This is a genomic window from Nocardia sp. NPDC004604 (assembly GCF_040609795.1).
In the GTDB taxonomy this organism is placed as follows: Bacteria; Actinomycetota; Actinomycetes; order Mycobacteriales; family Mycobacteriaceae; genus Nocardia.
Genome location: NZ_JBEXLC010000045.1, coordinates 1 through 57,671, shown reverse-complemented (window position 1 = coordinate 57,671; position 57,671 = coordinate 1). Strand labels below are relative to the sequence as shown.

General features: G+C 65.9%; 46 protein-coding genes and 3 rRNA genes (1 of these 49 running past the window's edge). 37 read left to right on the top strand and 12 right to left on the bottom strand.

Annotated features, from left to right (window positions below):
• Window positions 1-806: the 3' portion of an MspA family porin gene (locus ABZW16_RS18320; protein WP_354957087.1), read on the top strand. Its footprint begins 289 nt before the window's first position; only the last 806 of its 1,095 coding nucleotides appear in the window; its start codon lies off the left edge, out of view; it ends in the stop codon at window positions 804-806.
• 150 nt (window positions 807-956) lie between these two features.
• The gene (locus ABZW16_RS18315; RefSeq protein WP_354957080.1) at window positions 957-2,135 is read left to right on the top strand and encodes a DUF2235 domain-containing protein; all 1,179 of its coding nucleotides are present in this window, start codon (window positions 957-959) and stop codon (window positions 2,133-2,135) included.
• Here the strand turns inward: ABZW16_RS18315 and treY are convergent.
• The 3 genes from treY to ABZW16_RS18300 form a co-directional block, all read right to left on the bottom strand.
• Complete coding sequence (treY, locus tag ABZW16_RS18310) at window positions 2,124-4,496, bottom strand: malto-oligosyltrehalose synthase (protein WP_354957086.1); 2,373 nt, start codon at window positions 4,494-4,496, stop codon at window positions 2,124-2,126. The genes ABZW16_RS18315 and treY overlap by 12 nt on opposite strands.
• Window positions 4,497-4,573: 77 nt before the next feature.
• Entirely contained in the window at window positions 4,574-6,694 is a 2,121-nt protein-coding gene (gene glgX, locus ABZW16_RS18305; RefSeq protein ID WP_354957079.1) for a glycogen debranching protein GlgX, read from the bottom strand.
• A 59-nt stretch (window positions 6,695-6,753) separates the two neighbouring features.
• Entirely contained in the window at window positions 6,754-7,326 is a 573-nt protein-coding gene (locus ABZW16_RS18300) for a cupin domain-containing protein (RefSeq protein WP_354957078.1), read from the bottom strand.
• Between the two features lie 9 nt (window positions 7,327-7,335).
• On the opposite strand from ABZW16_RS18300, the gene ABZW16_RS18295 reads away from it, so the two are divergent.
• Complete coding sequence (locus ABZW16_RS18295) at window positions 7,336-7,767, top strand: MarR family transcriptional regulator (RefSeq protein WP_354957077.1); 432 nt, start codon at window positions 7,336-7,338, stop codon at window positions 7,765-7,767.
• 3 nt (window positions 7,768-7,770) lie between these two features.
• On the opposite strand, the gene ABZW16_RS18290 is transcribed toward ABZW16_RS18295, so the two are convergent.
• Window positions 7,771-8,703, bottom strand: coding sequence for a helix-turn-helix domain-containing GNAT family N-acetyltransferase (locus ABZW16_RS18290; protein WP_354957076.1), 933 nt, complete (start codon window positions 8,701-8,703; stop codon window positions 7,771-7,773).
• Between the two features lie 250 nt (window positions 8,704-8,953).
• Between ABZW16_RS18290 and ABZW16_RS18285 the strand changes: the two genes are divergently transcribed.
• The 10 genes from ABZW16_RS18285 (at window position 8,954) to ABZW16_RS18240 (ending at window position 19,455) form a co-directional block, all read left to right on the top strand.
• Window positions 8,954-10,222 (top strand): adenosylmethionine--8-amino-7-oxononanoate transaminase, encoded by a 1,269-nt coding sequence (locus tag ABZW16_RS18285; RefSeq protein ID WP_354957085.1) that lies wholly within the window; start codon window positions 8,954-8,956, stop codon window positions 10,220-10,222.
• 266 nt (window positions 10,223-10,488) lie between these two features.
• Window positions 10,489-11,643 carry an 8-amino-7-oxononanoate synthase gene (locus ABZW16_RS18280; protein WP_354957074.1) on the top strand — a complete coding sequence of 385 codons (1,155 nt, stop codon included), beginning with the start codon at window positions 10,489-10,491 and terminating at the stop codon, window positions 11,641-11,643.
• A gap of 64 nt (window positions 11,644-11,707) precedes the next feature.
• Window positions 11,708-12,382: a dethiobiotin synthase gene (bioD, locus tag ABZW16_RS18275; RefSeq protein ID WP_354957073.1), complete on the top strand. Its 675-nt coding sequence runs from the start codon at window positions 11,708-11,710 to the stop codon at window positions 12,380-12,382.
• 44 nt (window positions 12,383-12,426) lie between these two features.
• On the top strand, window positions 12,427-12,579 hold the full coding sequence (locus ABZW16_RS18270; protein WP_354957071.1) for a hypothetical protein: 153 nt from the start codon (window positions 12,427-12,429) through the stop codon (window positions 12,577-12,579).
• 159 nt (window positions 12,580-12,738) lie between these two features.
• Window positions 12,739-13,905, top strand: a complete 1,167-nt coding sequence (locus ABZW16_RS18265) for an alpha/beta hydrolase (protein WP_354957070.1) — start codon at window positions 12,739-12,741, stop codon at window positions 13,903-13,905.
• 74 nt (window positions 13,906-13,979) lie between these two features.
• Window positions 13,980-15,068, top strand: a complete 1,089-nt coding sequence (locus ABZW16_RS18260; protein ID WP_354957069.1) for an ABC transporter substrate-binding protein — start codon at window positions 13,980-13,982, stop codon at window positions 15,066-15,068.
• Window positions 15,069-15,070: 2 nt separating this feature from the next.
• Window positions 15,071-15,937, top strand: a complete 867-nt coding sequence (locus ABZW16_RS18255) for an ABC transporter permease (RefSeq protein WP_354957068.1) — start codon at window positions 15,071-15,073, stop codon at window positions 15,935-15,937.
• Entirely contained in the window at window positions 15,913-16,662 is a 750-nt protein-coding gene (locus tag ABZW16_RS18250; protein WP_354957067.1) for an ABC transporter ATP-binding protein, read from the top strand. The genes ABZW16_RS18255 and ABZW16_RS18250 overlap by 25 nt, the downstream gene beginning before the upstream one ends.
• On the top strand, window positions 16,659-18,002 hold the full coding sequence (locus ABZW16_RS18245; protein ID WP_354957066.1) for an LLM class flavin-dependent oxidoreductase: 1,344 nt from the start codon (window positions 16,659-16,661) through the stop codon (window positions 18,000-18,002). Before ABZW16_RS18250 ends, ABZW16_RS18245 begins: the two co-directional genes overlap by 4 nt.
• A gap of 220 nt (window positions 18,003-18,222) precedes the next feature.
• Window positions 18,223-19,455: an MFS transporter gene (locus ABZW16_RS18240; protein WP_354957065.1), complete on the top strand. Its 1,233-nt coding sequence runs from the start codon at window positions 18,223-18,225 to the stop codon at window positions 19,453-19,455.
• 164 nt (window positions 19,456-19,619) lie between these two features.
• Here ABZW16_RS18240 and ABZW16_RS18235 read toward each other — a convergent pair whose 3' ends face one another.
• Window positions 19,620-20,168, bottom strand: coding sequence for a maleylpyruvate isomerase family mycothiol-dependent enzyme (locus ABZW16_RS18235; protein ID WP_354957064.1), 549 nt, complete (start codon window positions 20,166-20,168; stop codon window positions 19,620-19,622).
• Complete coding sequence (locus ABZW16_RS18230) at window positions 20,165-21,211, bottom strand: sigma-70 family RNA polymerase sigma factor (protein ID WP_354957063.1); 1,047 nt, start codon at window positions 21,209-21,211, stop codon at window positions 20,165-20,167. The genes ABZW16_RS18235 and ABZW16_RS18230 overlap by 4 nt, the downstream gene beginning before the upstream one ends.
• Window positions 21,212-21,319: 108 nt before the next feature.
• Between ABZW16_RS18230 and ABZW16_RS18225 the strand changes: the two genes are divergently transcribed.
• On the top strand, window positions 21,320-22,741 hold the full coding sequence (locus ABZW16_RS18225) for a DHA2 family efflux MFS transporter permease subunit (protein WP_354957062.1): 1,422 nt from the start codon (window positions 21,320-21,322) through the stop codon (window positions 22,739-22,741).
• A 153-nt stretch (window positions 22,742-22,894) separates the two neighbouring features.
• Here the strand turns inward: ABZW16_RS18225 and ABZW16_RS18220 are convergent, their stop codons facing one another.
• Window positions 22,895-23,479 carry a TetR/AcrR family transcriptional regulator C-terminal domain-containing protein gene (locus tag ABZW16_RS18220; protein ID WP_354957061.1) on the bottom strand — a complete coding sequence of 195 codons (585 nt, stop codon included), beginning with the start codon at window positions 23,477-23,479 and terminating at the stop codon, window positions 22,895-22,897.
• A 151-nt stretch (window positions 23,480-23,630) separates the two neighbouring features.
• On the opposite strand from ABZW16_RS18220, the gene bioB reads away from it, so the two are divergent.
• The 6 genes from bioB to ABZW16_RS18190 all read left to right on the top strand — a co-directional run bounded on the left by bioB (window position 23,631) and on the right by ABZW16_RS18190 (window position 30,808).
• Window positions 23,631-24,644 (top strand): biotin synthase BioB, encoded by a 1,014-nt coding sequence (gene bioB, locus ABZW16_RS18215; RefSeq protein WP_354957060.1) that lies wholly within the window; start codon window positions 23,631-23,633, stop codon window positions 24,642-24,644.
• Between the two features lie 62 nt (window positions 24,645-24,706).
• Window positions 24,707-24,922 (top strand): hypothetical protein, encoded by a 216-nt coding sequence (locus ABZW16_RS18210; RefSeq protein ID WP_354957084.1) that lies wholly within the window; start codon window positions 24,707-24,709, stop codon window positions 24,920-24,922.
• Window positions 24,923-24,924: 2 nt separating this feature from the next.
• On the top strand, window positions 24,925-25,662 hold the full coding sequence (locus ABZW16_RS18205; RefSeq protein ID WP_354957059.1) for a DUF2567 domain-containing protein: 738 nt from the start codon (window positions 24,925-24,927) through the stop codon (window positions 25,660-25,662).
• A gap of 94 nt (window positions 25,663-25,756) precedes the next feature.
• Entirely contained in the window at window positions 25,757-26,290 is a 534-nt protein-coding gene (locus tag ABZW16_RS18200; protein ID WP_354957058.1) for a DUF1353 domain-containing protein, read from the top strand.
• Window positions 26,291-26,445: 155 nt separating this feature from the next.
• Entirely contained in the window at window positions 26,446-30,546 is a 4,101-nt protein-coding gene (locus tag ABZW16_RS18195) for a WD40 repeat domain-containing protein (RefSeq protein WP_354957057.1), read from the top strand.
• 76 nt (window positions 30,547-30,622) lie between these two features.
• A complete protein-coding gene (locus tag ABZW16_RS18190) occupies window positions 30,623-30,808 on the top strand; it encodes a hypothetical protein (RefSeq protein WP_354957056.1) in 186 nt (61 codons plus the stop codon).
• A 726-nt stretch (window positions 30,809-31,534) separates the two neighbouring features.
• On the opposite strand, the gene ABZW16_RS18185 is transcribed toward ABZW16_RS18190, so the two are convergent.
• A complete protein-coding gene (locus tag ABZW16_RS18185; RefSeq protein ID WP_354957055.1) occupies window positions 31,535-32,293 on the bottom strand; it encodes an NUDIX domain-containing protein in 759 nt (252 codons plus the stop codon).
• Window positions 32,294-32,386: 93 nt separating this feature from the next.
• On the opposite strand from ABZW16_RS18185, the gene nadA reads away from it, so the two are divergent.
• The 3 genes from nadA (at window position 32,387) to nadC (ending at window position 36,323) form a co-directional block, all read left to right on the top strand.
• Window positions 32,387-33,430 carry a quinolinate synthase NadA gene (nadA, locus tag ABZW16_RS18180; RefSeq protein WP_354957054.1) on the top strand — a complete coding sequence of 348 codons (1,044 nt, stop codon included), beginning with the start codon at window positions 32,387-32,389 and terminating at the stop codon, window positions 33,428-33,430.
• Window positions 33,431-33,517: 87 nt separating this feature from the next.
• Complete coding sequence (locus ABZW16_RS18175; protein WP_354957083.1) at window positions 33,518-35,320, top strand: L-aspartate oxidase; 1,803 nt, start codon at window positions 33,518-33,520, stop codon at window positions 35,318-35,320.
• A 142-nt stretch (window positions 35,321-35,462) separates the two neighbouring features.
• The gene (gene nadC / locus ABZW16_RS18170) at window positions 35,463-36,323 is read left to right on the top strand and encodes a carboxylating nicotinate-nucleotide diphosphorylase (RefSeq protein WP_354957053.1); all 861 of its coding nucleotides are present in this window, start codon (window positions 35,463-35,465) and stop codon (window positions 36,321-36,323) included.
• A 106-nt stretch (window positions 36,324-36,429) separates the two neighbouring features.
• On the opposite strand, the gene ABZW16_RS18165 is transcribed toward nadC, so the two are convergent.
• Together ABZW16_RS18165 and ABZW16_RS18160 are read right to left on the bottom strand one after the other, a co-directional pair.
• Window positions 36,430-37,608 (bottom strand): winged helix DNA-binding domain-containing protein, encoded by a 1,179-nt coding sequence (locus ABZW16_RS18165; protein ID WP_354957052.1) that lies wholly within the window; start codon window positions 37,606-37,608, stop codon window positions 36,430-36,432.
• Window positions 37,609-37,642: 34 nt separating this feature from the next.
• Complete coding sequence (locus ABZW16_RS18160) at window positions 37,643-37,978, bottom strand: helix-turn-helix domain-containing protein (RefSeq protein ID WP_354957051.1); 336 nt, start codon at window positions 37,976-37,978, stop codon at window positions 37,643-37,645.
• A gap of 110 nt (window positions 37,979-38,088) precedes the next feature.
• Here ABZW16_RS18160 and ABZW16_RS18155 point away from each other — a divergent pair, with 110 nt between their 5' ends.
• The 5 genes from ABZW16_RS18155 to ABZW16_RS18135 all read left to right on the top strand — a co-directional run bounded on the left by ABZW16_RS18155 (window position 38,089) and on the right by ABZW16_RS18135 (window position 44,972).
• Entirely contained in the window at window positions 38,089-39,300 is a 1,212-nt protein-coding gene (locus ABZW16_RS18155; RefSeq protein ID WP_354957050.1) for an MFS transporter, read from the top strand.
• 20 nt (window positions 39,301-39,320) lie between these two features.
• Complete coding sequence (locus tag ABZW16_RS18150) at window positions 39,321-40,322, top strand: prolyl oligopeptidase family serine peptidase (protein WP_354957049.1); 1,002 nt, start codon at window positions 39,321-39,323, stop codon at window positions 40,320-40,322.
• A gap of 68 nt (window positions 40,323-40,390) precedes the next feature.
• Complete coding sequence (locus tag ABZW16_RS18145; protein WP_354957048.1) at window positions 40,391-41,305, top strand: arylamine N-acetyltransferase; 915 nt, start codon at window positions 40,391-40,393, stop codon at window positions 41,303-41,305.
• A 177-nt stretch (window positions 41,306-41,482) separates the two neighbouring features.
• Window positions 41,483-43,189, top strand: coding sequence for a penicillin-binding transpeptidase domain-containing protein (locus ABZW16_RS18140; protein ID WP_354957082.1), 1,707 nt, complete (start codon window positions 41,483-41,485; stop codon window positions 43,187-43,189).
• Window positions 43,190-43,292: 103 nt separating this feature from the next.
• Window positions 43,293-44,972, top strand: coding sequence for a serine/threonine-protein kinase (locus ABZW16_RS18135; RefSeq protein ID WP_354957047.1), 1,680 nt, complete (start codon window positions 43,293-43,295; stop codon window positions 44,970-44,972).
• 7 nt (window positions 44,973-44,979) lie between these two features.
• On the opposite strand, the gene ABZW16_RS18130 is transcribed toward ABZW16_RS18135, so the two are convergent.
• Window positions 44,980-45,837: a helix-turn-helix transcriptional regulator gene (locus tag ABZW16_RS18130; protein ID WP_354957046.1), complete on the bottom strand. Its 858-nt coding sequence runs from the start codon at window positions 45,835-45,837 to the stop codon at window positions 44,980-44,982.
• Window positions 45,838-45,977: 140 nt separating this feature from the next.
• Here ABZW16_RS18130 and ABZW16_RS18125 point away from each other — a divergent pair, with 140 nt between their 5' ends.
• Together ABZW16_RS18125 and ABZW16_RS18120 are read left to right on the top strand one after the other, a co-directional pair.
• Window positions 45,978-47,012 carry an aldo/keto reductase gene (locus ABZW16_RS18125; RefSeq protein ID WP_354957045.1) on the top strand — a complete coding sequence of 345 codons (1,035 nt, stop codon included), beginning with the start codon at window positions 45,978-45,980 and terminating at the stop codon, window positions 47,010-47,012.
• Between the two features lie 48 nt (window positions 47,013-47,060).
• Window positions 47,061-47,348, top strand: coding sequence for a putative quinol monooxygenase (locus ABZW16_RS18120; RefSeq protein WP_354957044.1), 288 nt, complete (start codon window positions 47,061-47,063; stop codon window positions 47,346-47,348).
• 74 nt (window positions 47,349-47,422) lie between these two features.
• On the opposite strand, the gene ABZW16_RS18115 is transcribed toward ABZW16_RS18120, so the two are convergent.
• Window positions 47,423-48,076 (bottom strand): Uma2 family endonuclease, encoded by a 654-nt coding sequence (locus ABZW16_RS18115; RefSeq protein ID WP_354957043.1) that lies wholly within the window; start codon window positions 48,074-48,076, stop codon window positions 47,423-47,425.
• A 186-nt stretch (window positions 48,077-48,262) separates the two neighbouring features.
• Between ABZW16_RS18115 and hisD the strand changes: the two genes are divergently transcribed.
• The 7 genes from hisD (at window position 48,263) to rrf (ending at window position 57,664) form a co-directional block, all read left to right on the top strand.
• Window positions 48,263-49,600: a histidinol dehydrogenase gene (gene hisD / locus ABZW16_RS18110; protein ID WP_354957042.1), complete on the top strand. Its 1,338-nt coding sequence runs from the start codon at window positions 48,263-48,265 to the stop codon at window positions 49,598-49,600.
• A complete protein-coding gene (locus ABZW16_RS18105; protein ID WP_354957041.1) occupies window positions 49,597-50,730 on the top strand; it encodes a histidinol-phosphate transaminase in 1,134 nt (377 codons plus the stop codon). The genes hisD and ABZW16_RS18105 overlap by 4 nt, the downstream gene beginning before the upstream one ends.
• A 23-nt stretch (window positions 50,731-50,753) precedes the next feature.
• Window positions 50,754-51,368, top strand: coding sequence for an imidazoleglycerol-phosphate dehydratase HisB (gene hisB, locus ABZW16_RS18100; RefSeq protein WP_354957040.1), 615 nt, complete (start codon window positions 50,754-50,756; stop codon window positions 51,366-51,368).
• Window positions 51,365-52,000, top strand: a complete 636-nt coding sequence (hisH, locus tag ABZW16_RS18095; RefSeq protein ID WP_354957039.1) for an imidazole glycerol phosphate synthase subunit HisH — start codon at window positions 51,365-51,367, stop codon at window positions 51,998-52,000. Before hisB ends, hisH begins: the two co-directional genes overlap by 4 nt.
• 437 nt (window positions 52,001-52,437) lie before the next feature.
• Window positions 52,438-53,954: ribosomal RNA gene (locus tag ABZW16_RS18090) — 16S ribosomal RNA — on the top strand.
• A 335-nt stretch (window positions 53,955-54,289) separates the two neighbouring features.
• Window positions 54,290-57,421: ribosomal RNA gene (locus ABZW16_RS18085) — 23S ribosomal RNA — on the top strand.
• Window positions 57,422-57,547: 126 nt separating this feature from the next.
• Window positions 57,548-57,664 (top strand): 5S ribosomal RNA (gene rrf, locus ABZW16_RS18080).
• The 16S, 23S and 5S rRNA genes sit together here, the layout of an rRNA operon.
• The last annotated feature ends 7 nt before the right edge of the window (window positions 57,665-57,671 follow it).

Below are 57,671 nucleotides of genomic sequence, written 5' to 3'. Positions count from 1 at the left end.
CGCCGACCACGCCGACCACGCCGACCACGCCGAGCCTGCCGATCACGCCGACCCTGCCGAGCGTGCCGATCACGCCGACCCTGCCGAGCGTGCCGATCACGCCGACCCTACCGAGCGTGCCGATCACGTCGACCCTGCCGAGCGCGCCGATCGCACCGAGCGTGCCGAGCGCGCCGATCGCACCGAGCGTGCCGATCACGCCGACCCTGCCGATCGCACCGAGCGTGCCGATCACGCCGAGCCGCCCGAGCGTGCCGATCCCACCGAGCCTGCCGAACGTGTCGACCACGCCGATTGCGCCGATCGCGCGGAGCGTGCCGGCCACGCCGAATGTGCCGATTGTGCCGATCACGCAGAACGTGCCGATTGCGCCGATCACGCAGAACCCGCCGATTGTGCCGATCACACAGAACCCGCCGAACGGGCCCAATAGGCCGAACGTGCCCAACTGGGCCAACTGGAATGGGCACGGGAGCAACGCGCACGAGATCAGCGGGAACGAGATCAGCGGGAACGAGATCAGCGGGCCCGGGGGCGGCGGGGGCGGCGGGCTCGACGTCCCCATCTTGGTCAATCCCAACCCGGTGGTTACGTTGAACCTCAGCCCGGGTGAGATCGCGGAGGTTCCGCTGGCGGAGAAGGAGATGATCCCCGGCACGCTCATCCAGACGGTGGTCCGGGACTTCCACATCAAGGTCGATTCCTGCACCGGTCCGGTTACTCTGCGGCAATTCGCCTATGTCTACGCCTTCTCACCCGAGGTCGACGATTCGGGTGCGGTCTTCGGCGACCCCACCTGGTTGTAGCCGCGCCACGATACTCGCGAAAATCCCTCCGACACCCGTCCTTTCAATTGAAAGGCAAGGTTTTCATTAACGTCCCCGCTTGGGCCGCCGATGATTCGGGTAGTCGAGTACGCAGGTTTCGACGGTATTCGGGGCGGAGGATTTTTACCTATGAAACGACTGGTGGTCTGCTGCGACGGCACTTGGAAGGCCGAATCGAGCAGCACGGTATCGAATATCATCAAGATCGCGCAGACGATCCGGTACGAGGCGCCGGGACCGTCGAGGGAGCCGATCCAGCAGTGGGTCAGCTATGTTTCCGGGCCGGGCGCCCGCGGCTTCCTGGCCGACCGGCTGATGGGCGGCGCATTCGGACTCGGACTCGAGGCGAATCTGTCCTCGGCGTACTGGCATCTGGCACTGAACTGGCAACCGGGCGATGAGATCTACATCTTCGGTTTCAGCCGTGGCGCGTTCACCGCACGTAGCCTGGCCGGTCTGATCGGCCGCATCGGGATCATGACACCGGATGCCATGATCGACGGAAAGTACCCGGAGGCCTTGCGGATTCACCATCAACCCGCGCCGCAGCGAACACCGGAGAATCCGGATCCGAAGGAGCCGCAGGAGTGGATCGACTTCCGCAAGGCGAACTGCTGGGACGGCCCCGCCAAGATCGACTTCATCGGGGTCTTCGATACCGTCGGCGCGCTCGGCGTGCCCGGACTGACCTCGCTGCGGCACCGATTCCATGATGTGAAGCTCGCGCGCAATGTCTACTGCGCGCGTCAGGCCCTCGCCCTCGATGAGCGGCGCCGCAACTTCGAACCGTGCCTCTGGGAGGTGCCGATCGAGCCGGATGTGAAGTACTCCCACGACTACGACCGCGTCAAGCAGGTGTGGTTCGAGGGCGTGCACAGCGATATCGGTGGCGGTTACCGGCAGTGCGGGCTGTCCGACATCACGCTGCGCTGGATGGTGGGTGAGGCGGAGGCCGTCGGACTGGTCTTCGATCGGGAGCGGCTGGAGGGTCTGGCAGAGCGCTGCCGAGCCGAGGACAACCATATGGAGCTGCACGGTTCGCTGAGCATCGGATACCGAATCCTCAATGTGCTGCGCACCATTCGCCAGCCGAGGAACCCGCGGTTCTATTGGGATTCCTGGCGGCGGCTCTACACCAACGGGGACCGGAGCGTGCGCCTGGCCTCCACCGTGCACGACGCCGACGACTATCGGCCCGTGAATCTGCGGCGCTGGCTGCGCGAGCACGACGGGATGGTGCCCGAGATGCTGATCGAGAAGACCGGCCCGGTCACCACGATCGCGCCGGAGGAGGCCTCAGCGCACTAGTAGCGCCACGGGCAGTCGGGCGAACAGTTTCTCCAATCGGGCCCGGCCCTGGAAGGTGTGGCCGGTCAGCCGGTCGGTCCAGCTGCCCTGTGGCAGCTCCAAGGTGGTATCGCCCCAGCCGGTTTCGGCCAGCGCTAGGCTGTGCCGGGTGGCGGCGACGACCACCTCGGGCATCTCACCGACCCGGCCGCGTGCGTAGGCGACCAGTCTGCTCTCCTGCTCGCCGGTGGCGAACAGCGGCAGATAGGTGCCGCCGACGAAGCAGTCCGGACGTTCGCGGCGCAGCCACAGCGCATAGGCGACTATCCACATCTTCGCCGCACCCGTGGTGTCCAATGCCGGTGTGCCGGTGAGCGATTGCAGCAGGCCCGCGCGCGCCGCAAAGTCGACCGGACGTCGGTTGTCCGGATCGACGAGGGAGTCCTCCCACAGCTCGCAGCCCTGATAGATATCGGGGATCCCGGGCCCGCACAGTTGCAGCAGCTTCTGCGACAGCGAATCCGACCAGGCGTGTGGCGCGAGTTCGTGTACCAGGTCGCCGATTTCGGAGCCGACGGGTCCGTCGATCACCGCGTCCAGCCAGGCGTGCATCTTTGTCTCGAATTCGGCATCCGGTTCCTCCCAGGAGGTATGGACTCCGGCCTCGCGAATGGCCTTCTCTGCGAACAGATGCAGTCGCTCGCGCAGTCCGGCCACTGAGGATGCGGGGCGGCCGTCGGCGGGCCAGATACCGAACATGTTCTGCAATAGGAACAGCGTGGTCGCACCGTCGGGGCCCGGGGCAACGTCCTGCCAGGATTCGACGGCGCGCGCCCAGGTCTCTGCGGCCTGGGACAGCACCCCGATCCGGGCCCGCACATCCTCGCCGCGCTTGGTGTCGTGGGTGGACAGCGTGGTCATGGTGGCGGGCCAGCGCTGCGCGCGTTCGCTATTGGAGAGGTGGAATTCGTTGAGCGAGTGGCCGAATCGCGCCGGGTTGCCGCCCACCTCCTGTAGGGAGACCAGTCGCGCCGCCTGATAGAACATGGTGTCCTCGACGGCCTTGGCGGTGATCGCGCCGCAGACCTGGCTGAACCGCACGGCTGCCTCGCCATCGGTGGCCAGCGCGGCCACCAGCACGCTCAGCGGCACCGTCAGTTCGCTATTGCGCTTCTCCACCTCGGCGACCACCGCGCCGGTCATACCCGCGAGCGGTGCGTAATCCACCCGATAGACCGGCATGAAGGCCAGCACCTCGATGGTGGCGTTGGTCAATGCCATGGTGTCGAAGCTCTCGGCCCTGGCATCGCGCTTGATCGCCGCGACCAGCCGCCGGATCTCCGGGGCCAGAATGTTCTCCGCCACCGCGCGTTTGATCCGATGTTCGGTTTCGCCGATCCAGGCGCGATCGCTGCCGTGTCCGGCGAGTTTGCGCGACAGTTCGGTCAGTGCCTGTTCGCCGTCGGGGTGGATCAGCACGCCGCCGTAGTCGGACAGGGCGTCGTAACCGGTGGTGCCGTCGACCGGCAGGGTGGCGTCCAGCGGTTCGCGATTGGCGAGGATCTTTTCGACGAGTAGTAGCCGGTGCGGGCCGATGAGCCGACGCAGCTTCGCCAGATACGCGGCGGGATAGGACAATCCGTCGGGATGGTCGATCCGGACGCCGTCGATCAGGTCGTGCTCGCACCAGGCCGCCAGTTCCCGATGGGTGATCTCGAAGACCTCGGGATCCTCCTGACGTATCGCGGCCAAGCTGCTGACCGCGAAGAAGCGTCGGTACGTGCACAGTCCGGCCTTCCAGCTGACCAGCCGGTAGTGCTGTTTGTCGTGGATGCGCAGCGCATTGTCGCCGTCGGTGCCCGCCGCGATGGGGAAGCGCAGATCGTGCAGTGCCAGCATCGGTTCCGAACCGGATCGGTCGACGGTCAGCGCGGCCGGATCGTTCTCGCTCTGCAGTACGGGCAGCGCCAGGCGCCCGCCCGCGCCGTTGCCCGCGCTCCAATCGATATCGAAGAAGTGCGCGAACTTCGATTCGCGGCCGTTGCGCAGCACATCCCACCACCACGGGTTCTGCCGGGGATCGGCGACGCCGACGTGGTTGGGCACCAGGTCCACGATCAGACCCATACCGCGGCTGCGCACTTCGTCGGCGAGCGCCTTGAGTCCGCCCGGGCCGCCCAGGGCCGCCGAGACCGTCGTCGGGTCGGTGACGTCGTAGCCGTGCGTCGATCCGGCCGTCGCGGTCAGGATCGGCGACAGGTACAGATGCGAAATCCCCAGCTGCTGTAGGTATTCCGCGATCGCGCGGGCATCGGTAAAGGTCAACGTGTCCGGGCGCAGCTGGAGTCGGTAGGTGCTGCGGACCGGGGTCTGCCGGGCCATAGCGCGGCCGCGGGAGATGGGATCGGTGTGATGGGTGTGCGTTTCGATCTTGGGGGTCTCGGTCATCGGCGTTTCGGTTATGCGGGGCAGTGGAGGACGAGCAGACAACGAGCGGGGACGGCAATGGCACTCGCCGCCGGATAGGTGGCCTCGGCGCGGCCGTCCGGCACCGAACAATCCAGTGCGACAGACCATTCGGCGCCGTAGTCGGGGCCGGGGAGTCCGAAGTCGAGGCCGGTGTGGTGCGCGTTGAAGCACAGCAGAAAGGAATCGTCGGTGATGCGCTCGCCGCGCGGGCCCGGCTCATTGATGCCGAGGCCGTTGAGATACACCATCAGCGATTTGCCGAATCCGCTGTCCCAGTCCGCGGGCGTCATCTCCTCACCGGCCGGGGTGAGCCAGGCGATATCGCGGGCGTGGTCTTTGGCACGGATCGGCCTGCCCGCCAGGAAGCGGCGGCGACGGAACACGGGATGCGTTGTACGCAATGCGATCACTCGCTTGGTGAACTCGAGCAGATCCGAATTCGTCCGCATCAGTGACCAATCCATCCAGGCCAGCGGCGAGTCCTGGCAGTAGACATTGTTATTGCCCTGCTGCGTGCGGCCCATCTCGTCACCGTGCGCGAGCATCGGGGTGCCCTGACTGAGTACCAGCGTCGCGAGCAAATTGCGACTCTGCCCGGCGCGCAACGCGCGAATCTCCGGATCGTCGGTCGGTCCCTCCACCCCACAGTTCCACGAGCGGTTGTAGCTCTCGCCATCGCGATTGCCCTCGCCATTGGCCTCATTGTGTTTCTCGTTGTAGGACACCAGGTCCCGCAGCGTGAAACCGTCGTGCGCGGTAATGAAGTTGATGCTGGCACTCGGGCGACGGCCGGTGGCCTCGTACAGATCCGAGGATCCGGTGAGGCGGGAGGCGAATTCGCCGAGGGTGGCCGGTTCGCCGCGCCAGTAGTCGCGAACGGTGTCGCGGTACTTGCCGTTCCATTCGGTCCACTGGCCCGGGAAATTGCCGACCTGGTAGCCGCCCTCGCCGACATCCCACGGCTCCGCGATCAGCTTCACCTGGCTGACCACCGGATCCTGCTGCACCAGATCGAAGAACGTCGACAGGCGGTCCACATCGTGCAGTTCCCTGGCCAAGGTGGCGGCCAGATCGAAGCGGAAGCCGTCGACGTGCATATCCAGGATCCAATAGCGCAGCGAGTCCATGATCAGCTGCAGCGTATGCGGGTGGCGCACGTTGAGGCTGTTGCCGGTGCCGGTGTAATCCATGTAGTGCGACGGGTCGTCATCGATCAGGCGATAGTAGGCGGCGTTGTCGATACCGCGGAAGGCCAGGGTCGGCCCGAGGTGATTGCCCTCGCCGGTGTGGTTGTAGACGACGTCGAGGATCACCTCGATGCCCTCCGCGTGCAGGGCCCGCACCATGGCCTTGAATTCGGTGACCGCGGCACCGCCGCGCGGGCTGGCGGCGTATTCGTTGTGTGGGGCCAGGTAGCCGAAACTGTTGTAGCCCCAGTAGTTTCGCAGTCCCTGATCCAAAAGGACGCGGTCGTGCAGGAATTGGTGCACGGGCATCAGTTCGATCGCGGTAATGCCGAGGCCCTTCAGATGTTCCACGATCGCCGGGTGCGCGATACCGGCGTAAGTGCCGCGCAGTTCCTCCGGAATATCCGGATGCGTCATGGTCATGCCCTTGACATGCGCCTCGTAGATGACCGTCTCGTGGTAGGGCCGATTCGGCGGGCGGTCGGCGCCCCAGTCGAAGAACGGGTTGATCACCACACCGGTCATGGTGTGCCCCAGCGAATCCTGGCCGTAGGTGTAGAGCGAGGAGTCGTTGTCGAACTCGCCATCGAAGGCCTTGCCGTACGGATCGAGCAGCAATTTGCTTGGATCGCAGCGCAATCCGTGCTCGGGATCGTAGGGTCCGTGCACCCGGAAGCCGTAGCGCTGCCCCGGTCCGATGGTCGGGAGATACGCGTGCCAGACGTAGGTGTCGACCTCTTCCAGCGGCACCCGGGTTTCGGTGCCGTCCCTGGCGATCAGGCACAGTTCGACCGCGTCGGCAACCTCGGAGAACACCGAGAAATTGGTTCCGGCGCCGTCGTAGGTCGCGCCGAGGGGGTAGGCCGTGCCGGGCCAGACACCGAGGGGTGTCACCTCACCGGTCGCTGCGTCGGGCTGAGCCATGTCAACGACACTAGCGTCAGCCGGAGCGCACTCCGTGTGGGTGGTTGTGGCCGGGCGAGTCAGTCCAGGTCGGGGCCGGTTGCCAAGTAGCGCCGCCGGTAGCCGATTCGGGTGGCCAGCCGGGCGAGTCCGCCGAGTACCGCGCGCTGCGGTCGGACCGGGATGCCCGCGATATAGCCGTCCTGGTAATCCCACAGCAATGCCAGGGCCAACGGGTTGCGTGGCATCCGGGACCGGACGGTGGTCTTGCCCGCGGCGTCCAGTGCGTGCCACAGCTGGAACATCTCCCAGTGCCGTAGCGGCGGGCGGATCTCGTGATCGAAGACCGTATCGGGCGCCTCGCTCCAGAATTCGTGTACCACACGCGGGGGCGCGGTGAGCGAGTCACCTGGGCCGACAACGGTTTCCGTGCCGTCGATCCTGAAGCGCAGTCGACCGCGGCGCACGGTCCATGATTCGCTGAGTTCGGGGTGCCAGTGCGGGCCCGCCTGCCGGTCCGCCTCGGGCAGTTGATGTTCGAGGCGCAGGTATGGGCCGTGTTCGTCTTCATCTTGTGCGATGAAGGTGATGCGGTGTCCGTTGCGAAAGGTGAGCGTTTCTCCTATATTTTCAGATATAAAGGTAACCTTCATAATATGTCAATGGTTGATCCGCACACCACATTGCTGAAGCTGCTCGGTCAGGCGACGCACGCCTTCGAACGGGAGCTGAACCGGGAATTGCGGGCCGCACTGCGCGACGATCTACGCCCCGCGCACTACGCGGTGTTCCGGTATCTGGCTCCGGAAGGTTCACGCATCAGTGAATTGGCGCAGGAGGCCGGGATGACTCAGCAGTCGATGGGGGAGTTGGTCGCACATATGGAGCGGTGCGGATATGTGGAGCGGACGGTCGATCCGAGCGATCGGCGGGCGCGGCTCGTGGTGCTGACCGGCGAGGGGCGCGCGGCGCTCGGCATTGCGGCGGAGCAGATCCGCCGGATCGAGCACAGGCTCGCGACGAGTCTGGGGGAGCGTGGGTTGACTGAGCTGCGGCAGTGGTTGGGGCGGGTGCCCGAGGCGCTGGCCGACTAGCGGTCACTCTCGCGTCGGCAAGGTCAGTCGCCAGGTCTGGCCCACCAGATCGTGGCCGAAGCTGTGGTGCGGATTCGATTCCACTAGTTCGAAACCCGCGCGTTGATAGATGTGCCGCGCCGAGGTGAGAACGTCATTGGTCCACAGCACCATCTCGCGGTAGCCCACTTCGGTGGCGAATCGCAGACACTGGTCGACCAGTGTCGAGCCGACCCCGAGCCCGCGGGCGTTCGGCTCCACCAGCAGCAGCCGCAGCCGGGCCGTTGTTTCGTTCTCTGCCACGCAGAACACGCAGCCCACCGGTTCACCGTCGTATTCGGCGATCCAGGCGCGCTCGCGACGGGTGTCGTGTGCGTCCAGATAGTCGGCGACGATGCGGGCCACGAGCGCTTCATAACTGGTGTCCCACCCGTATTCGGCCGCGTAGAGCGCGGAATTGCGCTGGATCACCCACCCGTAGTCGCCGGGGCGCGGGGCGCGGATCGCCAACTCACGCGGTCCCTGGCCGTCGAGAATGCGCTGGATGGTGCGCATGGAGGTGACCAGCCGGGCGCGCTCGGCCGGTGCGTGCGCATTGAGCAGATGGCCGACCTCGCTGTTCGACCGCTGGTTGAGTACCGCGAAAATCTCCTGGCCGCCCGCGGTCAGCCGGACCTCCTGGCGTCGCCCGTCGCTCTCGCTGCGGTTGCGCTGGACCAGTCCGTCCTTCTCGAAGCGGGTCAGAATGCGGCTCAGATATCCGGGATCGAGGTCGAGCGTGCGGCGCAGCGTGACGACCTCGGTGGAGCCGGAGTTGGCCAGTTCGAACATGATTCGCACTTCGGTCAGTGAGTATTCGCTATCGAGCAGGCCCTCGCGCAACACGCCGATGACTCGGGTGTAGCGGCGGTTGAATTCGCGGACGGCGTCGATATCGGTGGCGGCAACGATGGTCACGGCGGCTCCCCAATCTTTGACTGAGTCAAAGGATACGCCACGCCGGTCGGGCCGGTGCGGAATTCGCCGACGCGGGATCGTGCGCACGCTGCTCGGGTGGTAACTTGAACACCGTTCAAGCGCGCCTCGGGGAGGCCGGGGCCGTCGCGCGACCCCGAGGATTGCTGTGGCACCGAGTTCACCCACCCCGCCGGCTCCGCCGGCTGCCATCCCTCTGTGTTCACCCACCCCGCCGGCTCCGCCGGCTGCCATCCCCCTGAGCCCGGAAGAGATCACCGCCATCGATGCCGAGCATGTCTGGCATCCCTACGGCGGCTTCCCTGCGACAACCGAACCGCTGGTGGTTTCCGGTGCTCGCGGCACCCGGCTCACACTGGCCGATGGCCGGGAATTGGTCGACGGGATGAGCTCCTGGTGGGCCGCCATCCACGGCTATCGGCACCCGGTGCTGGATGCCGCGCTGGTGGCGCAGTCGCAGCGGATGAGTCATGTGATGTTCGGCGGGCTGACCCATGAACCGGCGGCCCGGCTGTCCGAACTGCTCGTCGAGCTGACGCCCGCCGGCCTGGACAAGGTGTTCCTGTGTGACTCCGGATCGGTATCGGTCGAGGTCGCGGTGAAGATGTGCCTACAGTACTGGCGCGCGGCGGGGCGGCCGGACAAGCGGCGGCTGCTCACCTGGCGCGGCGGGTACCACGGTGACACCTTCACACCGATGAGCGTGTGCGATCCGCAGGGCGGTATGCATTCGCTGTGGACCGATGTGCTCGCCGAGCAGATCTTCGCCCCGATGCCGCCGCGCGAGTACTCGGCGGAATATGTGGCCGGACTCGAGCGACTGTTGGCCGCGCATGCGGACGAAATCGCCGCCGTGATAGTGGAACCGGTCGTGCAGGGCGCGGGCGGCATGCGCTGGCACGATCCGCGGTATCTGACCGATCTGCGCCGCCTGTGCGATGAATACGACGTGCTGCTGGCCTTCGACGAGATCGCGACCGGATTCGGCCGCACCGGAACGCTTTTCGCGGCCGATCACGTCGGGGTTAGCCCGGATGTGATGTGCGTCGGCAAGGCGCTCACGGGCGGCTATCTGACCTTGGCTGCCGCACTGTGCACCACCCGCATCGCCGAAACCATCAGCGCCGGACATGGCGGGCTGATGCACGGGCCGACCTTCATGGGCAACCCGCTGGCCTGCGCCGTCGCGGTGGCCTCGATCGAACTACTGCTGCAACGGGATTGGCGCGGTGCGGTGACCCGGATCGAATCGGAGTTGAAGGCCGGTCTGGCTCCGGCTCTTTCGCTGCCGGGTGTGGTGGATGTGCGGGTGCTCGGCGCGATCGGTGTCGTCCAGCTCGACCATCCGGTGGATATGCGCAAGGCCACCCACGCGGCCGTCGAGGCCGGAGTGTGGTTGCGCCCCTTCCGCGATCTGATCTACACCATGCCCCCGTTCATCAGCACGACCGAGGACGTCGAGCGCATCGCCGCCGCAATGGTCGCCGCCGCCCAGGCCTGATCGCCGCTGGCCGGTGTTGCGTCGGGTTTCGGCGAACTCGGGGTGGACGGTGTCGGAGACCAGACCCGGAAGGCGCGGTGGCGTCGGCCCAGCCGTTGGCGATCAGCAGGTGGGTACGCCGTCGCGGAGCAGGACGCGGCGGCCGGGGGAGCTTCGGATGCTATGGGGGTGAAGCTCGGGATGAGTGCGGTCGGTTCGGCCATGGCCGGTACCGCACCGGCCCCTGGGCAGGCGGCCTGAACGGTGTTCAAGTATGCTGCGGAGCTGTGACTACCGATCCGTTGGGCTGGTTGGATGAACGCGCCGCCGAGCGCGTGAGCGCTGGGTTGCGTCGCGAGCTGCGGCCCCGCACAGCACAGTCGCCGTCGATCGACCTGGCCTCCAACGACTACCTCGGGCTGGTGCGCCACCCCGAGGTGATCGAGGGCGCGATCGATGCCGTGCGACGCTGGGGTGCCGGATCGACCGGGTCCCGGCTCGTCACCGGGACCACCGCCGAACACGAACAGCTCGAGACCGAACTCGCCGAATTCGTCGGCGCCGAAGCCGGTTTGGTCTTCGCTTCCGGTTACGCGGCCAATCTCGGTGTGGTGACCGCGCTCGCCGGACGGGGTGCGCTGGTCGTCTCCGATGCGGGCAGCCATGCCTCGCTGGTGGACGCCTGCCGACTCTCACGGTCGCGGGTGGCGATTGCCCCGCACTGCGATATTGCTGCGGTCGAGCGGCTGCTCGGTGAGCGCACCGAGGAGCGGGCGCTGGTACTCACCGATTCGGTATTCAGTGCCGACGGTGATTTGGCTCCGCTGGCCGAATTGCACCGGGTCACCAGGGCCAACGGTGCGGTGCTGATCGTGGATGAGGCGCACGGGCTCGGCGTGCGTGGTACGGGGGGACGCGGGCTGGTGCACGAGGTCGGTCTGGCCGGGGAGCCGGATCTGGTGATCACCGCGACTCTGTCGAAAGCCCTTGCCGCGCAAGGTGGTGTGGTCCTGGCCAGCGCGCGCGTACGTGCGCATTTGATCGATGCGGCGCGCACGTTCATCTTCGATACCGGGCTCGCACCGGCCGCGGTCGGCGCGGCGAGGGCGGCGCTGCGATTGTTGCGTCGCGAACCCGAGATGGCGGGGCGGGTGCTGGAGCGGGCCGCCGAGATCGCGCGCATTGCCGGTGTGGCGGAACCGGATTCGGCGGTTGTCTCGGTCGTGCTGGGGGAGGCGCAGGTCGCATTCGACGCCGCGCAAGCCTGTCGCGAGCGTGGGCTGGATGTCGGATGCTTCCGTCCGCCTTCGGTGCCCGAGGGTACGTCGCGATTGCGGCTGACCGCGCGGGCGAATTTGACTTCTATTGAAATCGACACCATCGCAACGGTTCTCACCGAGGTACTGGCGCGAGCGCGTGGACTGGAGGTGGTGGGCGCATGAGCGAGCGAATCGTGTCACAGTGCGCGACGCGCATGCCGGAGCCGAGCGACAGCGAGGCGCAGGCATGAGCGTGCTCTTTGTTACCGGGACGTCGACGGAGGTCGGCAAGACCGTGGTGACCGCCGCACTTGCCGCGGCCGCCCTGGCCGACGGTCGGACCGTGGCCGTGTGCAAACCGGCCCAAACCGGAGTTGGCCCGGGGGAACCCGGCGATCTCGCCGAAATCGAACGTCTGACCGGGGTTACGCGAACTATTGAGCTGGCTCGCTATCCCGAACCGCTGGCACCGGATACCGCCGCGCGCCGCTGCGGGCAGCCGCAGCTGACATTGAGCGAAACCGCCGCCGCCATCGACTCGCTCGCTGATGCCGACCTCACGTTGGTGGAGGGCGCCGGCGGACTGCTGGTCCGTTTGGGCGAGTTCACGCTGCTCGACCTGGCGCAGAAGCTCGACGCGCCCGTGCTGCTCGTTGCCGCGGCCGGACTCGGCACCCTCAACCACAGCGAATTGACCACGCGCGCACTGTCTTCGGCTGGAGTCCGCTGTGCGGGTCTGGTGATCGGCTCCTGGCCCGCCGAACCGGACCTGGCCGCCGAATGCAATCGCACGGATCTGCCTCGGCTTACCGGTGTCGACGTGGTCGGTTCGGTGCCAGCGGGTGCGGGCGGCTGGGACCGCGACCGCTTCGTCGGGGCCGCTCCCGGTTGGTTCACTCCGGGGTGGTCCCCGCTCGGCTGAGCGTTGGGACCGATCGGATCGGGTGGCTCGAGTATCGTTGCTCCGTGGCTTCCACTCGGATCGGACGGCATGTGAAAGCGCCCCGTGCGACCGTCTATCGGCTGCTGCTCGATGCCGACGCGGTGGCGCACTGGCAGGGCTGGCGCATCGCACTGGGCAAGCTCGCCGCACTCGCCGAGACCGGCGAACTGCCCTGACGCGCTGATCGAGCCAGCGCACCACCTCATCGGCGCGGCTCAATGATGGAGGTGGGCACCGGATTCCACCGTTCGATCCGATCGGGGTCCGCTCCAGGACGCGCCGGGATCCGCTGAGTTGTCTGGCAGTACCGGCGAACCGTACCTACCCTGGGGAAGATGTCGCCGTTGGACGATCGGCACCCGTCCACCGTCTCGGACTGGGACGGCGCGCGACGGAAAGCCCGGCTCCGGGAGACTCGTCTCGGGCACGGATGGCAGACGTTGCGCCGGACCAGACAGGCGCTGCTGCGGGTCGCCGTGGTGTTGCTCGCTGGGCTGACCGTATTCGCCCAGTACTGGGAGTACGACGTGACCCCGGAACGCGATCGGCTCGCGCGCACCGAACCCGCGGTGCTGCCGATCGCCACGCCCGCGCACGAACGCGATTGGGACACCGTCGTCGTCGATATGGTCGGTCTCGGTGGTCTGAATGCCAGCAATACCGCGGCCGCGCTGCCCGCGCTCAGCGAGATGGGCGTGGTCTGGGCGATCAAATACGACAATCAAGGCATTGATACCAAGGTGATCGCCGAGCTGATCGTCCGCGCCGCGCAGATGTCGGGCCTGAAGAACATCGTGCTGGTCGGGCACAGCATGGGCGGGGTCATCGCACTCGAGGTCGCCCGGCATATCCATCTCGGCAGCGACCGGCGGCTGGTGGGGGTGCTCCTGGATTGCACGCCGGTGGACCTGAACGCGGTGCGCCCGGAGAGCCGCGGCGCTGGCGAGGATATGGTGCGCTGGATGGGCTGGCTCCCCGGTGCACGCGAGAGCCGCACATTGCGGCTGGCCGTCGAAACCTATGCGCGGCGCGACCGATTCGTCGATCGCGGGCGCAACGGATTGCCCGGCGTCCGGCTCGAACCGTTGCGCGATGTGGTCGAGGAAGTGTTGCGCGAGAAGGTCTTTTCCCGCGATGTGGCCAGCAACGGTCTGATCGAGACACAGTTCCTGGCGATCGTGGCGGGCGGTGCGATCAACGACCTGCGCGCGCTATCGCATCCCGCCACTGGCAAACCACGTCCGGCCATCGTGTTCATCCGTCCCCGGGATCCGGATAACGATCGGGTGGTCGATGTCGAATACTCCCATCAGGTGCTCATCGAGCGGGTCGGCGGCGTGGACGGCTCGCTGCTGGTCGTCATGCCGCGAAATACCGGGCACGCCAATCCGATGCAGCAGCCCGAGGCCTACAACCAGATCATCGACCAGCAGATCCTGCCGTTCATCGAGCGGTACCAGCAGCGGGTGCGGGAGTCGGTCTCGTCGGCTTCGCCACCCTGATACCCGACTCCGGAGTTGGAATCAGGCTAAGACAAACCGTATTCGCGCCGGTTTTGTCTTGCTTCAATGCCAGCATGCTTCGACCACGTACGCTCCTGACCGGCCTGCTCGGCCGCACAACCGCCAGTTTGCTCGCCGTGGCGGCCGTTGCGAGTCTGGGACTCACCGGCTGCGCGAGCGACGATAAGCCGGTCGGCAATGCCAACGCACCGTTGCCCACCGAAATCCCCGCGGGCACCAAACTCGTTGTCGGCGACCAATCCGAGCGGTTGAAGGCGGTGCTCCAGTTCTCCGGTGAGCTCGACAAGCTGCCGTTCAAGGTGGAGTTCGCCAACTTCGTCGGCGGTCCGGCGATCCTGGAGGCCTTCCGGGCGGGTGCCGCCGATGTCGCGACCGTGGGCGATGTCCCGCCGATTCACGCGCTGGTCGCCGGGCAGGACGTGCCGATCGTCGCGGCTTCGCAAACCAGCGCCAGCGCACTGAAACTCGCGGTCGCGCCGGGCAAGACCGTCACCACCCTGGCCGATCTGAAGGGTAAGAAGATCGCCTATGCCGAGGGCACCGCGCAGCAGGCCGCCGTACTGCGAGCGTTGGCCAGGGCGGGGCTGAAACCCAGTGATGTGCAACTGGTTCGGCTGCAGCTCGCCGAGTTTCTGGACGCGGTGCGCACCGGCCAGGTCGATATCGCTCCGCTGGTCGAACCGAATGTCACCCGACTGCTGCGGACTCAGGGCGCGTCACTGATTCCGGATTCGGAGACCACCGGCATCTACGGCGGCCTCGCCTACCTCTACGCACGTCGCGCCACCGTCACGGATCCGGCCAAGGCGGCTGCCACCAGAGCGCTGGCCGCCGCCTACGTGCGGGCCTTCCAGTGGGCCAATACCCACCAGGATGAGTGGGCGCGCAAGTATTACATCGAGAGCCAAAAGGTAAGTGCCGACGATGCCAAGCGCATTGTCGACTCGCTGGGCACCTACACCTTCCCGCATCTGGATCAGCAGCTCGTCGATCGCCAGCAGGGCACCATCGACGCCATCGACCAGGCGGGTGAGCTGCCCAAGAAGGTGCACGCCGCAGACGGTTTCGATCTGCGCTTCGACGCCGTCATCACCCAGGCCGTCGCCGAAAGCGGCGCGTCGTTCGAACCGAAGGCGAAATAGCAATGGCCACCTTGGAAGTCGGCGTACTCGGCCGGATCGGTCGAAATTCACCCACCACGCCCGAACCGGTGCTGGCCCGGCGCAGGCAGACCCGACCCCGGCTCGGTCCCGGCCGCCCGATCCCATTCGGCATCGCCATCGGACCCGTACTGCTGATCGCGGCGTGGGTGCTCGGATCCGCCACGGGCGCACTGGATGAGCAGACGTTGCCCGCGCCGTGGACGGTCGCCGAGACCGCACGAGATCTCCTGGCCGACGGCAGACTGCAATCGAATCTGCTCACCTCCCTGAAGCGGGCCGCCTGGGGTCTCGGACTCGGTGTCGTGATCGGTGTGGTGCTGGCTTTGATCGCCGGGCTGAGCCGGATCGGGGAAGCCCTGCTGGACGGCCCGATTCAGATCAAACGCTCGATTCCTACGCTGGCGCTGATTCCGCTGTTCATTGTGTGGTTCGGCATCGGCGAGGAGATGAAGCTCATCGTCATCACGACCAGTGTCGCGATTCCGATCTACATCAATACCCACGCGCAACTGCGCGGCGTCGACAGCAGATATGTGGAATTGGCCGCGACGGTGGGGCTTTCGCGCTGGGGCTTTATCCGCCGGATCGCGCTGCCCGGTTCATTGCCCGGATTCTTCACCGGGCTGCGGCTGGCGGTCACCATTTCGTGGCTGGCGCTGGTCGTGGTCGAACAGGTCAATGCCACCAGCGGCATCGGCTATCTGATGACGCAGGCGCGCACCTACGGCCAGATCGATGTCATCGTCGTCGGCCTGGTGATCTATGGCCTGCTCGGACTGTTCGGCGATATCGCCGTGCGGGCGACGGAACGGAGGGCGCTGTCATGGCGGCAGACGATCGCGGACTGAGCGTGGTCCGAACCCGCTCGCTGCGCCGGGGTTTCGGCGATCGGGTGGTGCTGCACGGCATCGACCTCGATATCGCGCGCGGTGAATTCGTCGCCCTGCTCGGGCGCAGCGGTTCGGGCAAGAGCACCCTGTTGCGCGCGCTGGCCGAGCTGGATCGTGACGTGCCGGGCTCCGGGGAGCTGCGGGTGCCCACGGAACGTGCCGTGGTGTTCCAGGATTCGCGACTGCTGCCGTGGCACCGGGTACTGGACAACGTGACTCTCGGGTTGAAGGGTGCGGAAGCCGCCGAGCGTGGCCGCACCGCACTGGCCGAGGTCGGCCTGGCGGGGCGGGAAAGGGCCTGGCCCAAGGAGCTTTCCGGCGGTGAGCAGCAGCGCGTTGCACTGGCGCGCTCGCTGGTCCGGGAGCCGGAGCTGCTGCTGGCCGACGAACCCTTCGGCGCGCTGGACGCCCTGACCCGCATCAAAATGCATGTGCTGCTACAGGATCTGTGCGCCCGACATAAGCCTGCCGTCCTGCTGGTGACCCACGATGTCGACGAGGCGGTGCTGCTCGCCGACCGCGTGCTCGTCCTCGACGAAGGGCGCATCGCCGTCGATCAGCGCATCGACCTGGAACGTCCACGCCGCCATATCGATCCGGACTTCAACCGCCTGCGCGAACTGCTGCTGGCCAGCCTCGGCGTCGATGTCGCGGCCCTACCCGATGAGAAGAAGGCCTCATGACCCGCCAACTCAGCCTCAATGCGTTCATCTACCCCTCCGGACACCATGAGGCGGCCTGGCGGCATCCGCAGAGCCGACCCGACCGGATCTACGATGTCGCCTACTACCAGGAGATCGGCCGCACCGCCGAGGCCGCCAAACTCGACGCGGTGTTCTTCGCCGACGGGCCCGCGCTGCGCACCAATGTCGAGCACAACGCGGCATCGGGCCTGGAACCGATCACGCTGCTCACCGCGATCGCCACGGCCACAACCCATCTCGGCCTGATCGCCACCGCGTCCACCACCTACTACGAGCCCTACAACCTGGCCAGGCTGTTCTCCACACTGGATCACATCTCCGGCGGCCGGGCGGGCTGGAATATCGTCACCACCGGAACCGACCTCGCCGCGGCCAATTTCGGGCTCGACAAACATCCCGATCACCCGACCCGGTACGCGCGGGCCAGAGAGTTCGTCGACGCGGTCGTCGCGCTGTGGGACAGCTGGGAAGACGATGCGATCGTGCTCGACCAGCAGGCGGGCGTCTACGCCGATCCGGACAAAATCCACCCGATCGACTTCGTCGGCGAATACCTCAGTGTGCGTGGGCCGTTCAATGCGCCGCGCACCCCACAGGGGCATCCGGTGCTCGTGCAGGCGGGTGCGTCCAATGACGGCCGGGCATTTGCGGGCAAGTACGCAGAGGCCATCTTCACCGCGCATCAGCGGCTCGAGGACGCGCAGGCGTTCTACGCCGATATCAAGGCCAAGGCGGCCGAATTCGGCCGCGACGCCGACCAGGTCAAGATCCTGCCGGGTATCAGCCCGTTCATCGGCGATACCGAGGCGGCGGCCAAGCGACTCGAGCGGGAGTTCAACGAGCTCACCGTGCCCGAGTACGGTCTGAAGCAGTTGGAGGGCATCGCGGGTCAGCGTCTGGGGCACCTGCCGCTGGATGAGCCGGTACCGCTTGAATTGTTCAGCGACGCGGGCGATGTCACCGATAACGACCGCAGCCGTCGGCAGGTGGTGGCCGGGATCGTGCAGCGGGAACGGCCCACCGTGCGCGGGCTGCTGCACCGCCTTGCCGGTGCGCGTGGGCATCGGGTCTTCGCCGGTACTCCGGAGCAGGTCGCCGACACGATCGAGGAATGGTTCCGCAATGGCGCCGCCGACGGTTTCAACGTGATGCCGCCGTACTATCCGGGCGGGCTGGAGGTCTTCGCCGAAACCGTGGTGCCGATTCTGCAACAGCGCGGACTGTTCCGGACCGAATACACCGGCACCACCCTGCGCGACCACTTCGGCCTCTCGCGCCCGGAGAGTCGGTTCGCCCGCCGACCGGCCCTCACCCAGTGAGCGCGGCGGTCGTCGAGCCGGACTGTCGTCGAGCTGCGAGCCGTCGGCCGGCGCGGTATTCGATGGCTCCACTGCCCGATCGTCCATCGCGGCGAACTGTGGTCGCCGAACGCGTTCGGGCAGATCGCGCAGCTACAGATCGTCGAGAATTCACGCCCCTGCGCAGTGGAAGTTCGTGGCCGAAGGACGAACTGGCCGCCCGCCGCTCGGCGCTCGCGTTGTGAGTGACCAGCTTTTCGATATCGACCGCGCCGCAACACCATCGGTTCGCCTGCGGGCGCTGGTGTGGACGGTGTTCGTGCCGGTGGTGCTGTACGGCATCGGGTCGGGTGCCGCGGCACCGATGTACGCGCTGCGGGCGCTGGATCTGGGTGCATCGGCCGGGGTGGCGGGGATCGTCGTCGCGCTGAGTGGATTGGGCATGGTGTTGGCCGATCTGCCTGCCGGGCGGATCATCGCGCGGATCGGGGAGCGCTGGGCGATCGCGCTGGGCTCGGGCATCGGGCTCGGCGGGGTGCTGTGCGCGATCTCCGCGCCGAATCCCGAGGTGCTGGCGGTGGGCCTGCTGCTCAATGGAACCGCCAGTGCGGTATGGGGTTTGGCGCGGCAGTCCTACATCGTGGCAGTGGTGCCGCAGGCCGAGCGTGGGCGCGCGTTCTCAACGTTGGCGGGTGCGTCGCGGCTCGGATCCTTTTGCGGGCCGTTCGTCGGTGCCGGATTGGTCTACGCGATGGGGCCGAGCGGCGCGTTGTGGCTGCAATTCGCCACGACCGTGCTCGCAGGCGGGGCGATGCTCGCCATCCGTTCGGCCGACGGCGATAACGCGGACTCCAGCGACCACACACTGCGCTCGGTGATCGTCGAAAACCGCAGGGTGCTCGGCACACTCGGGGTGGCGGCACTGCTGATGGGCGGCGCACGGGCAGCGCGCACCGCACTGCTCCCGCTGTGGGCCGCGCATATCGGCGTGAGTGCCGCCACCACGAGCCTGGTTTTCGGCGTTACCGGTGCGGTGGACGTACTGCTGTCCTACCCGGGCGGCATCCTGCTCGATCGCTACGGCAGCCGCGCCACCGGCATCCCGTCCATGCTGCTGTTCGCCACGGGTTTCGTGGCCCTGCCACTCACCAATTCGGCACTCGAACTCGCCGGTGTCGCGGTACTACTCGGCCTCGCCAATGGCGTCAGCAACGGCATCATCATGACCGTCGGCGCCGATGTCGCACCCCCTGGGCAACGCGCCGAATTTCTCGGCGCGTGGCGCCTGACCCACGACGTGGGTATGTTCACCGGCCCCATCGCAATCGGCTTGATCAGCGCCGCAACCGTTCTCGGCGCCGCGGCGCTCACCCTGGCTGCAGCCGCTTCCGCGGGCGCGGCCGCTATGTACCGCTGGTTCCCAGGGGCCAACCAGGCTCGGCCCGGAGACGACCACAATCGGGAGGTGGCCTGAGCACCCGCACTCAGTCGCCCGATGTCAGCTGACGTCGGATCGTGATTTGCGCCTGGTGCATACTTAGCGAGCGCGGCGGATAGGTCGCACCTTGTGTGAGGCGCTCGCTGAGTGTGCGAGATTCCGCACTGCTGGGGCCGGGGTGGCGATGAGCGGTCGCAATGTCAGTGCCGTGGTTGGATGCGGCCCAAATAGGCGAGTAGGCGGTCGGTCGGCGCGGCGGTCGGTGGTTCGATCGGGGGAGCGAAGAGGGGCCAGCGGTCCGCGACCGGAACCAGTTTTGGTGCCACGCTGAGTAATTCGCGGGCGAGGCGATCCGGAATCGGCGGGGCGGACTGGTCGGTGGCGGTCAGATCCCACGCGTGGATCGTCAGTTCGAGAGCGCCGACCGTGCCGAGGACCCGGGCCGATACCGGCCTGCCGAAAACCACAACCGATTCCGGATGCTCGTTCGCCCAGTCGTCGAGCAGGGCCTCGGCACGACTGCGAATATGCAGGCTCCCGGCACAATTCGGCATCGGCGCGCCGGGTGTCAGCCGAACCTGCCCGCCTGCCAGACCTTCGCGCAATGCGGCGATCGACTCGTCCACGTGCGCGAGCAGCATGCGCGTATTCCAGCCCCGGCACGGCGTGGGTGCCGATAGATCCGGACCGATAGCGGGCAGGACCGCCAGCAGATAGGCGACCGCCCGCTCGAGCAGGTCATCGGTCATGGCAGCACCGGCTCGCGCTGCGCGGTCTCGATCAGGGACGTCGGCAGGCCGAATGCCTCGAACAGCGCGGCGTCGTGGTAGGAGACGACGTGCGAGATCCCTTCCGGTGTGACCGTGAGCACCTGCAGTGACTGCGCATGACCACGCAGATAGAACGCGAATCCGGGCTGACCGTTCGCCGCGATCGGCACCATGTGGGCCTCGCCCGGCGCATATGGGCACTTCGCTGCGATCAGTTCGACGATCGTGGTGTCGCCACGGAACCACTCGGACATCGGCGGCATCTCCCAGACCACATCCGACCGTAATAGCGTGATGAGCGTATCCATATCGGCGGCCTCGAACGCCGCGGCGTAGCGGTCCAGTAGCGCACGGATTTCGGGATCGTCGGGCTCTACCACCGGCGTATCCGGCCCCAGTGCATCGAGGGTGGCGTGGGCGCGTTGCAGCATGCTGTTGACCGCCGCCACACTGGTCCCGATCAGGTCCGCGACCTCGGCGGCCTTCCAGTGCAGCACATCCCGCAGAATCAGCACCGCGCGCTGGCGCGGCGGCAGATACTGCCACGCGGCGATGAGCGCCAGCCGCATATCGTCACGGGCCGCGATAATGGCGGCCGGATCCGCTGCCTCGGGTGCGATGAGCACATCCGGCATCGGCTGCAGCCAGGGGATTTCGGGGGCGAAGCGCACGTCCTGTGTCGGATCGGCCGTCGGGCCGGACAATCCGGCGGGTAGCACACGGCGACTGCTGTGCTCGAGTGCGTTGAGGCAGGCGTTCGTGGCGATCCGGTAGAGCCAGGTTCGCATCGAAGCACGTCCTTCGAAGTCGCCGTAGGCGCGCCAGGCCCGCAACATCGTCTCCTGCACCAGGTCCTCGGCGTCGTCGACCGAACCGAGCATCCGATAGCAGTGGGCGAGCAATTCGCGCCGATACGGGGTCGTGCGGGCCGCGAATTCGTCGCTGTCGGTCATCTGCTGTCCTTCCAGGTGCCCCGAAACATGTCCCTGCGAATACCGACCGCCGAACCGCCCGGAATTCATCGGTCCGCGGCGAAATCAGGGCAGTCGATGAGTTTCGGTCCGGGGCCGGTCGGTATCTGTGCGGGTTCGAAACCACCGGACCTGCCGAACCCCATAGGAAGGACCATCGTGAGCACACCGATTGTTTCGGCGGTGACCCAGCGCTGGGTGCTCGCACTCGGCGCGGTCGCCTCGCTGATGGCGGCATTGGACACCCTGGTCGTCAGCACGGCGCTCAGCACCATTCGCCACGACCTCGGGGCGTCGCTCGAGACGCTCGAATGGACCGTCAACGGATACAATCTCAGCTTCGCCGTCCTCTTGATGACCGCGGCCGTGCTCGGCGACCGCTTCGGACGCAAGCGGATGTTCACGGTCGGGCTCGGCATTTTCGTCGTCGCCTCGGCCGCGTGCGCGGTATCGACCTCCGTCACGACCCTGATCGTCGCGAGGGTGGCGCAGGGCGTCGGCGCGGCATTGATCATGAGTCTGGCGCTGGCCCTGGTCAGCGCGGCGTTTCCGCCGGAGCGGCGGGGCATGGCGATGGGTCTGCTGCAGGGCATAACCGGCCTTGCGGTCGCCTGCGGTCCGCTGGTCGGCGGTGCCGTCGCGGAGGGGTTGTCCTGGCAGTGGATCTTCTGGCTGAACGTGCCGATCGGGCTGGTCGCGATTCCGCTGGTGGCGACTCGGGTTCCGGAGGGCTTCGGCCCCGACAATGCGCTCGACGGCATCGGATTGGCGCTGGTCACCGGTGGTGCGTTCGGTGTGGTGTGGGGCCTGGTGCGCGGCAATATCGCGAGCTGGTCGAGTTCGGAGGTGTTGGTCGCGTTGATCGGCGGGATCGCCCTGCTGATCGCCTTCGCGGTCTGGGAGGCACGGGCGCGCGAGCCGATGTTTCCGATGCGGCTGTTCGTGAATCGCGGCTTCGCGGCGGGCAATACCGCGATCTTCCTGACCTTCGCCGCCCTGTTCGGCGAGGTGTTCTTCTATGCGCAGTTCCTGCAGACGGTGCTGCACTACGGTCCGCTCGGCGCCGGATTGCGGCTGCTGCCATGGACTCTCACGCTGTTCTTCTGCGCCCCGCTCGCCGGTGCGCTGGCCGACCGGATCGGGGAGCGGCCGCTGATGGTGACCGGCCTGGGACTGATGGCGGGCGGCATGTTCTGGATCGCGATGGTCGCCGATCCGGCAATGGCCTACGGCTCCTTGGTGATTCCGTTCATCGTCTCCGGCGTCGGCACCTCGATGGTGCTGCCGTCGGCGCAGAGTTCGGTGGTCGGCGCGGTGGAACACGCGATGCTCGGCAAGGCCGCCGGTGCCAACAGCATGATGCGTGAACTCGGCGGAGTCTTCGGAATCGCCGTCGCGGTAGCGGTTTTCGCCGGATCGGGTGGCTACGGCTCGGTGGAGGAGTTCACCGCCGGATTCGGCCCGGCGATCGAAGTCGGTGCGGCACTTGCGCTCTTGGGCGCGGTGGTGGCACTCGCACTGCCCGGGCGTCGGGCGAGCGTTGCGACTTCTGATCTCGAGGCGACGGCGGCATCCGTCTGAGTCCGGACCTGTCGCCCCCGAACGGGCCGCACAGGTGACACTGCGCACCCCTCATCTCAGCTGCACACCTGATATGAGGGGGCACAGGTCTGTGCGGCCGACGCCGGGCAAAATCCGGACTGGCTTATGCGCCGAACGCCGGACGTGCCGGACTCAGCGCACGCGGGAGCCGAGCAGATGACGCACACCGCCGACGAACAGCTGTAACCCGAAGTCGAAGCGTGCGGTCGCGTCCGTGGTGTCGTTGAGCGGTGAGGCGTCCTCGGTCAGCGCCCCGGCCGAATCCATCTGCATCCTGGACTGTTCGTCCACCGTCTGCCCGAGCACGTAGTACAGCAGTGTGTACGCCGCGAGTTCGGCCTCCGACCGCGGCATTCCGGCGCGGATCGCGGCCACCACGAGTCGTTCTCGGCCCTTGCTCGTGGTGAGTCGGGAGGCGTATGTCGCCGAGACCAATTCGGCCCCGTCGCGATATGCGAGCAGACAACTGCGCAGCCGATGCGCCAATTCGGTGATCTGGCCGGACCAATCCTCGGCCTCGATGGGATCCTCCATCGGCGCCAGTATCCGGTCGGCGACCGCGCCCAGCAGCGCCTGTTTATTGGGGAAGTGCCAGTACAGCGCGCCCGGCTGGACCTGGAGTGACCCGGCGAGCCGGCGCATGGTCAGGTCGGCGAGACCGTACTGGTCGAGAATGGCGATGGCGCCGTCGACCACGTCCGCCCGGTGCAGTTGCACGAGGTTCTCCTCCGCTGTATTCGATTGCGGCGTTCCCGCCTGCAGGCCCGTCGCTCATGCCGCGCGTGTTTTGACTCACTGTTACCGCTACCCTAGCCTGAACACCGTTCAAGTTGCACGGCCACCTCGGCCGGACGAAGGGATTCGTGCAGTGACCCAGGCACCCGTCCACACCGATATTCTGGCGACCGCCCGCGAGCAGGTGCTCGAGCGCGGCGAAGGCCTGAACCAGGAGCAGACCCTCGAGGTCTTGCGGCTCGGCGATGACCGGCTAGAGGAGCTGCTGGCCCTGGCGCACGAGGTGCGCATGAAGTGGTGCGGTCCCGAGGTCGAGGTCGAGGGCATCATCAGCCTCAAGACCGGCGGCTGCCCCGAGGACTGCCACTTCTGCTCGCAGTCGGGCCTGTTCCAGTCGCCCGTGCGCGCCGCCTGGCTCGATATCCCCAGCCTGGTCGAGGCCGCCAAGCAGACTGCCAAGACCGGCGCCACCGAATTCTGCATCGTCGCCGCGGTGCGCGGTCCGGATGAGCGGCTGATGGCGCAGGTCGCCGCCGGTGTCGAGGCCATCCGCAATGAGGTCGACATCCAGGTCGCATGTTCGCTCGGCATGCTCACCCAGGAGCAGGTCGACCAGCTGGCCGCCATGGGCGTGCACCGCTACAACCACAACCTGGAGACCTCCCGTTCGCACTTCCCGAATGTCGTCACCACGCACACCTGGGAGGAGCGCTGGGACACCCTGCGCATGGTCCGCGAGGCGGGCATGGAGGTCTGCTGCGGCGGCATCCTCGGCATGGGCGAAACCCTGGAGCAGCGTGCGGAATTCGCGGCCGATCTGGCCGAGCTCGAACCGGACGAGGTGCCGTTGAACTTCCTCAACCCGCGCCCCGGTACCCCCTTCGGCGACCTCGAGGTGCTGCCCGCCGCCGACGCACTGCGCGCCGTCGCCGCGTTCCGGCTCGCACTGCCGCGCACCATGCTGCGCTTCGCGGGCGGCCGCGAGATCACCCTCGGCGACCTCGGCGCCAAGCAGGGCATTCTCGGCGGCATCAATGCCGTCATCGTCGGGAATTACCTGACCACCCTCGGTCGGCCCGCCGAAGCCGATCTGGACTTGCTCGGCGAGCTCAAGATGCCGATCAAGGCCCTCAACGAAACGCTCTGATCCGCTGCCGAAACACTGAGTACGCAAGCATCACGAAAGAGGCTGGCGCCGTGAGTACTGTCATGGATATGGACGAGCGCTACAACCCGTTCACCGGCAAACGCATTGTGCCGGGGCTCGATGATCCGGTCCCCGCCGCGGCGGTGCTCGGACTGGAACCGCCGCGCTTCTGTGAGCAGTGCGGCCGTCGGATGATCGTGCAGGTCAGCCCCGATGGCTGGTGGGCGAAGTGCTCGCGGCACGGTGTCCTGGACTCCAAGAATCTGGAACACCGCTAGTGGTGGCCGAATACGGCGATATCCAGATCGCGCCGCCCAGATCGGCGTGGCGGCTCGGTGTGCGCCACGAGCTGCGGGCCGCGGCGCTGATCGCGGTCGGCGTGTTGGTGCTCAGTGCGCTGGGCGGTGTGGTGTGGGCCTTTGTGGCGCCCACCCAGCAGTATCTGGTGGTCAAGGCGCGCGCCGGTGCGGTACCGGCCAAGGGTGCGACCCTGACCGGGGAGAGCGTGCACCAGTTCGATGCACTGGCGATCTTCGTATGCATCGGCGCGGTCCTCGGGGTGCTCACCGCGGTCGGCGCGTGGCGCTGGCGTCGCGCGCGCGGGCCGCTGCTGCAAATCGGTCTGCTGATCGGCGCGGTGGCGGGCGCCTATGTCATGTCGAAGGTCGGCGAGCAGATCATGCGGTGGCAGCATCCGATGCCGTACGACCCGCCGGTCGGGCAGATCGTGCAGTTGCCGGTGGAGGTCGGCAGCTGGGTGGCATTGATCGTGCAGCCGCTGCTCGCCTCGCTGACCGTGCTGTTCCTTGCGGCCCTGAGCCCGTCGGAGGATCTCGGCACCGGATCCCGCGGGCCGTTCGGCAATCGACGGCGATCCTCTTTCGCGACAAGCACATTCGAGTCGGTCGACGGCGCCGGGCCCGATGGCCGCGCTGCGAACGGTGGGCAGGTGCCCTACGGTGTGCCCTACAACGGCTTCGGACCGCCCGGCGAGGCCGGTTCGGGTCGCACTCGCTGAACTAGTGTCCGAACCGTTGCCCGCGCGACGGCACAGCCGTATCGGAACACCTTAGAATTATGGGATACGCTGTGCGTTCAGAGAGGAACGGATCGTGGCGTTCGTCGGTAGCGGGCCGGTCGTCGAGGAGCTCGACGCACAGTTCTGGCGAGTGGTCGAACCGCTCGTCTATCACGGTGCGACAGCGGAATTCGTCATCCCCGCCGGCTTCCGCACCGACTTCGCATCGGTGCCGAGGGCGCTGGTCTGGCTGGTGCCCCGTTACGGCATCTACACCCGAGCCGCCATCCTGCATGACTACCTGCGCAGTTCGAATGCGGTGAGTGTGGCCGACGCCGACGGCATCTTCCGGCGCTGCCTGCGCGAGTTCCGCGTCTCGATACCGCGCCGCTACATGATGTGGGCCGCAGTGCGTTTGGGCAGTCGGCTGCGCGGCGCGAACCTCGGCGATATCGCACTGGTCGGGGTCATCGCCATCCCGTCGTTGGTCTTCCTCGCAGTCCCGGTGACCGTGGTGACGGTATTCCTGCTGCTGTTCTGGTTGGTGGAGTTGGTGTTCTGGGGGTTCGGGCGGCTGGCCCGCCGAACGGCCGCGCCGCCGCCCGAGCCGCAGATGAAGACGGCCTGAGCGCGGCGGCTCCTTCGAAAGTTCCGGTCCGGATGCTCTTTTCAGCCTGTTAGCTGCATGTTCGCATGCGGTCGGTGCCGGTGTGTGCTGGCCCGTCCTAATCTCGTTGCACGCCGGGGGTGTCGCTCCCGCCATCGGAACGTGCAGGAGGACAGATGGATTCGGATCACCGGGAACCGCGGCTGCGACCCTCGCCGCGAAGTATTTTCTCGCAACAGTTCGCCGCGCTCTTCGAGTCCGCGGGCAATCCCACATTGCGTCGGGTGGCGGCCGCGGCGCAGGCGCGGATGCGCGCGGCACGGGCTCCCGGGCAGAAGGGCGGCGCATCGGTTCAGCGCATCAGCGACTGGAAGGCCGGACGCAATGTGCCGGCACGGTTCGAATCCTTGCTGCCCGTGCTGCTCACGCTGATCGAGGAGGCGCGCAAGTCGAGTGCGCCGGTGCCGCCCGCACTGCTGGATGTGCAAGAGTGGCAACGGTTGTGGGCCGCGTCGAATGCGTGGGATCCGGCCGCCGATGCGACCGAGTGCCCGTATCTCGGGCTGACCTCCTACGGCCGTGACGACGCCGAGTTGTTCTTCGGCAGGAGCAGGCCGACCGCCGAGCTGGCCGAATTGGTCTGCACCACAGTGGGTCCCGAGGGACACGGCGGCATTGTGATGCTGGTCGGTGCCTCCGGTGCGGGCAAATCCTCGCTGCTCGCCGCGGGGCTGCTTCCGGCGCTGGCGGATCCGGTCGAGGAATGGGCGGTCGCGTCCATGACTCCGGGCAGCGCGCCTGTCGAGGCATTGCTGGCCGCTGTCCGAGCGGATTTCGATACGAAGCCCGTTGAACCCGGATCTCTTTCGACGGACGTAACCGGGCCTGCGGACGAGGCATTGCTGGCCGCCGTCTGCGCCGGATCCGACCGGAAGCCCGCCGAACCCGAATTTCTTTCGCCCGAGCCTGCGGACCGCAGCGGTGCGGCGCTGGAAGACAGCGCTGGATCCGCGGCTGGGCTCAGCCGCGAATTCAGATCCGAGAAGACCGGCGGCGCTGCGGAAGCCATCGCCGTGGCGCTGGCGGCATGGGGTGCGGGCAAGCGTCGACTCCTGATCATCGACCAGCTCGAGGAACTGTTCACGCTGTGCCGCAACGAAGACGAGCGCGCGCACTTCCTCGCCACCCTCGAACACCTCGCCATCCGCGGTGAGCGCGAACCGACCGCCGTCGTCATCGCCGTCCGCGCCGACTTCTACGCCCGCTGCCTCGACATCCCCGTCCTGGAGGACGCCCTCAAACACCGCAGCTACCTCCTGGGCCCGATGCGCCTGGACGAACTCGCCGAAGCCATCAACCGGCCCGCCGAACTGGCCGGCTACAAACTGGAATCGGGGCTCGAAGAGCTCGTCATCAGCGAGCTGTGCGGACTCGGCGGCGACCGCCGAGCTTATGACCCCGGCGCACTGCCCCTGGTATCGCATGTGATGGCGGCAGTATGGCAACGCCGCGACGGCACCCGCCTAACCATCGACGGCTACCGAGCTGCGGGTGGTGTGATCGGCTCGGTCGCCGCGACCGCCGAAAAAGCCTGGGGCGAACTGACCGACTTCCAACAGAGCATCGGCAAACAGGTCCTGCTCGGCCTGGTCGCCGTCGGCGACGACTCCCGCGACACCCGCCGCAAAGTCACCCGCACCGAACTCATCCAACAGACCGTCGACGCCGCCGACACCGCCCTGGAGGTCCTGGCCCGCACCCGATTGATCACCCTCGACGCCGAATCCGCCTACCTCACCCACGAAATCGTCCTGGACGCCTGGCCCCGCTTGCGCACCTGGATCGATGAGGACCGCGTCGGGTATCTGGAACGCCAACGGCTGCAGGCGGACGCGTCGGATTGGGCGACCCAGGGGCGCGACTCCGCCCTGCTCTATCGCGGCGCGCGATTGATCACCATGCAGGAGCATGCGGACAAAGGCGCGATCGGCGCGGCGGCCGAAGAGTTCTTGGCGGCGTCGCAGGTTGCGCGGCGACGTAGCCAACGTCGTTACTCGGCCAGAGTGGCCGTCCTGGCCCTGCTCGGCGTGATCGCGCTGGTGCTCGCGGGTGTGGCTTTCGTGCAGAGTGGCACCGCGAAAACCCAACGGGACAATGCGATCTTCCTCGGTGTACTCGCTGAGGCCGACCGGCTACACGATCGAGATCCGGCGCTCTCGGCTCAGCTTGTCCTGGTGGCGAACAAGCTTCGACCAGATGATCTCGAAGCCCGGGCACGCCTGCTCGATACGCAGACACTGCCGTTGGCGACCTCGCTCGTCGGACACCTGGGCGTCATGTGGGACTTCGCCCTCCGACCGGACGGCCGAGTCTTTGCCTCCGTGGGCAGTGACAAGACCGTTCGCCTGTGGGACTTATCCGATCTGCGGCACCCGGTCGAGTTGGGCCAACCGCTGGTCGGACATCAGTCCGACTTTGGCTCGGTTGCGTTCAGTCCGGATGGCGGCCTGCTCGCGTCGGCAAGTAGCGACGGAACGGTGCGCTTGTGGGATGTGCGGACACCGGCGAATCCAACGGCGGTCGGCGCACCGCTGCCGACGGGATTCAGTGGCGTTCTCGCCTTCCTTCCCGATGGGAAGAGGCTCGCGACGTCTGGTCGCGATCATGCGGTTGTCTTCTGGGACATAGCGAATCCCATGGACCCGCGTCCCGTCCAGACGCGACTTCCGGACTTCGCCAGCACATTTCAGCCCGGGGCGTTCAGCCGGGATTGGCGGCTCATGACCACCTTCGATGGCCAAGGGAGTGTGCAGCTGTGGAGCATTGCCGACCTGAACCAGGTTCGACCGCTCGGTCGACTGCCTGGTGAGGGCTCCGCGCTCTTCAGTCCAGATGGGCGAACCCTCGCTCTAGATGGCGGCGAAAATCAAACTCTCGTGCTGTGGGACCTGTCCGACCCCGAGGCGCCGCGGCAGATCGGAAAACCCATCGTCCTGGGTTCGTCATTGGTGGGCGCGCCAAAGGCATTCAGCCCAGATGGCAGACAGCTGGCGATCGGGTTCGCCGACGCGAAGATAACCATGCTGGCTCTCGACAATCCGGAGAAGCCCGTCGTTCTGAGTTCTCCGACGATGAAGGGCATCGGTGCTGTCCGCGCTCTCGCGTTCGGCCCCGAGGGACGACTACTGACCGGGGGGCTGGACGGTGTGATCAGAGTATGGTCACTGCCCGATCTGCACTCCGGTATGCCGGGCTTTGCCGATCACATTACGGGGCTGAAAACCGATGCCACCGGGGATTTGCTGGTCTTCGGCACCGAGTCCGGCACCGTCGAGATCCTGCGTGCCGATAATCCACGCGCGATACATCCAGTGGGCCGAATCCAGGCAGACGGCCCGTACCCAGACGCCGTAATAAGCCCTGATGGACGCACCGTATTTGTCAGAGGAATGAAGGAGGGCGCGACGTTGTACGACATCTCCGATCCGTCGACGCCGGAGCGCCTCGCCGAATTGCCGAGGACTCCATACGGGACGAACGCCGCGGCCTTCACGCCTGATTCGAGATTCGTGCTCAGTCTGGATATGACGTTGTCGGAGGGGCGAATTCGGATATGGGATCTGGGTGACCGAGCGAAACCGCGCGCTGCCGGCGAGCCTGTCGACGTTCCTGGCGGCCGAGACCTGATGCTGAGCCCGAACGGTCGGGTGCTGGCCGCAATCGGCGAAGATGTGACGCTCTGGGATATCTCGAACCCAACGTTGCCGATCCGACTCGGGCGCTTGTCAACCGGTCGGGTTGAGAGATTGACCCGCGCCGCGTTCAGCCCGGACGGACGTCTCCTGGCGAGCTCCAGCGACGATCGGACTATTCGAGTCTGGGACGTCAGCGATCCGGCGGCTCCGGTTTCCGCCGGTGAGCCGTTGGCGGGGAACACGGTTGAGGTGACGTCGTTGGCCTTCAGCCCCGATGGGCGCCTGCTCGCGTCCGCGAACCTCGACTCGGAATTGCGTTTATGGGACTTCAGCAATGGCATTCCCGCTGCCCCGGTGCGATATCCGCTCGCCACCGCGGTGCCGAATCACGGGCGGGCGATGGTATTCCACCCGGCGGGCGGATTCCTGATGACCGCGAGTGCGCCGGGTGGCATTCGATGGTGGGATCTGGACCCGCAGCACGCCGCTGCCCGCATCTGCGATGTCGCTCAGGGCGTGCTGAACCCGACGGTGTGGCGGGAACACCTGCCGCAGATCGCATACGCGCCGCCGTGCGGATGAAATTCGGTGGCTGCATGTGCGGTCGCGTCGCTACCGTTGACGCGCATGTGGAGCCGCGGAATGGAAGGAGGTGGCGATGAGCGAGGATATGTTGACCAGGCATGGGCAGGCGGTATTGATTCCGTCCGGGGAGCAGGAGCGGCCGGATCTGGTGGCGTGGCGGCGGCGGAATGCGCTGCGGCGGTCCAGTGCCGCGCAGCCGATTCCCAGTAAGCGGCAGTACCGGCGGAATGAGAAACATAAGGGTCGGGTGGGGGATTGACGCCGATTCGGTAGTGCTATGGGTTGACCCCGTTTTCGCATGTGCAGCATGCGGAGGCGGGGTTTTTCCATGCTCCGGTTCGACATGCGCGTCGGCTGGCGCAATGGCACTCGGTTACCGCACTCAGCAGCCACCGGGCAACTGGTGTCCGGCGGCCTCGCCGACCATGCCGGATATTGGCCTGCCACACGGTGATCGCTAGGCGTCGGACCGCATTTCTGTCCGGTCCGGAAAGTCGGACAGGCGGTCGAGCGCATTGCCGCTTCCGGTCCGGATAACTCGTATCCGACTGTGACCAGCCATATTCGGCGACTCCGAATGCTCGGCCGTTCCGTCGCGGCGCACCGACCCCTATCGTCGAAATCGTTCGAGCGATCGAACAGCGGAGGCGGACAGTCGATTTCGCCAATGCGCAGCGCCGATGGAGTGGCAGCCGAATAGGGAGGGCGGCAAATGTTCTGGAAATCGGTTATAGCAGGGGCGGCTCTGGTCGAGATGGGCTTCCCGTCCAACTGGGTCGTATGGATCCTGTGCTCCGGGCATCTGGGTATGCCCGGCGGGCTGTCCGAGTAAAAGGGGAGTGTCCCGGTCGCCGGTGATCGGGACACGCTCGGGATGCCGTGGCCCCTATAGCAGTGGCCGCGGCACAGTCCGCTTTGTGCTGGGCGACCGGTTCGGGGGCCGGTCGCCGAATGGGGGCCGATCGCGGGGAGGCGATCGAGTGGGTCAGGTGGGTGGGCGGAATGCGGCGAATTCGTCGGTGACTCGGAGTTCGGAGTCGGTGAACCGATAGACCGCCGCGGGCCGTCCACCCGCCCGGCCGGGGGAGGCGGTCGCACCGGTCGGCGTGATCACCTTGCGGCGCGTGAGAACTCGCTGCAGATTCGTCGTATCGACCTCATAACCCAGTGCGGCGCAGTAGATTTCGCGCAGCGTCGACATGGTGAACCGCTCCGGCGCCAGCGCGAAGGCGATATTCGTGTAGGACAGCTTCGCCGCGAGTCGGGTGCGCGCGTGCTCGACAACGGTGCCGTGATCGAACGACATCAACGGCAGCATCGATACCGGATGCCACGCGGTGTCGGACGGTAGCCGCGGGTCGGCGGTCAGCGGCACCAGGCCGAGATAGGCCGAGGCGATCCGGCGCGGCGCGGGTACCCGGTCCGGATTGCTGAATACCGACAGCTGCTCCAGATGTGCCAGCTCGCGCACGTCGACCTTCTCGGCGAGCTGACGACGAGCCGAGATATTGAGGTCCTCGTCGTCGCGCAAGCGGCCGCCGGGCAGCGACCAGGTGCCCATCTGCGGGTCGAGGGCGCGCTCCCACAGCAGCACCGCCAGTTCGGTCCGCTGACCGGGTGGACAGGGGCGAATCAACTCGTCGGTCACCCATGCAGGGCTGCTACCTGCGCTGATGTCTTGGGGGAAGCGCCGAACCTGGAACACCGCGGTGAGCGTTTCGTGGATGGTGTTACTATGGGGCACGTTTTCGATTATAAGTCGAAAACCTGGTTCGGGTGTGAATCGGATGCCATGTGAACAGGCACAAGCTCCGATCGCACGAGGAGAGGAGCCATCATGGCGACGATGGGTGCGAAGCTGGCGCCCCCGCTGATGGGGCAGGTATTCGACGGTCCGACCGGATTCGCCGGTGTCGAGGCGACGCCGGAGTGGGCGGCCGAGATCAAGCGACTCGCCAGGGAGCGCAACGCGACGATTCTCGCGCACAACTATCAGTTGCCCGAGATCCAGGATGTCGCCGACCACGTCGGTGATTCGCTGGCGCTGTCCCGCATCGCGGCCGAGGCTCCCGAGGACACCATCGTGTTCTGTGGCGTGCACTTCATGGCCGAGACGGCCAAGATCCTCAGCCCCGAGAAGACGGTGCTCATCCCGGATCAGCGGGCGGGTTGTTCGCTGGCCGATTCCATCACCGCCGACGAATTGCGTGCCTGGAAGTCCGAATTCCCGAATGCGGTGGTCGTCTCGTACGTGAACACCACGGCCGCGGTGAAGGCGCTTACCGATATCTGCTGCACCTCGTCGAATGCCGTCGATGTCGTCGCCTCCATCGATCCCGACCGTGAGGTGCTGTTCCTGCCGGACCAGTTCCTCGGCGCGCACGTCAAGCGCGTCACCGGCCGCGAGAATATGCACATCTGGGCGGGCGAATGCCATGTCCACGCCGGGATCAACGGTGATGAGCTCACCGAGCAGGCCCGCACCCATCCGGATGCCGAACTGTTCGTGCACCCCGAATGCGGTTGCGCCACTTCGGCGTTGTACCTCGCGGGCGAGGGCTCGTTCCCGGCCGACCGGGTGCACATTCTGTCCACCGGCGGCATGATCGATGCCGCGCGGGCCGCGAAATCGAACCAGGTGCTGGTCGCCACCGAGGTCGGCATGCTGCACCAGCTGCGAAAGGCTGCCCCCGGCATCGACTTCCAGGCCGTCAACGACCGCGCGTCCTGCAAGTACATGAAGATGATCACCCCGGCGGCGCTGCTGCGCTCGCTCGTCGAGAACACCGATGAGGTGCACGTCGACCTGGAAACGGCTGCGCTGGCCCGCAATTCGGTGCAGCGGATGATCGAAATCGGCAACCCGGGCGGTGGCGAATGAGCGCGCCCTGGTGTGAACGGAGTGCGATATGTGCACTCGTCCGGAGTGGCGGTGCGGAATGACCGTCAGGGTGGCCGGTAGCGCCGCCTGCGGCATCGTCCGGACGCCGTTGCTCGTCGAGAAGGGCAGGGGCGCATGAGTATCGCGCCGCGGATCGATTGGGAAGCCGAGGCCGATCTGGTGGTGCTCGGCGGCGGCGTCGCCGGGTTGACCGCGGCGCGTACCGCATCGCTGCGCGGGTTGCGGGTGCTGATCCTCAGCAAAGGCGGGCCGACGGATACCGCAACCCAGTACGCCCAGGGCGGTATCGCCGTTGTGGCGCCACATGAGGATTCGGTCGAATCGCATGTGCGCGACACGGTCGAGGCCGGTGCCGGGCTGTGCGATGAGTCGGCGGTGCGATCGATCGTGGCGGGCGGTCAAGCGGCCGTGGCCGCGCTGACCGATCTCGGCGCGGTCTTCGATCTCGGTCGGGACGGCCAGATTTCGCGCACCCGCGAGGGCGGGCACAGTACGCGGCGGATCATCCATGCCGGAGGTGATGCCACCGGCGCGGAGGTGCAGCGCGCGCTGAATGCGGCCGGACTGCCGGTTCTGTTCGGTGCCGCAGCATTGGAGATCGTCACCGGCCGGACCGGTGTGCAGGGCGTTATCGCGGTGTCGGAGAACGGATTCGGGGTCGTGCATGCACCGGCGGTGCTGCTGGCCACCGGCGGGCTCGGCCAGCTGTACGCGTTGAGTACGAATCCGCCGGGTGCGACCGCCGACGGCATCGCGCTGGCGCTGTGGGCCGGGGCGACGGTGGCCGATCTGGAATTCGTGCAATTCCATCCGACGGTGCTCTACACCCCGGGTGGGCTCGGCCGCAGGCCGCTGATCAGCGAGGCGGTGCGCGGCGAGGGCGCAGCACTGGTGGATTCCGAAGGGAATTCGGTGACCGCGGGTGTGCACCCCCGTGGCGATCTGGCACCCCGCGATGTGGTGTCGCGTGCCATTGCCGCACGGATGCGTGCGCTCGGCACCGATCACGTCTACCTCGATGCCCGCGCGATCGACGGCTTTCCGCAACGTTTTCCGACGATCACCGCGTCCTGCCTGGCCGCGGGGATCGACCCGCGCGCCGATCTCATCCCGGTCGCGCCCGCCGCGCACTATCAATGCGGCGGGATAGTCACCGATCCCCACGGCCGGACCGCGGTTCCGGGTTTGTACGCCGCGGGTGAGGTGGCGCGCACCGGCCTGCACGGCGCCAACCGGCTGGGATCGAACAGCCTGCTCGAGGGTCTGGTGGTCGGCGAACGGGCCGGGGTGGCCGCGGCCGAACGGCTCGGCGAGGACGCGCATGTGACGGAGGTGTCCTTCCACACCGTGCCGCGTGCCGCGCGCGCCCTGGTGCAGCAGTCGATGACATCGCACGCCTCGGTGGTTCGCGATGCCGCTGGGCTCGCGGAGGCGGCGATGCGATTGCGCGATGCGGTGTCACACAGTGCCGCGACCCGGCTACGTGCCGAATTGACCGGTGCCGCGCATCCGATCGCCGGAACGACGGGCACGGCGGTCAGCGATATCGCCACGCTGCACGGCGCTGAAGCGCCGAATGGGACCGGAGCGCCGGACGGCACCGGGGACTTGAACAGTACTGCTGCGGCACAGCGCATCACCGCATTCGAGGACGCCGCGCTCACCCTCACCGCCCAGGTGCTGCTGCTCTCCGCCGCGGCCCGCACCGAAAGCCGCGGCTGCCACGCTCGCTCCGATCACCCGACCTCCGATGAGCAGCAACGCCACAGCCGCGCAGTGCGTCTGGGTCCCGAAGGCCATCCCGTCCCGGCACCCGACGGTCTCGACCTCGGCGACTGGAACCAAGACGCCATTCCGAGCGCCTCATGACGCTCGAATCGGCGGGTGGGATATCGCTGCGGCAACGCAGGATACGAGCTTTCGGTGGGCGGCGAGGTCCAGGCGACACGATGGCCCCGGGATTTGAGATTTGCTCGCCGACAATGCGGGCAGTAGGACGAGGAGTGCACTGATGGGTCTGGATACCGGCCTGGATCGTGACGAGGTGCTGGCGCTGATCCGCACCGCGCTGGATGAAGATCTGCGCTACGGCCCCGATATCACCACCGCCGCAACGGTTCCCGCCGACGCGGCGGTCAAGGCATCGGTGGTCTCGCGCGAGCCGGGCACCGTCGCCGGACTCGACGTCGGACTGCTCGTTCTCGATGAGGTGATCGGCGCGGGCAACTATGAAATCACCGATCGAGTCGCCGACGGCACCCGGGTCGAGCCGGGACAGAGCGTGCTCGAGCTGGTCGCACCGACGCGCGGCCTGCTCACCGCCGAACGCACCATGCTCAACCTGGTCTGCCACCTCTCCGGCATCGCCACCGCCACCTCGGCCTGGGTCGACGCGGTGGCGGGTACCAACTGCCGCATCCGCGACAGCCGCAAAACCCTGCCCGGCCTGCGCGCCCTGCAGAAGTACGCGGTCCGCGTCGGCGGCGGCGTCAACCACCGCATGGGCCTCGGCGACGCCGCCTTGATCAAGGACAACCACGTCGTCGCCGCCGGTTCGGTAGTCGCCGCACTGCGCGCCGTCCGCGACCTGGCGCCCGATATCGCCTGCGAGGTGGAAGTCGACAGCCTCGAACAACTCGACGCCGTCCTTGCCGAACACGTCGAACTCGTCCTGCTGGACAACTTCCCCCTCTGGCAAACCCAGGCCGCCGTCCAACGCCGCGACAATACGGCCCGGGATACCAAACTCGAATCCTCCGGCGGCCTCACCCTCGACAAAGCCGCCGACTACGCCCGGACCGGCGTCGACTACCTCGCCGTCGGCGCCCTGACCCACTCCGTCCGCGTCCTCGACCTCGGCCTCGATATGTAGGACCGTCAGCGATACTGCGCCAGCAGCATCTCCCGACGGCGAGGGTGTCGGTGACAGTGCCGTCCGCTGGCCGCAAGCTGTGCAGCTTCCGGCGGCTTTGTGTCGATCAGGCGGTGAGTTCGCGTTCCAGGGGCGTGCGGAAGCGGGGGATGGCGCGGACTTCGCCGAACCATTCGGAGGTGCGAGCGGCCTCGGCGGCGATCATGGTTTCGGCATCCGAACCGACGTCTTCCAGTAGCCGGTAGGCGATTTCGCCGTCTTTGCGCTGGGCCCAGCCACCGACGATGCGGCCGTTCCACCAGATGGTCGGTCCGACGTTTCCGTTGCGGTCGAACAGGTTCGGGGCGTGCGGGCCCAGGTACCAGTCGCGGGATTGCCAGCCCATGGAGGTGGGGTCGAGCGCGGGGAGCAGGGCGGCCCAGGGTTCGGGCTCGGGGGTCGGGTCCTGATCATCGGCGAGCAGCAGGCCGGTGCCGCCGTCGAGATCGACCTCGACCACATCGAGTTGGGCGAGGGCCTTGCGGACCTCGCCGAGGGTCCAGCCCGTCCACCACTTGATATCGGCAATGGGGGCGGGTCCGAAGGCGTAGAGCCACTGCCGGACGAGTTCGGCGCGGGCTTCGTCGGCGGGGATGCTCGCAACACCTTGCGGTAGCCACGATTCGACGGGCGCCCAGGTGTATTGGCTACTGGTCCAACTGCCATTGGGACGGCCACGCACGATGCGGCCCTCGACGCCGAGGATCACCAGCACCCACGTGGTGATGGAGGTCGGACGCGAATAGGCCTTATCCGGAGCGGGATTCACCTGGGTACGCAGTAGTGGCACATCCTTGCTCAGCTGTGCGCCGGTGGCCGCGCCCCTGGCCAGCAGCGCCTTGTGCGTGGCGTCCTCGACCTCGGCGAGCCAGGTGCGCACATCGCCGTCCACCACACCCGCCTGCTCGATGAATCGGCCGTAGGTGCGACGTTGTTTGTGCGCCAACGCATCCGCGCAGGATGCCTGCAATACCGGGACCAATCCGATCGGCGCGACGAACATGGTGCGCCGCATCGCCAGCATGCGCAGCAGCGTCCGATCGTCGTACAGCGCCTTCTCGACATGCGCGGGCTCGGCGGCATGACTGCGCGCGCCGACGGAGAGGTACACCGTCGCCGGATCGGTCGCATGCAGCACTACCAGCGACCGCACGATCTCGGCCACGTCATCGGTGCGATTCGACGGCGCCAGCCGATGTCGCACCCCCAGTCGTGCTCGCCGCTCCGCCGCATCAATCGAACGCATAGGCGAATATTAGCGTTCGCCCGGCGATCCAGAATTATGCCGGTTGCCAGGCGCGCACCAGATCGAGCAGGCCGGGAAAGCGCGCTTCCAGGTCCTCGATCCGGACCCGGCTGCGCCGCTCGAGTCCGTACTGCCGCTGGCGGGTGACACCGGCCTCGCGCAGCACCCGGAAGTGGTGCGTCAGTGTCGATTTCGGCCGATCGATGTCGAACCAGCCGCAGGAGCGACCGGTATCGGGGGATTCCAGCAGCAGCTTCTGCACCATGCTCAGCCGCAGCGGATCACTGAGCACGCCGAGCACCTCTTCCAGCCGCAACTCCGCGCGCGCGGGCTCGGGCAGCGTGGTCGCGACGGTGTCGGTGGCGGGCATCAGGGTCTCCTGTGGATCTCGAATTCATTAGTTCGACTTCTATCGTACTAGATGTTAAGTTCGACTCTTATCGTACTAGTACGAGAAATTTCGAACTATGGAGGTTGGGCATGTCGACACTCGTAGCGTCCGAAGTCGAGATAACCGAGCGCAACGGCGCGGTATGGCTGGCGGCCTGGCCCGTGCTCGCGGTCTTTGTGCTCTCGAACGCGCCGACGCCGCTGTATGTGGTGTGGCAGCACCAACTCGGCTTCTCCTCCGGCGTCCTGACCGCCGTATTCGCCTGCTACATAGCCGGTTTGCTCGGCGCACTGCTGGTCGCGGGCGTGGTCTCGGATCGCGTTGGGCGCAAACCGGTGCTGCTGCCCGCGGTGATACTCGCGATGCTCGCCTGTGTGCTGTTCGCCACCGCGAATTCGGTTGCGGTGCTGGCCATCGCGCGCCTGCTCACCGGGATCGCGGTCGGTGCCGCCGTATCGGCGGGTATGGCGGCGGTGACCGATATCGGCGGCCGCCACCGCAAACGCCTTGCCGCACTGGCGGCGTCATCGGCCATGGTGCTCGGCGCTGGCTTCGGTCCGCTGCTGGCGGGTGTGCTGTCGCAGACCGTTCCCGGCCCGACCGTAACCATCTTCGTCGTCGAGATCGTCCTGCTCGCCTCGGCTTTCGTGGTGGTGGCTCGACTGGACCTGCCCAAGGGTGCGGGCGGGCGCGGCCCGTGGATTCGTATCCCGGCGGTAGCACCGGGTGGCCGGACCGCGGTACTGCTCGGCATCGCGGTCTTCGCGCCGGGCATCACCGCCACGTCGTTCGTGCTCTCGCTCGGACCCTCGCTGCTGTCGAACCTGTTGGGCGCCACCAATCGAGTGCTCGCGGGCGGCCTGGCATTCGTCATGTTCCTCGGCGCCACCGGAATTCAATTCGCGGTGCGACGGCTGCGGCTGCGCGCAATTCTGCTCGGTAGCGCCGCGGCCACCCTGCTCAGCATGGTCGCCCTGGCCTCGGCGCTGCGACTGTCATCGATCGCGCTATTCGCCGCGGCCGCGATACTCGCCGGAACCGGTCAGGGCATGGGGCAGTTCGGCGGTCTCACCGCCATCAGCGCGAATGTGGCCGCCGATCGGCTCGCCGAGGCCAATGCCGCCCAGAATGTCGGCGGCTACCTGCCCGCCGCCGTACTCCCGCTGTCGGCCGGATTCCTCAGTGACGCAATCGGTTTACCGGCAGGCTCGACGACCTTCGCGGGTGTGGTCGGCGCCGCCGCGGTGGCCGGTGCGATATTCGTCGCGACGCGCGCCGCCGCTGCCACCGGACCGCGATAGCCGCATGCCATCATTCCAGCATGAGGCGCGGATACCTACTGCTGATGGCCTGCTGTGCCCTGCTCACCGGGGCGTCGACGACAAGCCCGGTCGCACCGGCCGCTTCGGCCGAGCCCGAGTGCGCGGTCCAGGTGGATATCAGGCCGGTGACCCTGACGGTGGACGGTGAGGACGCCACCGGCCGCGTATACGAGCCGTACCGCTGTGCGGCGGGCGACCTGACACCGCATGATCTGGTCGTCGCGGTACACGGCCACGGCGGCAGCTCCGCCGACTTCGCCGGATATATGACCTCGATCGCCAGCCGCACCGCGACCCCGATCCTGTTGATGGACGCACGCAGCGAGACCAGCGTGTGGCGGACCGGCAACTGGAATCTGTGGGCGGGCTGGCGCGATATCGTCACCGCCACGCAGTGGTATAAGAACGAGCACCCCGCGATCGGTCGCACCGTGCTGTGGGGCTGGAGTCAGGGCGGCACCATGAGCGGCCTCGCGGCGGCATACGGCCCACCGGGACTATTCGATTACTGGGTCGACAACTACGGTCCCGCGGACGATTTCGCGATCTGGCACACCTCGGCAGGTATCGATCCCGCGCTACCTGCTCAGATCGAACGCGACGCGGGTGGCTGTGCCCCGACGGTGTGTCCACAGGCCTACGCCGAACGCTCACCCGCCCTGCTGGCCGCCCGGATGGGCATGAAACGCGCCTTCCTCATCCACGGCACCAGCGACGATGTGGTGCCGTATTCGTCGACCCTGGAAATGCGAGCCGGACTGCTCGCCGCGGGCAAGCCCACCTCGATGTACACCATCGTCAGCGGCCGCGACCTGTTCGGTGCGGTGGTCCCCGGCGATCACAGCATCGGGCCCGCGTACTTCGAGGGCGGCTGCGTCGTCGAGCGGCTGCTCATCGGCACCGAACCCGTCGACGGACCCGACCGCGACTATCTCGTCGATGTCGCTCGCGGCATAAACACCGCCCCCGCGGCCCCGCCGTACGCCAAATGCGCCGCCTGAAACAGGCCATGGGAACACTCGTCGGGCAGGTGTGGTTCATTCGAGCAGACCGAGACGAGGAGAGTGCGATGGAGACGGGATCGCGAAGCGATTCGATGGGGAACAGTGGCCTAGGAAAGGGTCCGCATAAGCCGGACGACCCCGCCTACCACTGGAACGGCGCGGAATTGGACCTCGACGCCTACCTCGCCCGCATCGGCTACGAGGGCGACCGCTCGCCGACGCTGGCAACCCTGCGAGCCCTGGTCTACGCGCACACCACGACGATCCCGTTCGAGAACCTGGAGACCATCCTCGGTCGCCCCGTGCTGCTCGACCTGGAGGCGTTGCAGGACAAGATGATCCGGCAGCGTCGCGGTGGCTACTGCTACGAGAACGTCGGCCTCTTCGCCGCCGCACTGGAACGGCTCGGGTTCGGCGTCACCGGTCTCAGCGGCCGGGTCACCATGGGTGCGCACGGCGGTCTGCGTCCGGCGACACATGCTCTGCTGCGCGTCATCACCAGCGACGACGATCGGGTCTGGCTCTGCGATGTAGGTTTCGGCTCCGGCCCGCTCGCACCCTACGAACTGGTCGAGGGCGGCGAATTCGCGCTCGGCGAGTGGCGATTCCGACTCGAACACACCACCGGCGAACTCGACAGCGATCTGTGGGTGCTGCACCAATTCGGTCGCGAGGGTTGGATCGACCGCTACACCTTCACGCTGAACCCGCAGTACCGCATGGATTTCGCCATCGGCAGCCATTTCGTCTCCACATTCCCGCGCTCGCCGTTCACCACGCGCCCGTTCGTGCAGCGATTCCTCCCGGACGTCCACTACGTCCTGGACGGTCTCACCCTCATCACCGAACGCCCCGACGGCTCCAGCGAAACCCGCGAACTCGAACCCGCCGAACTGCCGAAGCTCCTCGCTGAAGTCTTCGATATCGACCTGGCCGAACCCGACGCCGCCGTGCTCGCCGAGGCTCCCTGGCTCGCCTGATCTGCACTCTTGTCGGCCTTCACGCTCCCAGTGTGAAGGCCGACAAGGTGCGCGAGAGATCGGCGCGCGAGCCGGTAGCACTCCCGGGCGGGTTACCCAGGCTGGTCGCCATTGGCGGTTAGAGTCGGCCAGGTGCGCGCATACCGGAATCTCCTCGTCCTGTTCGCGGCCCCCGCCCTGGCCTTGACCTGCTGCAGTTCCAGACCGGACCAGCCCGACACCGTCGCCGGGCAGTTCGCCGACGCGCTCAACCGCGACGACGTCGCCGCTGCCGCCGCACTCACCGACGATCCGACGAAGGCCTCCGACGCACTGGGCAAGCTCTACGACGGGCTCGGCAAGGAGGTGAAATTCGAGGTCCGCAGCGCCGATAAGAACTCCTTCACCCTCGCCGCCACCTGGAAACTCGGCAAAGACGGCACGAACGAGTGGAGCTACACCACCAATGGCACCGCAAGCGATTCCGGCGATGGCTGGAAGGTCAAATGGGATCCCGACGCCATCGCGCCCGGCCTCGCCAAGGGACCGCTGACCTACAGCACCGCCTACCCGAAGCCCGCCCGCATCCTCGAGTCATCGGGCGGCGAGCTGATGACCGAGCAGGTGGTGACCCTGGTGAACGTCGCCCCCGGCGCGGACACCGCGGCACTGGTTGGTGTACTGGGCCCGGTCGCAGCGGGCATCACCGCCCAGTCGCTGCAATCGGATCTGGCTGCGGCACAGGGCAAGCCGATCACCGCGATCACCCTGCGCGATGCCGATATCGCCCCGATCCAGACCGCGCTGGCCGCGGTTCCCGGCGTCACCCTCGCGCCCCAGACCCGCCTGCTCGCCACCGACAAATCCCTCGCCTCACCCGTACTGTCCGGCCTCGCCGACCTGTGGCAGAGCGCGGCCGACGCGGACGCTGGCTGGGCGATCCGGGCGCAGACCGCCGACGGCACCGAACGCGTCGCCGGCCAGGACCCCAAACCCACCGCGGACATCGTGACCACCCTCGACACCGATCTGCTGCGCGCCGCGGAGGACGCGCTGACGCCGGTCACCCAGCCCGCCGCGATCGTCGCATTGCAGCCCTCCACCGGAAAGGTGCTCGCCATCGCACAGAGCGCGGCCGCCGACGCACAGGGCCCGATCGCGCTCACCGGCCTGTACCCGCCCGGTTCGACCTTCAAGACCGTCACCGTCTCCGCCGCACTGCAATCCGGTGCGGTGACCCCGGACACTGTTCTGCCGTGTCCGGCCACCGCGAATATCGAGGGCCGCCGCATCCCCAACGACAACAACTTCGATCTGGGCAATGTGCCGCTACACACCGCCTTCGCCCAGTCCTGCAACACCACCATGGGCCAGCTTGCGGCGAATCTCCCACCCGACGGCCTGACCGATGCCGCGGCACAACTCGGCCTCGGCATCGACTTCGTCACACCCGGTCTGACCACCGTCACCGGCAAGGTGCCGACCGCCGACACCCCGGCGCTGCGGGTGGAGTCCGGTATCGGCCAGGGCAAGGTGACCGCATCGCCGTTCGGCATGGCACTGGTCGCCGCCTCCATCGCGCGCGGATCGATGCCGCTGCCGATGGTGGTCGACGGACAGCCCGGCGCCGCCGACCGCATCCCGGCACCATTGCCACCGACGATCGATGAGCAGCTGAAAACGATGATGCGCGAGACCATCACCGGCGGCACCGCGACCGCGCTGCGGGATATCCCCGGGCTGATCGGCAAGACCGGTACCGCCGAGTACATCGATGACAAACATGCGCACGGCTGGTTTGTCGGAATCGACGATGACCTGGCCTTCGCCGTATTCGTCAGCGATGCGAACAGCTCGGCTCCGGCCGTTGCGGCCGCCGGTCGTATGCTTCGGGCGCGGCGGTGAATTAGCATCGCAGGCGCGCACGGCGCGATGTGGGCGGCGAATATACCCCCGCAGCCGCATGCCGAGGAATGCGCCCCGCTACACTCGTCGACGGAACGCGTTGATGGTCAATACGCGTGATGTCACGATTTCGAGAAGGTTCGGAGTAGGCGCCATCGATACCGGTCAATTGATCGCGGAGCACTACCGCCTGGTCGAGCGGATTGGTAGCGGCGGCACAGGTGTGGTTTGGCGTGCCATCGACGAACGCCTGCAGCGCTCGGTCGCGGTGAAGCAGATCCACATCAAGCCCAGCCTGCCCGAGGCCGAGCGCGATGTGGTGCGTCAGCGCGCGTTCCGCGAGGCCCGCAATGCGGCACGCTTCCAGCATCCGAATGCGATCGTGGTCTTCGATATCACCGAGCACAACGGTGACCCGTGCCTGGTGATGGAGTATCTGAAGTCGAAGAGTCTGGCCGGGGTGATCTCGGAGCAGGGCATGCTGCCGCTGACCCAGGTCGCGCGGATCGGCGAGCAGGTCGCCTCGGCATTGATCGCCGCGCACCACGCCGGGATCGTGCATCGCGACGTCAAACCGGGCAATATCCTGCTCGATGACACCGGCACCGTGAAGATCACCGATTTCGGCATCTCCCGCGCCACCGGTGACGTCACCCTCACCGAAACCGGTCTGATCTGCGGTACCGCCGCCTACCTCGCGCCAGAGGTCGCACGCGGCGCCGACCCGACGCCCGCCGCCGACGTATTCGCTCTGGGGGCCACGCTTTTCCACGCGCTGGAGGGCGAACCGCCGTACGGTTCCAGCGCCAATCCGCTGGCCGTGCTCTACGCCGCGGCGAACGGCCAGGTCAGCGAACCACGGCACGCCGGCCCCGCCACCGACTTCCTGCTGGATCTGCTCAGCCCCGACCCCAGCGCCCGGCCGACCATGCGTGCGGCCCGCGAACACCTGTCCGCGCTCGCCGACTCCGGTTCGGCACCGGTGCACGCCGGATTCGTCCCCGCCAGTGAGGCTTTCGCCCGCCACGGCGAATCCGCCACCCGCGCCCTGCGGCCGCCCGCGAATCCGCTGCCGGAGCATCAGCCGACCACGCGGCAGCCACGTCCGGCGCCGCCGCCGCGAAATTCCGCTCGCTCCAACAACTCCGGTGGTGCGTCGCATCCGAGAACGGCGTCGCATCCGAGAACCGCAGCGCATCCGCAGACGGCGACACAGCCACGTCCGGCCCCGGGCAAGTCCGGTGGCAAGCGCAAGGCCGTCTTGATCGGCGGGAGCGTCGGTGCGGTGGTGGCCGTCGTGGCCATTCTCATCGGCGCGCTGAACCAGTCGGGCAGCAATACGCCATCGGTGCAGGCGAGTCCGCCGTCGTCGTCCGCCTCGAAGGGCACCACTTCCACGGCTGCCGCTGGCACGCCGGGGCAGACGAAGAGCGTCGGCCCGGCAGACTCGCGGCAATCCATCGATCAAGTGGTGGACTTCTACAACAACCTCACCTATATGAGCTTCGCGGCTGCCTGGAAACAGTTGACCCCCGCTGCTCAGCGGGTCTACGGCAGTGAGTCGGCCTTCCAGGATTACTGGACGCAGAATCGGGTCACGGGCTTCAACACTGTTGATGCGGCCGGTAGTGGTACAGGAACCAACCCAGACGGTTCAGTGGATATCAATGTGGCCAGCGTGACCTATGCGGGCCGGAACAGGTCCGTGACGCTGCGGTTGATCAACCCTGGCAGCGGCGCCCCGCTCATTGACAGCGATACGCGCAGCGGCGACGCCCGCTAGTCATTGCCTAACGGGAACCGGACCGCACCGTCGATTGCGCCCAACTCGCCAGCAGCGCAAGGGCGGTCGCGCTCGGCGAATCCGGTTCGGTGGTGTGCATGATCAGCGCCTGATCCGGATCGTCGGGCAGGCGCAGGGTTTCGTAACCCAGATCGAGCCTGCCGACCACCGGATGCAGGTACACGTACTGCCCATGCGTCTTGTCCTTGAGCTCGTGCCGCTCCCAGGTATCGCGGAAGTCGGCGGAGTTCGCGCTCAATTCCTCGATGAGCGAAGCGATTCCGGCATCGCCTGGGTTGCGGGCCATGTCCAGACGCAGGTATGCCACGACATCGGCGGCCTTTGCCGGCCAATCCTCGTAGAGCTCGCGCATGCCCTCGTCGAGAAAGACCAGCCTGGCCAGATTGCGTTCGCGGGGCGGTAGCGCGCCGAAGTCGGTGATGAGCGCGGCAGCCAGCGGATTCCACGCGAGCACATTGGTGCCTCGGCCCACGATGTAGGCGGGCACATCGGCGGCGGCGTCCAGCAGTCGGCGCAGTCCGGGGCGAACCTGCTGTTCGGACTGCGGCTCAGCACCGGACCAGGGCCGGGCCAGTCGATACAGATGTTCGCGCTCCACCTCGTTCAGCCGCAGCGCCTGCGCGACGGCATCCAGCACCGACTCCGAAAAGTGCAGCGTGCGGCCCTGTTCCAGGCGTACATAGTGGTCCACGCTGACTCCGGCCAGCATGGCCAGTTCTTCGCGGCGCAGGCCGGGAACCCGGCGGCGGCTGCCGTAATCGGGCAGGCCGACCTGCTCGGGGCTCAGCCGCGCCCGTCGGGAACGCAGGAATTCGCCGAGTTCAGCACGTCGATCCAGACTCACACCATCAAGTATCCCGGTGGGTGCCGCCGCGCATCCTGGTCATCTCGTGCCCAGGCTCGTGCGGCGCTGTTTACCGCTCTCGTACCCGCCGAAAGTGGTGATCACGCCGGAACGGATCCGGCAGAAGTACGGAGAACCCAATGAGCAACACCCGCCCCTTCGGCGACACCGGCATGAACATCACCCCCCTCGGCTTCGGCACCTGGGTGATTGCCGGACCCGGCTGGCAGTACTCCTGGGGCGCCACCGATGACGCCGATTCGATCGCCGCCATCCGGCATGCCATCGATTCCGGACTCAACTGGCTCGACACCGCGCCCGCCTACGGTCTGGGCCATGCCGAGGACCTGGTCGGCCGGGCACTGGCCGGGCTGCCCGAATCCGAGCGGCCATACCTGTTCACCAAGACCGGCCTGGTCTGGAACGAGGGCGACGAGCGCACCGGACCGCCACGCCGGATCGTGCGTCCCGACGTCGTGCGCCGTGAACTCGAGCAATCGCTGCGCCGCCTGCGCGTCGACCACATCGACCTCTACCAGGTGCACTGGCCCGACACCGGCGAGATCTTCGTCTACGGCGCCGACGGCGTCGCCTCCGACGCGGCCACGCCGCTGGAGGAGTACTGGCAGGTAATGGCGGATCTGAAGAAAGAGGGCAAGGTGCGCGCCATCGGCCTGTCCAACCACGATGTCGCCCAGCTCACCGTCGCCGAGCAGGTCGCACACGTCGATGCCATCCAGCCGCCGTTCTCGGCGATCAACCGCGCCGCGGCCCCGGAGATCGCCTGGGCCGAGGCCAATGGCACGGGCGTCATCGCCTACTCGCCGCTGCAGTCCGGACTGCTGACCGGCGCATTCACCGCCGACCGCGAGCTCAGCGCCGATGACTGGCGCTCCGGCCACCCGGACTTCACCACCAACCTGTCCGCCAATCTGGCCCTGGTCGACGCACTGCGCCCGATCGCGACCCACCACGGCGTGACCGTCGCCGAGGTCGCCCTGGCCTGGGCAACCGCATGGCCCGGCGTAACCGGCGCGATCGTCGGCGCACGCACCGTGGCGCAGATCGACGGCTGGATCGGCGCCAGCGTCCTGCGGCTGACCGCCGCCGACCTCGCCGAGATCACCACCGCCATCACCGAAACCGGCGCGGGCACCGGCCCGGCCCACGTCTGATCCCCCATCACCTGGCCCCGCGCCGAAAACCCTTGACAGGACACCGAAATGACACTGCACGTGGTCGCCGGATTCCGAGCCGCCAACGGACAGGAGGATCGTCTCCGCACCGCGCTCGAAGCGATGATCGAACCCACCCTCGCCGAGCCCGGCTGTCTCACCTACCAGCCCTACACCGACCCCAACGACCCGTCCCGCATGGTCCTGGTCGAGGAGTGGACCGGCCCCGATGCTCTCGACGAGCACTTCACGACCCCGCACTTCTTCCACGTCCGCGATGTGCTCACCCGAATCCTCGCCGAGCCGATGGTGATCAAACGCCTCATCCCCGCCTGACCGGCCCGCCTGCCCCGATCACTCGGGGCAGGCGAAGGCATGCCCGAACTCGGCCGCCGCACCTGACTCGGCGATCAGTATTCGAGTTCGGTCCAGGGGATCTGAATCGGGAAGGGGAAGTCGATCTCGATGTCGTCGGTGTTGTCAGGGGTCCATTCGCCCGCAAGCAGGTAGTTGGCCGAATGCAGCGCGTGAACTCCGTCCGGCAGCTCGCCAGGTCTGGTTTGCAGGGCGTAGGCGCGCACGATAGCGATCGCACTCGCCTCACGAGCCAGATGTACTTCCCAGTACCAGGGAATTCCGGCGCTCGCGTAGCGGCCCTTCTTTGCCTCCATGTCGGTCTGCGTATTGGAGGGCGACAAGACCTCGCCGACGAGCAGCACATCGCCGCCGCGGACATCCTGATACGGCGATTCGAGGCAGCGGTGTACGAGGAAGTCGGGAGTCAGAAAGTCGGACTTTCCACTGCGTCCGAGGAAGACGTTGGTCTCGTCACCGACGCGCCAACAATGCTCCGGATCTTCCGACATTGTCTTCCTGGCGCATCGCTCGATTGCATTTGTCAGTCGACGGGTGAAGGTCTGGTGCTCAGAAGGCCCACGCCGAACCCACACCACCCGTCCATCCCATAGCTCGATCTGCTCAGCGATCTCCTCGGGAAGTCGCTCCAGCTCCTCCCAGGTCATGTATTCGGGGAGGTCGGGCCGCTGAACGTGCGGAATGGACATGCCGCCATCGTAGTCAGCCTCGTCGCCGTGCAGTGATACTTCCGAATCCGGCGTCGCGACGACCGCAGCGGATAACCGGTGGCATGCGACCGATAGGCTGGTAGCTGGAGCGGAGCGGAGGAAACCGACCGCTCGGCGTCGGGGGACCGACGTCCAAGGATCAGGACAGACAGGATCGCAGACCTCATGACATCCCGCATCGAGCTCGCCCGCGTTGATCTGCGCGGCCGTACTCCCTCCGCTGCCGAGCTGCGCACCGCGCTGCCGCGCGGGGGAGTCGACGTGGACTCGGTGCTGCATCAGGTGCGGCCGGTGGTGGAGGCGATCCGGGATCGCGGGGTCGCGGCGGCGCTCGAGTTCGGTGAGAAGTTCGACGGGGTGATTCCGCCGAGCGTCCGGGTGCCCGCAGCCGAGCTGGACGCCGCGTTGGAGAAGTTGGATCCGGCCGTGCACACCGCGCTGGAGGTCGCGATCGAGCGGACCCGCAAGGTGCACGCCGATCAGCGGCGTACCGACACCACCACCGAGGTGGTACCCGGCGGTACGGTCACCGAGCGCTGGGTACCGGTCGAGCGGGTCGGTCTCTATGTGCCGGGCGGCAATGCCGTCTACCCATCGAGTGTCGTGATGAATGTGGTGCCCGCGCAGGCGGCGGGCGTCGACTCGCTGGTGGTGGCCTCGCCGCCGCAGGCGCAGTTCGGCGGGCTACCGCATCCGACCATCCTGGCCGCCGCGAAGCTGCTCGGCGTCGAGGAGGTGTGGGCCGTCGGCGGTGCGCAGGCGATCGCGCTGCTCTCCTACGGTGGGACCGATACCGATGGCGCCCAGCTCGAGCCGGTCGACCTGATCACCGGTCCCGGCAATATCTACGTCACCGCCGCCAAGCGCCTGTGCCGCGGCCTGGTCGGCATCGACGCCGAAGCGGGCCCCACTGAAATCGCCATCCTGGCCGATGCCACCGCCGATCCGGTACACGTGGCCGCCGATCTGATCAGTCAGGCCGAACATGATGTGCTCGCGGCCAGCGTGCTGGTCACCGACAGCGTCGACCTGGCCGATGCGGTAGATGCCGCGCTCACCACCCAGATGACCGTGGTCAAACACGCGCACCGGGTGCGAGAGGCGTTGTCCGGCAAGCAGTCCGGCATCGTCCTGGTCGACGATATCGAGCAGGGCCTGCGCGTCGTCAACGCCTACGCCGCCGAACACCTGGAGATCCAGACCGCCGAAGCCCCGGCCGTCGCGGCCCGAGTGCGCAGTGCCGGAGCTATTTTCGTCGGCGCGTACGCCCCGGTCAGCCTGGGCGACTACTGCGCGGGCTCCAATCATGTACTGCCGACCGCAGGTTGCGCCCGCCACTCTTCGGGCCTCAGCGTGCAGACCTTCCTGCGCGGCATCCACGTCGTCGAATACACCGAGGCCGCACTCAAAGATGTCGCCGGTCATGTGGTCGCCCTGGCAAATGCCGAGGACCTGCCCGCCCACGGCCAGGCCGTGCAGGCGCGATTCGAGGCGCTGGCATGACCCCCGAGATCACCGTGCCCGGTGCCGCCGTCAGCCTGGACCAGCTACCGCTGCGCGATAACCTGCGCGGCAAAAAGCCATACGGTGCACCACAATTGACGGTTCCGGTGCAGCTGAACACCAATGAGAACCCGCACCCGCCCAGTAAGGCCCTCATCGACGACGTCGCCGAATCCATCCGCGCCGCCGCCACCGATCTGCACCGCTACCCGGACCGCGATGCCGTCGCCCTGCGCACCGATCTGGCCGAATACCTGACCCGTCAGACCGGCGTCGCGGTGAGCACCGCCAATGTGTGGGCGGCCAATGGCTCCAATGAGATCCTGCAGCAACTGCTGCAGGCCTTCGGCGGCCCCGGCCGCAGTGCATTGGGTTTCGTCCCGTCCTACTCGATGCACCCGATCATCTCCGAGGGCATCGATACCGAATGGGTCGAGGCCAAGCGCAATGCCGACTTCTCCCTCGATATCGACTACGCGCTCACCACCATCGCCGAGCGCCGCCCCGATGTGGTCTTCGTGACCAGGCCGAACAACCCGACCGGACACAGCATTCCGCAGGCCGATCTGGCCCGGATCCTGGCCGCCGCGCCGGGCATTGTGGTCGTCGACGAGGCCTACGGCGAGTTCTCCGCCGAGCCGAGCGCGATCGCACTGATCGATCAGTATCCGACGAAACTCGTGGTCACCCGCACCATGAGCAAGGCATTCGCCTTCGCGGGCGGCCGCCTCGGCTACCTGGTCGCGGCCCCCGCGGTGATCGACGCCATGCTGCTGGTGCGGCTGCCGTACCACCTCTCGGTGGTCACCCAGGCCGCCGCCCGCGCGGCCCTGCGGCACGCCGACGAAACCCTCGCCAGCGTTGCGGAATTGGCATCCCAGCGCGACCGCGTCGCGGAAGCGTTGCGTGCCATGGGGTTCGACGTTCTCCCCAGCGATGCGAACTTCCTGCTCTTCGGTCGCTTCGCCGACGCACCCCGTGCCTGGCAACACTATCTGGACCGCGGCGTGCTGATCCGCGATGTCGGCATCCCCGGATATCTGCGCGCCACCATCGGTCTCGCTGCCGAGAACGACGAATTCCTGCGTGTCAGCGGCACACTCGCCGAGACCGACCTCACCATTCGATGAATCCGCCTGTGGAGGAACCAGCAATGAATCGCACCGCGCGGGTGGAGCGCGTCACCAAGGAATCCAATATCGTCGTCGAACTGGATCTGGACGGCACCGGTAAGACCGACATCTCCACCGGCGTCCCGTTCTACGACCACATGCTGACCGCGCTCGGCGCGCATGCCAGCTTCGATCTGACGGTGCGCGCCGAGGGCGATATCGAGATCGAGGCGCACCACACCGTCGAGGACACCGCCATTGTGTTCGGTCAGGCGCTGGGCCAGGCGCTGGGCGATAAGTCCGGCATTCGCCGCTTCGGCGACGCGTTCATTCCGATGGACGAGACCATGGCGCACGCCGCGGTGGACGTCTCCGGCCGCCCGTACTGCGTGCACACCGGCGAACCCGACCACCTGCTGCATGCGGTGATTCCGGGTTCCGGACCGGGTGCGCCGTATTCCACCGTCCTCAACCGCCACGTTTTCGAATCGATCGCGCTCAATGCCCGCATCGCCCTGCACGTGCGCGTTCTCTACGGCCGTGACCAGCACCACATCACCGAGGCCGAATTCAAGGCGGTGGCACGGGCTTTGCGCGCCGCCGTCGAACTGGACCCGCGGGTGACCGGTGTGCCTTCGACGAAGGGGACGCTGTGAGCACCAAATCTGTCGCGCTGCTGGACTACGGCTCGGGCAACCTGCACTCGGCGCAGCGCGCGCTGATCCGCGCGGGTGCGAATGTCGAGGTGACCGCCGACGCCGATATCGCACTCGCCGCCGACGGATTGGTCGTCCCCGGCGTCGGTGCATTCGCTGCGTGCATGGCCGGACTGCGTGCGGTAAAGGGCGAGCGCATCATCGGCCAGCGGCTGGCCGGTGCCCGGCCGGTGCTCGGTATCTGCGTCGGCATGCAGATCCTGTTCGAGCGCGGTGTCGAGTTCGGCGTCGAAACCGATGGATGTGCGGAATGGCCCGGTGTGGTCGAGCGCCTTTCTGCTCCCGTACTGCCACACATGGGCTGGAACACGGTGTCGGCTCCATCCGACAGCGTCTTGTTCGCGGGGATGGATAGGGATACGCGTTTCTATTTCGTGCACTCCTATGCCGCGCAGACTTGGGACCTGCCACCGAACGAGCACTTCGCCGCGCCGAAGCTCACTTGGGCAGAACACGGTGTCCCATTCCTGGCGGCCGTCGAGAACGGACCGCTGTCGGCGACGCAGTTTCATCCCGAAAAGTCAGGCGATGCGGGCGCGCAGTTGCTCCGCAATTGGGTGAACTCGCTGTAAACACCCGCTGGCCAGGCGATTTGACATCGTGCACGCCGGTAAGTAACTTTATCCAAGTCAGAGCGACACGGACACCGACCCGGAGCCGAAAGGCCTGGGAAACGAGGTAGGACGAGGAGCGCCTGACTATCACACTGGTTCGGAAGATGCCCGATTTTGTATCGGGGATCGGCTGAGCTAAGCTTCAACAAGTTGCCTCACGGAAGCGCCGGATTTACTCCGGAGTGAAAGTGTGTGCGTGTGTTCTTTGAGAACTCAATAGTGTGTCGATGAATGTCAGTGCCAAATATTTTTTGGTTCCGGCTCCTCATACCCCCGTGTGGTGGGGCTGGACATTTAAGTCAGCAAATACTTTTGCTGGCGTTTGATTTTGCCATGGTTTTCGGACTCTGGTTAATTCTTCTGATTCACTCCTTTTGGGGTTGTTTCAAGAGTCTTCAACGGAGAGTTTGATCCTGGCTCAGGACGAACGCTGGCGGCGTGCTTAACACATGCAAGTCGAGCGGTAAGGCCCTTCGGGGTACACGAGCGGCGAACGGGTGAGTAACACGTGGGTGATCTGCCCTGCACTTCGGGATAAGCCTGGGAAACTGGGTCTAATACCGGATATGACCATGGGATGCATGTCTTGTGGTGGAAAGATTTATCGGTGCAGGATGGGCCCGCGGCCTATCAGCTTGTTGGTGGGGTAATGGCCTACCAAGGCGACGACGGGTAGCCGACCTGAGAGGGTGACCGGCCACACTGGGACTGAGACACGGCCCAGACTCCTACGGGAGGCAGCAGTGGGGAATATTGCACAATGGGCGGAAGCCTGATGCAGCGACGCCGCGTGAGGGATGACGGCCTTCGGGTTGTAAACCTCTTTCGACAGGGACGAAGCGCAAGTGACGGTACCTGTAGAAGAAGCACCGGCCAACTACGTGCCAGCAGCCGCGGTAATACGTAGGGTGCGAGCGTTGTCCGGAATTACTGGGCGTAAAGAGCTTGTAGGCGGTTCGTCGCGTCGATCGTGAAAACCTACCGCTCAACGGTGGGCTTGCGGTCGATACGGGCGGACTAGAGTACTTCAGGGGAGACTGGAATTCCTGGTGTAGCGGTGAAATGCGCAGATATCAGGAGGAACACCGGTGGCGAAGGCGGGTCTCTGGGAAGTAACTGACGCTGAGAAGCGAAAGCGTGGGTAGCGAACAGGATTAGATACCCTGGTAGTCCACGCCGTAAACGGTGGGTACTAGGTGTGGGTTTCCTTCCACGGGATCCGTGCCGTAGCTAACGCATTAAGTACCCCGCCTGGGGAGTACGGCCGCAAGGCTAAAACTCAAAGGAATTGACGGGGGCCCGCACAAGCGGCGGAGCATGTGGATTAATTCGATGCAACGCGAAGAACCTTACCTGGGTTTGACATACACCGGAAACCTGCAGAGATGTAGGCCCCCTTGTGGTCGGTGTACAGGTGGTGCATGGCTGTCGTCAGCTCGTGTCGTGAGATGTTGGGTTAAGTCCCGCAACGAGCGCAACCCTTATCTTATGTTGCCAGCGCGTTATGGCGGGGACTCGTGAGAGACTGCCGGGGTCAACTCGGAGGAAGGTGGGGACGACGTCAAGTCATCATGCCCCTTATGTCCAGGGCTTCACACATGCTACAATGGCCGGTACAGAGGGCTGCGATACCGTGAGGTGGAGCGAATCCCTTAAAGCCGGTCTCAGTTCGGATCGGGGTCTGCAACTCGACCCCGTGAAGTTGGAGTCGCTAGTAATCGCAGATCAGCAACGCTGCGGTGAATACGTTCCCGGGCCTTGTACACACCGCCCGTCACGTCATGAAAGTCGGTAACACCCGAAGCCGGTGGCCTAACCCTTGTGGAGGGAGCCGTCGAAGGTGGGATTGGCGATTGGGACGAAGTCGTAACAAGGTAGCCGTACCGGAAGGTGCGGCTGGATCACCTCCTTTCTAAGGAGCACTTCTCCATGGACACCCACATAGGTGGGATGGTAAACGTCTTGTGGCAGAGACCGTTTCGGAAACATTCGTTTTCCGGCGGACGCTCATGGGTGGAACGCTGACAGGTTTCATCGCATTCGATCAATCCTCAGTGGTTGGTCGCGGTGGATATATCGACACACTGTTGGGTCCTGAGAGAACAGACGTTCTTTCCAGGCAAGATAACGATCCGATCGGGTTTCCGGTCATACCGATCTCAGTTTTCGGCTGGGGTGCTGGTGTCGGAATTGGATTCGATGGGGTGTGTTGTTTGAGAACTGCACAGTGGACGCGAGCATCTTTGTTAGTAAGTGTTTAAGAGCGTACGGTGGATGCCTTGGCACCAGGAGCCGATGAAGGACGTAGGAGGCTGCGATAAGCCTCGGGGAGCTGTCAACCGAGCTGAGATCCGAGGATTTCCGAATGGGGAAACCCAGCACGAGTTATGTCGTGTTACCCGCATCTGAATATATAGGGTGTGTGGAGGGAACGTGGGGAAGTGAAACATCTCAGTACCCACAGGAAGAGAAAACAATTGTGATTCCGTGAGTAGTGGCGAGCGAAAGCGGATGAGGCTAAACCGTTCAGATGTGATACCCGGCAGGGGTTGTCTGGACGGGGTAGTGGGGTCATTCTTCTCAGATCTGCCGGTCTGAGCGACAGTCAGAAACCGTTGGGTTAGTTGAAGTGGTCTGGAACGGCCTGCCGTAGACGGTGATAGCCCGGTAAGTGAAAATTCAACGGCTGTTGTGGATGATGCCCGAGTAGCAGCGGGCCCGTGAAATCTGCTGTGAATCTGCCGGGACCACCCGGTAAGCCTGAATACTCCCTGGTGACCGATAGCGGACTAGTACCGTGAGGGAAAGGTGAAAAGTACCCCGGGAGGGGAGTGAAATAGTACCTGAAACCGTGCGCTTACAATCCGTCAGGGCCTGCGAGTGACTTTGTTACTGTGGGTGATGGCGTGCCTTTTGAAGAATGAGCCTGCGAGTTAGTGGCATGTGGCGAGGTTAACCCGTGTGGGGTAGCCGTAGCGAAAGCGAGTCCGAATAGGGCGTTCCAGTCGCGTGTTCTAGACCCGAAGCGGAGTGATCTACCCATGGCCAGGGTGAAGCGACGGTAAGACGTCGTGGAGGCCCGAACCCACTTAGGTTGAAAACTGAGGGGATGAGCTGTGGGTAGGGGTGAAAGGCCAATCAAACTCCGTGATAGCTGGTTCTCCCCGAAATGCATTTAGGTGCAGCGTCACGTGTTTCACGCCGGAGGTAGAGCTACTGGATGGTCTAGGGGGCCTACAAGCTTACCGAAATCAGCCAAACTCCGAATGCCGGTGTGTGAGAGCGTGGCAGTGAGACTGCGGGGGATAAGCTTCGTAGTCGAGAGGGAAACAGCCCAGATCGCCGGCTAAGGCCCCTAAGCGTGTACTAAGTGGAAAAGGATGTGGAGTCGCGAAGACAACCAGGAGGTTGGCTTAGAAGCAGCCACCCTTGAAAGAGTGCGTAATAGCTCACTGGTCAAGTGATTCTGCGCCGACAATGTAGCGGGGCTCAAGTACACCGCCGAAGCCGCGGCATTCACACAATACATCCGCATATTCCTACGGGGGTGTGTGCAGTGGTGTGGATGGGTAGGGGAGCGTCCTACAGCCTTGGAAGCAGCAGCGTGAGCTAGTTGTGGAGGCTGTGGGAGTGAGAATGCAGGCATGAGTAGCGAAAGACGAGTGAGAAACTCGTCCGCCGAATGACCAAGGGTTCCTGGGCCAGGTTAATCCGCCCAGGGTGAGTCGGGACCTAAGGCGAGGCCGACAGGCGTAGTCGATGGACAACGGGTTGATATTCCCGTACCCGTGTATCCGCGCCCAATGGCGAATCAGTTGTGCTAAGTATCCAAAAGCGGATGGACCACCTTCGGGTGGCCGGATGTGGCTGCATACGACCCTGGCTGTAGTAGTCAAGCGATGGGGTGACGCAGGAAGGTAGCTGGGCCAGTCAGTGGTTGTACTGGTGTAAGCCTGTAGGGCGTTGTGTAGGCAAATCCGCACAACATGTGCCTGAGAGGTGATGCGTAGCCGATTGAGGTGAATTCAGTGATCCTATGCTGCCGAGAAAAGCCTCTAGTGAGTTGGTACATGGCCCGTACCCCAAACCGACACAGGTGGTCAGGTAGAGAATACTGAGGCGATCGAGAGAACTGTGGTTAAGGAACTCGGCAAAATGCCCCCGTAACTTCGGGAGAAGGGGGACCCGGTCTGGTGATGGAACTTGCTTCCTGAGCTGGGTTGGGTCGCAGAGACCAGAGAGAAGCGACTGTTTACTAAAAACACAGGTCCGTGCGAAGTCGTAAGACGATGTATACGGACTGACGCCTGCCCGGTGCCGGAAGGTTAAGAGGACCGGTTAGCGCTTCGGCGCGAAGCTGAGAATTTAAGCCCCGGTAAACGGCGGTGGTAACTATAACCATCCTAAGGTAGCGAAATTCCTTGTCGGGTAAGTTCCGACCTGCACGAATGGCGTAACGACTTCTCTGCTGTCTCAACCACAGACTCGGCGAAATTGCATTACGAGTAAAGATGCTCGTTACGCGCGGCAGGACGAAAAGACCCCGGGACCTTCACTATAGCTTGGTATTGGTGTTCGGTACGGTTTGTGTAGGATAGGTGGGAGACTGTGAAGCAGGCACGCCAGTGTTTGTGGAGTCGTCGTTGAAATACCACTCTGGTCGTATTGGACTTCTAACCTCGGACCATGATCTGGTTCAGGGACAGTGCCTGGTGGGTAGTTTAACTGGGGCGGTTGCCTCCTAAAATGTAACGGAGGCGCCCAAAGGTTCCCTCAGCCTGGTTGGCAATCAGGTGTCGAGTGCAAGTGCACAAGGGAGCTTGACTGTGAGAGTGACAGCTCGAGCAGGGACGAAAGTCGGGACTAGTGATCCGGCACCGGCATGTGGAAGCGGTGTCGCTCAACGGATAAAAGGTACCCCGGGGATAACAGGCTGATCTTCCCCAAGAGTCCATATCGACGGGATGGTTTGGCACCTCGATGTCGGCTCGTCGCATCCTGGGGCTGGAGTAGGTCCCAAGGGTTGGGCTGTTCGCCCATTAAAGCGGCACGCGAGCTGGGTTTAGAACGTCGTGAGACAGTTCGGTCTCTATCCGCCGCGCGCGTCAGAAACTTGAGGAAGGCTGTCCCTAGTACGAGAGGACCGGGACGGACGAACCTCTGGTGTGCCAGTTGTCCTGCCAAGGGCACTGCTGGTTAGCTACGTTCGGAAGGGATAACCGCTGAAAGCATCTAAGCGGGAAGCCTGTTCCAAGATGAGGTTTCTCACCACCTTCGAGTGGTTAAGGCCCCCCACAGACCATGGGGTTGATAGGCCAGAACTGGAAGCCCGGTAACGGGTGTAGGTGACTGGTACTAATCGGCCGAGGACTTACCAACAAAGAAGCTACGCGTCCACTGTGCGGTATCTGAAACAACACACAGATACAGGTAGACAGAAAACAGTCGACCCCTGGTAGAGGGGTTGCGGGGTTTTCTGGCTCTCTGTGGATAGTTTCATAGAGTTACGGCGGCTATAGCGGTGGGGAAACGCCCGGTCCCATTCCGAACCCGGAAGCTAAGGCCACCAGCGCCGATGGTACTGCACTCGACAGGGTGTGGGAGAGTAGGACACCGCCGGAACATCCTT

What these genes read in the sequence shown, in the direction of transcription:
- glgX (WP_354957079.1), bottom strand. Translation starts at nt 6,694, where the DNA reads ATGGCTCAGCCCGACGCAGCGACCGGTGAGGTGACACCCCTCGGTGTC.
- ABZW16_RS18125 (WP_354957045.1), top strand. Translation starts at nt 45,978, where the DNA reads ATGAGCAACACCCGCCCCTTCGGCGACACCGGCATGAACATCACCCCC.
- ABZW16_RS18155 (WP_354957050.1), top strand. Translation starts at nt 38,089, where the DNA reads ATGTCGACACTCGTAGCGTCCGAAGTCGAGATAACCGAGCGCAACGGC.
- ABZW16_RS18265 (WP_354957070.1), top strand. Translation starts at nt 12,739, where the DNA reads ATGTCGCCGTTGGACGATCGGCACCCGTCCACCGTCTCGGACTGGGAC.
- ABZW16_RS18300 (WP_354957078.1), bottom strand. Translation starts at nt 7,326, where the DNA reads ATGAAGGTTACCTTTATATCTGAAAATATAGGAGAAACGCTCACCTTT.
- ABZW16_RS18115 (WP_354957043.1), bottom strand. Translation starts at nt 48,076, where the DNA reads ATGTCCATTCCGCACGTTCAGCGGCCCGACCTCCCCGAATACATGACC.
- hisB (WP_354957040.1), top strand. Translation starts at nt 50,754, where the DNA reads ATGAATCGCACCGCGCGGGTGGAGCGCGTCACCAAGGAATCCAATATC.
- ABZW16_RS18195 (WP_354957057.1), top strand. Translation starts at nt 26,446, where the DNA reads ATGGATTCGGATCACCGGGAACCGCGGCTGCGACCCTCGCCGCGAAGT.
- treY (WP_354957086.1), bottom strand. Translation starts at nt 4,496, where the DNA reads ATGGCCCGGCAGACCCCGGTCCGCAGCACCTACCGACTCCAGCTGCGC.
- ABZW16_RS18260 (WP_354957069.1), top strand. Translation starts at nt 13,980, where the DNA reads ATGCTTCGACCACGTACGCTCCTGACCGGCCTGCTCGGCCGCACAACC.
- ABZW16_RS18210 (WP_354957084.1), top strand. Translation starts at nt 24,707, where the DNA reads ATGGATATGGACGAGCGCTACAACCCGTTCACCGGCAAACGCATTGTG.
- ABZW16_RS18120 (WP_354957044.1), top strand. Translation starts at nt 47,061, where the DNA reads ATGACACTGCACGTGGTCGCCGGATTCCGAGCCGCCAACGGACAGGAG.
- ABZW16_RS18145 (WP_354957048.1), top strand. Translation starts at nt 40,391, where the DNA reads ATGGAGACGGGATCGCGAAGCGATTCGATGGGGAACAGTGGCCTAGGA.
- bioD (WP_354957073.1), top strand. Translation starts at nt 11,708, where the DNA reads ATGAGCGTGCTCTTTGTTACCGGGACGTCGACGGAGGTCGGCAAGACC.
- ABZW16_RS18235 (WP_354957064.1), bottom strand. Translation starts at nt 20,168, where the DNA reads ATGACCGATGACCTGCTCGAGCGGGCGGTCGCCTATCTGCTGGCGGTC.
- ABZW16_RS18150 (WP_354957049.1), top strand. Translation starts at nt 39,321, where the DNA reads ATGAGGCGCGGATACCTACTGCTGATGGCCTGCTGTGCCCTGCTCACC.
- nadC (WP_354957053.1), top strand. Translation starts at nt 35,463, where the DNA reads ATGGGTCTGGATACCGGCCTGGATCGTGACGAGGTGCTGGCGCTGATC.
- nadA (WP_354957054.1), top strand. Translation starts at nt 32,387, where the DNA reads ATGGCGACGATGGGTGCGAAGCTGGCGCCCCCGCTGATGGGGCAGGTA.
- ABZW16_RS18230 (WP_354957063.1), bottom strand. Translation starts at nt 21,211, where the DNA reads ATGAATTCCGGGCGGTTCGGCGGTCGGTATTCGCAGGGACATGTTTCG.
- ABZW16_RS18135 (WP_354957047.1), top strand. Translation starts at nt 43,293, where the DNA reads ATGGTCAATACGCGTGATGTCACGATTTCGAGAAGGTTCGGAGTAGGC.
- ABZW16_RS18245 (WP_354957066.1), top strand. Translation starts at nt 16,659, where the DNA reads ATGACCCGCCAACTCAGCCTCAATGCGTTCATCTACCCCTCCGGACAC.
- ABZW16_RS18165 (WP_354957052.1), bottom strand. Translation starts at nt 37,608, where the DNA reads ATGCGTTCGATTGATGCGGCGGAGCGGCGAGCACGACTGGGGGTGCGA.
- ABZW16_RS18160 (WP_354957051.1), bottom strand. Translation starts at nt 37,978, where the DNA reads ATGCCCGCCACCGACACCGTCGCGACCACGCTGCCCGAGCCCGCGCGC.
- ABZW16_RS18105 (WP_354957041.1), top strand. Translation starts at nt 49,597, where the DNA reads ATGACCCCCGAGATCACCGTGCCCGGTGCCGCCGTCAGCCTGGACCAG.
- ABZW16_RS18255 (WP_354957068.1), top strand. Translation starts at nt 15,071, where the DNA reads ATGGCCACCTTGGAAGTCGGCGTACTCGGCCGGATCGGTCGAAATTCA.
- ABZW16_RS18190 (WP_354957056.1), top strand. Translation starts at nt 30,623, where the DNA reads ATGAGCGAGGATATGTTGACCAGGCATGGGCAGGCGGTATTGATTCCG.
- ABZW16_RS18315 (WP_354957080.1), top strand. Translation starts at nt 957, where the DNA reads ATGAAACGACTGGTGGTCTGCTGCGACGGCACTTGGAAGGCCGAATCG.
- ABZW16_RS18250 (WP_354957067.1), top strand. Translation starts at nt 15,913, where the DNA reads ATGGCGGCAGACGATCGCGGACTGAGCGTGGTCCGAACCCGCTCGCTG.
- hisD (WP_354957042.1), top strand. Translation starts at nt 48,263, where the DNA reads ATGACATCCCGCATCGAGCTCGCCCGCGTTGATCTGCGCGGCCGTACT.
- ABZW16_RS18295 (WP_354957077.1), top strand. Translation starts at nt 7,336, where the DNA reads ATGGTTGATCCGCACACCACATTGCTGAAGCTGCTCGGTCAGGCGACG.